The organism is Citrobacter sp. 50677481, assembly GCF_001463265.1.
Taxonomy (GTDB): domain Bacteria; phylum Pseudomonadota; class Gammaproteobacteria; order Enterobacterales; family Enterobacteriaceae; genus Citrobacter_A; species Citrobacter_A sedlakii.
The window spans coordinates 1-57,671 of sequence record NZ_LNHZ01000018.1 but is presented as its reverse complement, the minus strand read 5'-3'; the positions used below and the strand labels follow the sequence as shown (position 1 = coordinate 57,671).

Genomic DNA, 57,671 nt, shown 5'->3' with positions numbered 1-57,671 from the left:
GACAGACCGGGGGAGGTTTTGGATACCGGGAAGTAAACCCAGGGGAACTTTTTGCAGTCGAGCCCTGAACTCAGGATCAGGGACTTAAATCGTGCATAATTGCTTTTATTGTCGTGGCTGTCGTCTTTGGTATAGAAACGGCAGCCCTGAACCTGCTCGACGAAAGCATAATCTTTAAAAAACGGTTTTGTGTCGGTCACATGCCAGAAAAAATGCACGCCGACCGCGCCAATGAGAAACGCTGCGACGATGAGCAAAATGCTGGCGACGCGCGGCAATCTGGCTGTTTCTTTGGCCTGTACCGCGGGTGCGGATGCGGGTTCTGGCTCGTACGGCGCTACAGCTTCCGTTTTATCGTCAACGTCCAGTTCGTCTTCGCCTGCCAGCGTATCCACGGGCGCTTCTGCCATCTGATTCGCCGCGATGCGGGTGATTTTTACGCTTTTATCAATTTGAAAACCTTTACGCGGCACCGTGGCGACCAGAATACGCTCTGTTTCCCCGACGGCGCGCAGGCCGCGACGAACGATAGAGATATTCTGGTAAAGGGTGTTCGCCGGAACCAGCATACCTTCATCTTCCCATACCTTCTTGAAGAACTCCTGCTGGGTAACCACGTCCGGAGACGCTTCGAGCAGCAAAAGCAGACAACGACTGGCGGGCGTTGTCAAAACCACGTTAAGTTCAGGATTTGACACTGAAATTAACTTTTTACTGTCGGGTCTGAATTCAATATTATCGTTGATTATCCAGTACATATATGTTCACGATGGGGGAAGTTAGACAGAAAGATACTTAAGTGTAGATAAAGTCTGAACATAGTATTACATATAAAATATGCGAATACAGTAGTTGGTATCATTTATGAAACTAATGTTTTTATCGCTGTTATTTACATATGTCTCTATTATATAAAGCAATTTATTAACATATGGGATATCCTTTCGTTTATACACATCCATTTCCCATCAGATTATCAACTGCATTTTCTTGACGGAATTGAAATTCTGTTTTAACCACGCGATTTAAGACAAGTTAAAAGGCAGCCAGCGAAGCCTGGGTTTAAAACAGGAATATTGATGAGTTTTTTTGATGGATTTTTGCCTTTTTTGGCGAGTTTTTTGAATGAGTTGTTCGGGGGAGGCGATAAAAATTTATCCGTCAGGGGAAAATTTCTTAATTTCTCTGAAATATCAAATAAAAAATCTTAAATAATCTTATATTTAGATTTTTGTCTGGAAGATGCTGTCTGTGGTGAGGACTTACTCATTCGAAAATTAGAGAGCAAGTAAGGCTATTTCGGCGCTATGCTTAGCAATAAGACGAATAACGAGGCAATGTCATGGATAAAGATCTTCAAGATGCGGGTTACCGTGTCTACACCGGCGAGAAAATTGATGTCTATTTTAATACGGCCCTCTGCCAACACTCGGGAAATTGCGTCCGCGGCAATAGCAGGCTTTTTAACCTGAAGCGTAAGCCGTGGATTATGCCTGACGAGGTGGATGTCCAGATCGTGACGCAGGTTATCGACACCTGTCCAAGCGGCGCGCTGCAATATCGTCATAAGTAGGGGGAAAGATGGAAATAATTGAGGGTCACAATAAATTTTATGTGAATGATGCGCAGGGTAACCAGGTCGCCGAAATTGTCTTTGTGCCGACTGGAGAGCATTTAAGCATTATCGAACACACCGATGTGGATGCCAGCCTGAAAGGGCAGGGCGTAGGGAAACAGTTGGTGGCAAAAGTCGTGGAGAAAATGCGCCGTGAGAACCGTAAGGTGATCCCACTTTGCCCGTTTGCGAAGCACGAGTTTGATAAGACGCGGGAGTATGACGATATACGCGCATGAGAGGGGCGCTGTTACGCAGTGATGGCAGGGCGCGTAACGGGCTAATCTGACCGGGGAGGTCTGTGCTACGGTGTTATCGTCGCGGGCTGCGTGTAGCTCCAGTGGTTGCCCGCGTCGTTAATGATGTCATATATCACAGGAGTACACGGGGGATTGCGCCCTGCGAGCGGAAGCGTCAGCGACGATCGCGGCGTTTGTTTTCTGGACATTTTAATGAGCACCAGGCATGCGCTGATGCTCGTGTACAACGGTCAGGCCGTCTGGATAACGCCAAAATAGCCGTGGATCCCCATATACAGCCCGACCAGCGCTATCAGCGCGCTGGAAAAATAAGGCGCTTTTCTTACCAGCGTACCCATTCCGCTCCAGCGCTTTGCTACCTGATGGACGCTAATCGCAGCCCCTACGCCCACTGTTACCAGGGTTAAGGCCAGCCCAAGGCTAAAACTGAGTACCAGCGTCGCGCCGAGCGTAAATGCCTTTAGCTGAATACAAATCAGCAGAACGGTAATAGCCGCCGGACAGGGAATAAGCCCACCGGTCAGACCAAACAGGATGATCTGCCCATTGCCGACGCTTTTGCCGTGAAAGCGTCGCTCAATGTCTCGGGCATGGGCTCGTTCATGGGCATCCTGGTATTCCTTCGACCCTGCCGTTAACCCTTCCAGCCCGGTGTGATCGTGATGATGGTCGTGATCGTGATGATGGTCGTGATCGTGATGATGGTCGTGATCATGTTGATGGTCATGATGATGGCGATCGTCAGCGTGCTGCATGTCGGCTAACCAACTGCGTTCACCGGACCACGTCCGCCAGAACATCCAGCCCGCGGTTGATAAAATGATGGCCGAGGAAATTAACTGAAGCCAGGGTTCAACGGCGGACGCGGTGAACGCTTTGCTGAGAGTCATGCCGCCGAGGGCAATAAGCCAGACGACCGCCGTGTGGGAAACCGTTGCCGCCAGTCCCAGCATGATGGCCTGTTTGACGGTTCCTTTAATGGCGACAATAAATGCCGCCATCATCGTTTTGGAGTGTCCCGGCTCCAGCCCGTGCAAAATGCCGAGGAGTATGGCGCTGGGAATAAAAAACCATGCGTTGCCTTGCTGAAGAAGCGTTGTGAATTCACCCATGATAATGATTCTTGGTTGACTATTTTCGACGGATTCTACTCCCCCCCAGTACCAAATACTACCCCCCAGTAAATGCGTAATGCTATAATCTTCCTTGTATTATGTTAAGGAGGTGTTGCTATGTCGCACACTATTCGTGATAAACAAAAGCTAAAAGCCCGTACCAGTAAAATCCAGGGGCAGGTGGTTGCGCTGAAGAAAATGCTTGATGAGCCGCACGAATGCGCTGCCGTACTCCAGCAGATTGCCGCAATTCGCGGGGCGGTAAATGGTTTAATGCGGGAAGTGATTAAAGGTCATCTCACAGAGCATATTGTGCATCAAAGCGAAGAAGAAAAGCGTGAGGCGGATCTGGACGTGATCCTCAAAGTACTGGACTCTTATATAAAATAGCCGGGAATCCCGTCCCGGCCCGTCATTCAGCCAAACACCGTGTGCTGATTTCGCTGAACAATATAACGTTCAATATGTTTATAGCCGCTGATCGTTTCCAGTGCCTGAAGCAGACAGATAACGCCTTTCGCATCGGCGTGTTGCCGCAGCGCATCTTCGCAGAGGCGCCGGACCGAGGGCGGAAATGTCAGTTGCTGCAGCGCAGCCGTCAGTTCCTGATAAGCCCGTTCGCCATCCCCCCCATAAAGAAAAATAAGTACCGTGCTCAGCGCGCGCGTTTCTTCTTCGTAATAACTCACTGGTGACTCCCGTCCATTTTCTTCCCTGAGCCTGGACTCAATTACGTCTGTGCAAAGGTCCCGTTGTGCAATCACTCTCTTTCATCAGTACAGAATAGACATTTTTGTCTTCTGAAACGGAATGAGAGTGGATAAACAATGCGTTGATCCGTCCACCCATGCGTTTTTCGATGCGCTGTTTGTAGGCATATACGCTGCGAATATCCATATCAAGCGCCTGGGAAATCTGATGCGGCGTACTGCCCGCGACCATATGGCCCAGGATGGTGAATTCCATCTGCGTCAGGGTATTACCCTTAGTGAACGACAGATGACGCCCGATAAACACCTGACGGATTTTTTCATTCGCCACGTCCAGTCCATCATCATGATAAATGATGGCGGACACCGCAGGATGATATTTCCGCCAATAATTTGCCAGCGACTGCATATTTCTGTCGCTAACAAGGATAATGCCCATGCGGGTACTTGCCAGATATTCAATCCACTCTTTGTCCAAAAACAGGCGTAAAAAGCTGATCGAGAAATCGACAAAAATATACCCACTTAATCTGGCGTTATGATTATTCGCTAAAATACCTTCAATAATGCCTTTATTAAAATAGACGCTTTCTTCAGGCCACATACAAAAACAGGCATTGGCGCAATATTGTAAACGTGGCGATTTCTCTGGCATTATTTTACAGTGCAAAGTACAACTACTACATGTAAGCCTTTTTATTTTTTCATCCAGCCCCATATTGAGAGCCCCCCTATCCGTGATAATTTGATAATTTCATCCGTTTTAAAACATGTCAATACTCTACAAAATGTGTATTCGATAGAGTAAAAATCCTAAACTTACGTTATTGCTATTATTCCTAAAAAAACAATTTTTAGCTTTAGACATAAAAATGCGTTTAGTCTAATTCTGAGCGGTGTTATCCGGTTGCGTAAAAGACGTGCAAAAAGCCATCCAGGAATTTTGCTACATCCACCAGGAATAGTTATATTGCAAAAATGTTGGTTTTATAGCCGCAGATAGCATTTATCGTTAAAAGTTGAGCATCTGTTACAATGTCTGAAGCATTTGTTACATTGTGCTTGTGTTAAATTATAAAGCCTTGTTTATCAGTCTGTTTGTTTTTTAAACCTGAGGCTATGATATCGGGAGCTTCCGCATTACGCATCTAAAATGGTCTTAATTAAGAATTTGTGATCCAGTTAAAACTTAATGCTCTTGATTTATAACAATTTTACTGGAAATTGCATGATCGTGTTTGCACATCTATTATATATAGGGTGATCTCTTTTTAAGATTTTTGTAGCATGATATTCATCATGTAAATGCGAGTATGCACACGGTGCTTGAGAATTCCACACACACAATATGTTACACTATTAATAACCTGGTTGACTTTCACCCGGGTGACCGCTCCTTAACCAATAAAATCACAGAAAAAAGCGTCACGCTGCAAACACCCGCCTGTTTTATTCTTTTATATTTAATTGAAAATGAAGGGGCGGTTATCCCACAAAACCAACTCGTTGAAGTAGGCTGGGGAGAGAAGAACACAATTACGTCAATGAATACGCTATATCAGACGGTTTTAACGTTACGTAATGCTCTTGCGGAAGTGGGGCTTTCACGCGATCTGATTAAAACCATTGCCCGCCGCGGTATAATGATTTCAGCAAATGTTCAATGCATAGATGTTTCTCCTGCGGAAGGCGTGGTAAATGTTGACAGGGAATTACATGCAGAATCTCCCCCCGACAGAAAACGTTCCTTTTTTAAGCTTACATTCATTACCGGGACGCTTTTGGTGTCGACGCTACTGGCCAGCGTCGGGGTTTCGGTGGCGGTATTTACCCCGGCGGAATCCCTTTTTTCCGCTTATACACTTCTTGATGCAACCTCAATATCTTCGTGCACAGTGTTATTACATGGTAAGAGGGCATTAGATACACGGTATGTGCAGTTTATGGGGCGAAATAAAGATATTTGTCATCATCATAGTTTTGTTTTTATTTCAGGGATGAGCAAGGCGAAAAATATTGGCGCTATCGTTTGTCAAACGGATATTCGACTCGATCCCGCCGCGCAATGCACAACCTGGTACTCCATTCATAATGAAAACTAAAACGATCTCGCTGATGTTGGTTATTCTCCTGGTTCTCGCGACCGGGGCGGCTTATTGGTACTCAGAACTGCGCCAGCCACATATTAACTGTAACGGGCGAGTGGTCTGGGAGGTAAATGATGAAATGTTCAAAGGGGATTTGGACTTTCAAATGCAGGGCGGAGAAGGGGTGGTGATTGTGACCGGCGAACTGGTGATGCACAACGATGCGCATTATAAAGTCAGCCGGATAGCCTATTTCACCTATCAGAATGTGCGCGACAATTACATTCTTCATACGAATAAACTGGTACGCTTTCCCACTGATGAGCTATTGCAGACCGCCGGGATCAGAGCGATGCCGCCCATTTACCTGACCGACGATACGACGTTTTCGCTGGTGATAAAGTCGTGGAAGGAAGGATGGGCGTTCTCCACTATCGGCGCGCCCTCGCTGCTGTGCAGTGATGAGGAATAACGGCCCTTGCGGGCCGTCTGAAGCTAGCCGAAAAACATGACCGACACGCAGAGCAGCCCGACAATCAGGGTGATCAGATTGCCCAGTGAGCGATGGGGTTTTAAAGCCGGGATGAGATATGTCGACAGGGTCGGCATGATAAACAGAATCATGGCGATCAGCGGTCCGCTAATGGCATAAATCATTGAGATCGCATTTGGGTTGATGCAGCAAATCACGAAGGTGATGGCGGAAACCAGAAGAATCGACAGCGCGCGGTTGAAGGCGCGGCTTTTCTTCACACCAACTTGCTGTAAACCGGTTCTGACCACTTCGGTCGCCCCTTCAATCACCCCAAAGTAGGTTCCCAGGAAAGACTTCGACATGGCCACCACGGCGACCACGATACCGGAAATCGACAGCCATGCGGGGGCATGGGGCATCATTGATAACGCCGAAAGGATCGTCACGCCTTCTGCTTTCGCCGCTTCTATATAGGAAGGGGGAATAGACAGCAGGCAACTAAAGACAAAGAACAGCACGCTCAGGCAGATGATCAGATACGCGACCTTCATGATTTTTTTGCATTTACCCATGGCCTGCTCGCCATATTTCTCACGTCTGTCGATGGCAAACGTCGAAATAATGGGCGTATGGCTAAAAGCGAAAACCATCACTGGAATGGAGATCCATACCTGATGCAACGTGTGCTGATCAAACGCCATTTGTCCGGTGAGCAGCGAGGGCTGCCAACTGCCGGTCAAATACAACGAGAGAAATAAAAAGTACGCGATAAGCGGGAAAACCAGAAATCCCATTACCCGAATCGTCGCATGACGGCCCATCAGGAAAATCAGGTTCAGGATAAGCACCACGCCAAAACTGACCGCCATCCGCACGCCGGTGTTAATGGCGATATGTTTGGCTAATTGTTCGGTCAGTGAGTTGGTAATGGCGACGGCATAGATCAACACCACGACAAAGAAAGCGATAAAGTACAGCGCGGTGATCAGGCTGCCGATCTTCTTACCGTAATAGTGCGTCACCGCGCCGGTAATGCCTTCGCCCGCGGACGTTTTTGAAGAGAGAATGAACTGACACAACGCTTTGTGCGGCCAGTATGTCAACGGCCAGGCGACCAGCGCGGTGATAAACAGAACAATCGCCCCTGCCGAACCGAGCTGGATAGGCAGAAACAATGTTCCAGCGCCCACGGCCGTACCATATAAGGCGAAGCTCCAGAGCGTTTCTTCTTTTGACCAAATTTTCGACATTATTTGAACGTATCAACTATAAATTAAACAAAAAGAAGCGCAATTTACCATAAATGGGCGTAATGAGTGAGCAGAGAAGGGAAGGGGGTATGGCGGCAGAAACTGCCGGAAGCGCAAGGATCCCGGCAATTCAGTGAATAATCAGGCAGTAACGCGCTGCTGGCGACGCTTCACAATACGCGCGCGCAGGGTGTCATACATCCAGTTGTACAACATGGTATAGGGCAGGAAGAACAGGAAGAAACCGATTTCGAGTGTAAACGCCTGTAGCAGACTGACGCGCAGAACATACGCGACGATACTCACGCCGATCACAATAAATCCGCACTCAAAACCCAGCGCGTGGAGCGCCCGCACTCTGGCTGTGCGTTTGAGCAGATGCGCGGGCCAGACGCGATCAAACAAAGCGTTATAAATGATATTCCAGATCATCGCCGTGGTCGCCAGCAGGATCGTCAATCCTCCCATTTCCAGCACCGAACGCTGCATTAACCATGCGGCTGTGGGCGCGAGGATCGCCGTGGCGATCCCCTCAAAACAGACGGCGTGAAAAACGCGCTCCAGTAGCGATCTGCGTTGAATATCGTTGTGTTGCATACTTCACCTTTTGAAAAACGCCCGGAACAGGGAATGGCGAGCATTTTATCGTTTAATGTGATATCTAAAAGATAGTATCCATCGATAAAGTAGATAGTTCATGCGTTACTCCCCTGAAGCACTGACCGCGTTTGTCGAGACGGTTGCCTGCGGATCGTTTTCCGCGGCGGCGCCAGGCTGCGCAAAAGTCAGTCCACCGTCAGTACAGCGATTGCACATCTTGAGGCCGATCTTGGCATTACGTTGTTCGATCGCACCTCGCGCCAGCCGGTACTTACCGAAGAAGGTAAGAAAGTGCTCGGCTACGTTCAGGCTATCTTGTCCGCCAGCGATCGGCTGGATGAGGTGGCGCTGTCGCTGGCAGGCAAGACCGAAGCGCGCCTGACGTTTGTTCTCTCGGATACCCTGCATCCGGACGTTCTCGAAGCGTTGATGGCGCAGTTTGACCGCCAGTTTCCTCATACGGAATTTGAGTGTCTGATTGGTGAAGATGTCGACGTTATCGACCTGTTGCAAAAAGAACGGGCGCAGGTCGGTTTGACGGAAGCGAAGGATCATTATCCTACCGACATTGGTGCGACCCGCCTGCCGATGCAAACCTGGATGGGCCTTTACGTCGCCGCCTCACATCCCCTGGCCGGTGAGGAAAAAGTTGAGTGGGACAGGTTGCATACCTGGCGCGAGCTGCGGCTTAACACGTATCTGGATAATGGCGCCCAGCTTGCCCGTGGTCCGGTGTGGTCCGCGCCAAACTATCTGTTGTTGCTCAGCATGGCTGTGCAGGGGTTTGGCTGGTGCGCGCTACCTTGTGCGCTTGTTGAAGAGTTTGCGGCGGAAAAACCGCTGGTGCAGTTGGATGTGCCCGGCTGGCCCAAGGCAATCTCAATCGATCTGCTCTGGAATAAAAAATCTCCGCCTGGCGCGGCTGGAAGCTGGTTGAGATACCATCTCCAGCAGGGTGGTATGGGGGCGTGAAGGCGGCAGAAGGATTTCATTTGTGATAAAACTCACCTTTCTTAAACAATCAAGATAACTATTTTTAACAATCCTCTACTATTGCGGTGTTCTTTTGCGCAGAGGTCGTAATGAAAGAGGTTGTGATCGTGGGGGCGTTACGCACGCCCATTGGTTGCTTTCAGGGAACGCTGGCGCGTCATTCTGCCGTGGAGCTTGGCAGTATGGTGGTTCGGGCGTTGATCGACAGCAGCGGCGTAAATGCGCATGCCGTTGATGAAGTGATCCTCGGCCAGGTGCTTACCGCAGGGGCAGGGCAAAACCCGGCGCGTCAGTCGGCAATTAAAGGCGGGCTGTCGAACACGGTTTCTGCTATCACGATTAACGACGTCTGCGGTTCCGGGCTGAAGGCGCTGCATCTGGCGACACAGGCGATCCAGTGCGGTGAAGCCGACATTGTGATAGCTGGTGGACAGGAGAATATGAGCCGGGCGCCGCATGTACTCACCGACAGCCGAACGGGCGCGCAACTTGGCAACAGCCAACTGGTGGACAGCCTGGTGCATGATGGTTTGTGGGACGCGTTCAATGATTATCATATGGGCGTCACCGCCGAAAATCTGGCGCGGGAATACGGTATCAGCCGTGAATTGCAGGACGCTTATGCGCTCAGCTCACAACAAAAGGCGCGCGCGGCGATCGACGCCGGGCGTTTTAAAGCCGAGATCGTGCCGGTGGTAACGCAGCGTAACGGGCAAACCGTGGTTGTCGATACCGACGAACAGCCGCGAACCGACGCCAGCGCAGAAGGGTTGGCGAGGCTCGATCCGGCTTTTGATTTACGTGGCTCCGTGACCGCCGGCAACGCTTCATCGATCAATGATGGGGCGGCGGCGGTGATGATGATGAGCGAAGCAAAAGCTCAGGCGTTAAACTTACCGGTGCTGGCGCGTATACGTGCGTTCGCCAGCGTTGGCGTAGACCCTGCGCTGATGGGGATTGCGCCGGTCTATGCCACTCGCCGCTGTCTTGAGCGGGTCGGCTGGCAACTGGCCGATGTGGATTTAATCGAAGCGAACGAAGCGTTTGCGGCGCAGGCGCTTTCCGTCGGGAAAATGCTGGAATGGGATGAGCGGCGGGTTAACGTCAACGGAGGAGCGATTGCGCTGGGGCATCCTATCGGCGCGTCCGGCTGCCGGATTCTGGTGTCGCTGGTCCATGAGATGGTCAAGCGGAACGCCCGGAAAGGCCTGGCGACCCTGTGCATTGGCGGTGGGCAAGGCGTCGCGTTAGCTATTGAGCGCGATTAACGATTAATTTCATTTCTTTTCCCTTTTTAATATTAATCCCTTTAATGCCGTTATATAAAATGTGACGGCATTCACGCGCATTGTTTTGAAATAAGTAAAATCCTATCCGTAAACATCTGCTGTTTTCGAAACCCATCCTTTATTTTTCAAAGAGACTCTGTTCTATAATAATCAATCGGTTGATAGTTATAAATAATAAAGTAACGCAGGTTATTAAGTGTGGGGTTCTGTAATTTATTGTTTTTATTGTTTATTTATTTAAATTAAATTCCAGGGATGGGTTTTAATTAAATTAAAACGTGACCGTAATCGTTATTTATGGCGTTTGACGGCTTTTTTGTTTGATATTCATCACGCCACGGACGTCCATTTTTTTTGAAACAAATAATTACGATCGCGATCACTAAAATGATGGTGTTAAAAAAATAAAATGCAATTCCATAAAAAAGAAACATCATTTTAATTTGAGGATAGGATATGTTTAAAAAAACTCTGGGCCTTGCGTCATTAATTGGTGCGTCGTTTGCCGCGCAAGCGGTGACTGTCGACTTGCGTCATGAGTATATTGATAGCGGCACCAACGCCGACCGTGTGGCGGTGTCGCACCGTTTCGATAACGGCGTCGGTTTTTCTGTTGAAGCAAAATGGAAATCTGGCGGAGATAAAGCCGATCAGCCATTCTCTGACGTTGTGGGTAACGGCCACGAAGACTCACTGAGCTGGCGCTGGAAGGCGACTGACAATATTGCCATCACTCCGGCGATGACGCTGGAAAGCACCGACAGCCGCACCATTTACAAGCCGAACATTCACGTGCAGTACAGCTTCGAAAATGGATTTTATGTCGCGGCGCGTTACCGTTATGAATACACGCGTTATCCGTCAAGCGATAATAAAGACGATGACAAAGTTAACCGTGGCGATGCGTGGATTGGTTGGGTTATGGGCGACTGGCGTACCGAACTAAACTATGTTTACGCCAAAAGTACTGAAGGCGAAATTCGCAATAACAACAAAACATACTCCAACGAATACAACGCCAAGCTGGCGTATAAATGGGATAAAAACTGGGCGCCTTATGTCGAAGTGGGGAACGTGGGGGTGAAAACCTCTGACGAACGTCAGACCCGCTTCCGTGTGGGCGTCGCTTATTCGTTCTGATTCAGCGGTACCCTCATTGTCTTATTCCCCCGGCGCAGTCAGCCGGGGTTTTTTCGTTATTGCCGGGGGCGCCAGGCATCACCGCGAAATAAACCCATCGAACATTCAGCAAAGTCAGCCATAAAAAAAGCCCTCCAGGAGGAGGGCAAGGCCAGTTACAGAAGCACACAGGTCGCGCCTGCGGAACAGGCGCTCAATCTCACAGTCGCAATAATTCCGGTTGTTCGGGCAGTCTGGCGAGATAAATCGCCGGTTTGCCGTCTTTGTCAGAGCTGAATAATACCGCGCGATCGTCCGGAGTAAACGACGGATGCGGGTGGGTTACCTGGCGGCTGTTAGCGACTGTCGCCCAGGAGGTATCGTGACGGGCAATCCGGAAATAGGCTTTTTTCGCCACGTCAAAGCCGTATAAATAGGGGTCGTTATCAATGGTGTATCCGCCAGTGTCTTTGACGTCTACCGGCGTACCGGAGCCATCGCCGACCAGCAACGTGCCGTCAAAGTTACTCATCAGATGCGAGCAGGCTGGCATTGGCATAATGTCTTCATTGATGCCGGTGTCGGGGTTATAGCTGGAAATTGTGCGTCCCTGCTGCCCTTTCAGATAGGAAACATACACCAACGCGGAGCCGTTTGGCACCCAGAACTCATGGGTGCAGCTTTCGCCTTCTGCATGATCTTTCACTTTGCGGATATTGCTACCCTCTTCGTTAACCAGCCACATCCGCGCGTCGATCAGATCGTGTGGTCCCTCATGGCAAAACGCGACGGTATTGTCGTCAAAGGGGCGATAGATCGGGTGGCCCAGCCAGATCTTTTCTTCATGAATGACCGCGCTTTCTCCACTTCTCAGATCCACCCGCAGCAAGCGACAGTGTGGACCTTTATGGAAAAAGTCGTGGAAGATTTTCCAGTCGTTCAGCGGCGTCCAGTCGCGTTTGGCAATCTCAATGCCGACCAGCTTCGTACAGTCGCTATTTGCCACCCAGGTGCCATAGCCGACCCATTCATCCGGTACGCGATACACTTCACGCTCGGCCAGGGTACTGAGATTGACTTCAAACAGCGTACGATCGTTTTTCACGTAATACAGCGCGCTATCATCCGGAGATAAAAAGCCGCCAAAGGTGTTGTCGCCCGCGCCTTCGGTTAACTGAACGGCCTCGGCTTTTGCAATGTCGAGTAAATAGTAGTTCCAGTGGCCGTCAAACTCCCCAGCGAACAGCAGGTGGCTACCGTCATTAAAGAAACATTTTTGATAAAAGTAGTTTCGGTGACACGTTACTTCCGGTGGGGTCAGACGCGTAACTTCCACGCCTGTATCCGGATCGCGACTGACCTCATAGTTCAGTTTGACCCGCATGCCTTTAGCCATGATGCACTCCTTTTTACCGTGGCGGGGGAAAAGACCCGCAGCAGTACCCAGATTTATGATAGGTTTAAAAAGCGAGTATCAAAATATCAAAACGCTGTTTCATTGTATGTGATTGACAGCGCACTTTACTTCGAAAAAGCAAAAATAAAGCGGATGGATTTCACGGACTTAGGGAATCAACGAGGGGGGTATATTTACCACTCCATATATAGCCTTTTGTTTTTAAATAGGATTTTTCTAAACTGTGACGCAATTTCAGAAAACGAGCGTGATCGCACTTACAATTTTGATAATAACATGCAGAAAAAGTGAAACGATGTTTTATTTGTAATTGAAAAGCCGTTCCCGGAGGGATATCATGAGCCATAATGTAAAACGGAACAGCGTTTCGCTCTCCGTACAGGAATTCCGGCTCGGTTCATACTGGAGGTAAATGTGGACGTAAGACAAAGTATTCACAGCGCGCACGCCAAAACACTGGATACCCAGGGGCTACGCAAAGAGTTTTTAGTTGAGAAAGTGTTCGTGGCTGACGAATACACCATGGTTTATAGCCACATTGACCGCATTATCGTTGGCGGCATCATGCCTGTGGCGAAAACGGTGTCTGTCGGCGGCGAAGTCGGTAAACAACTGGGTGTGACCTACTTTCTTGAGCGTCGTGAACTGGGCGTGATCAACATTGGCGGCGCGGGCACCATTACCGTTGACGGCCAGTGCTACGAAATCGGCCATCGCGACGCGCTGTATGTCGGCAAAGGGGCGAAGGAAGTGGTTTTCGCCAGCGTCGACAGCGCTACGCCCGCCAAGTTCTACTACAACTGCGCTCCGGCACACACCACATACCCCACCAAAAAAGTGACGCCAGCCGATGTTGCGCCGGTCACGCTCGGTGACAATCTCACCAGCAATCGCCGCACTATTAATAAATATTTTGTGCCGGATGTGCTGGAAACCTGCCAGCTCAGCATGGGGCTTACCGAACTGGCGCCGGGTAACCTGTGGAATACCATGCCGTGTCACACGCATGAACGCCGCATGGAAGTGTACTTCTATTTCAATATGGAAGAAGACACCTGCGTCTTCCATATGATGGGGCAGCCTCAGGAAACTCGCCATATCGTAATGCACAACGAGCAGGCGGTCATTTCTCCGAGCTGGTCGATTCACTCCGGGGTGGGTACCAAAGCCTATACCTTCATTTGGGGAATGGTGGGTGAGAACCAGGTCTTCGATGACATGGATCACGTTGCGGTAAAAGATCTCCGCTAGTCGCGGGCGCGTACAACGCCTGTCCGTGACAGGCATGAATAATATTAAGGATTTACAATGATTTTGAATGCATTCTCACTCGAAGGTAAAGTCGCGGTAGTGACCGGTTGCGACACCGGCCTGGGCCAGGGCATGGCGCTCGGCCTGGCTGAAGCGGGCTGCGATATCGTCGGGATTAACATCGTTGAACCGACGGAAACGATCGAACGCGTTACTGCGCTGGGACGTCGCTTTTTAAGCCTGACCGCTGACCTGCGTCAGATCGACGGCATTCCGGCGCTGCTGGAGCGCGCGGTGGCTGAATTCGGTCATATCGATATTCTGGTAAACAACGCCGGTCTGATCCGTCGCGAAGATGCAATCAACTTCAGCGAGAAAGACTGGGATGACGTGATGAACCTGAACATTAAGAGCGTGTTCTTTATGTCTCAGGCTGCGGCGAAGCACTTCATCGCGCAGGGCAACGGCGGCAAAATCATTAACATCGCTTCGATGCTTTCCTTCCAGGGCGGCATTCGCGTACCGTCTTATACCGCGTCAAAAAGCGGCGTGATGGGCGTGACCCGTCTGATGGCGAACGAGTGGGCGAAGCACAACATCAACGTGAACGCGATCGCCCCTGGCTATATGGCGACCAACAATACCCAGCAGTTGCGCGCTGACGAACAGCGTAGCGCGGAAATTCTCGACCGTATTCCGGCGGGTCGTTGGGGTCTGCCAAGCGATCTGATGGGGCCGGTGGTTTTCCTGGCTTCCAGCGCATCTGATTATATCAACGGCTATACCGTCGCGGTTGACGGCGGCTGGCTGGCGCGTTAATCCGTCTGGCGTGAGCGCTGAAACCCTGCCTTCGGGCAGGGTTTTTTTTTATCACTTCGTGAGCATAGTCCATACTCAGATTAGTCATTAATCCATACGCCACACGGGCAGTTTTCATTGTTATTTATTAAAAGCATTAATAATCATAAAGATATAAAATCCAGCCAGATAAACTAATATTTTTGAAAGTGTAATGTCCATCACATAACGCTACTGCGTAGCCATTTCGTCCATGTTTATGCCGTTTCCTGCCTGACACCTCGCTGACGAATACCGTACTTTTTGATCATGTCTTACTCTGTTGTGGCAGGAAAAAATGGTTTCAATCAATAATGACTCTGCTTTAACGCTGCGCGATACGCGCCGCATGAACCTGTTTGTGTCCGTCTCGGCTGCCGTGGCGGGTTTGCTTTTTGGTCTGGATATTGGGGTGATTGCCGGCGCGTTGCCGTTTATCACCGATCACTTTGTGTTGACCAGTCGCCTGCAGGAGTGGGTGGTCAGCAGCATGATGCTCGGCGCGGCGATTGGCGCGTTGTTCAATGGCTGGCTCTCCTTCCGGCTGGGGCGTAAATACAGCCTGATGGCCGGGGCGATCCTCTTTGTCGTCGGTTCATTGGGATCGGCGTTCGCCACCAGCGTAGAGATACTGATCGTCGCGCGCGTGGTGTTGGGCGTCGCCGTAGGGATCGCCTCGTACACGGCGCCGCTTTATCTGTCTGAAATGGCAAGTGAACATGTACGCGGCAAGATGATCAGCATGTATCAACTGATGGTTACACTGGGCATTGTGCTGGCGTTTTTATCCGATACTGCGTTCAGCTACAGTGGCAACTGGCGCGCAATGCTGGGCGTGCTGGCGCTGCCCGCAGTAGTGCTGATCGTGCTGGTGGTTTTTCTGCCTAACAGTCCGCGCTGGCTGGCGCAAAAAGGTCGTCATATTGAAGCCGAGGAAGTACTGCGTATGCTGCGTGATACGTCGGAAAAAGCCCGCGAGGAGCTAAATGAGATTCGGGAAAGCCTGAAGCTGAAGCAGGGCGGTTGGGCACTGTTCAGGGTCAACCGTAATGTGCGCCGGGCGGTGTTCCTCGGCATGTTATTGCAGGCGATGCAGCAGTTTACCGGTATGAACATCATCATGTATTACGCGCCGCGCATTTTTAAAATGGCGGGTTTTACCACCACCGAACAGCAGATGATCGCCACGCTGGTGGTCGGTCTGACCTTTATGTTCGCTACTTTTATTGCCGTGTTCACCGTTGATAAAGCCGGACGTAAACCGGCGTTGAAAATCGGCTTCAGTGTGATGGCGCTCGGTACGCTGGTGCTGGGTTACTGCCTGATGCAGTTTGATAACGGCACAGCCTCAAGCGGCCTGTCCTGGCTTTCCGTGGGCATGACCATGATGTGTATTGCCGGTTATGCGATGAGCGCCGCGCCGGTAGTATGGATCCTGTGTTCGGAAATTCAGCCGCTGAAATGCCGCGACTTTGGTATTACCTGCTCAACCACCACGAACTGGGTGTCGAACATGATTATCGGCGCAACCTTCCTGACCCTGCTCGACAGCATCGGCGCTGCGGGCACCTTCTGGCTTTATACCGCGCTGAACGTGGCGTTTATCGGCATTACCTTCTGGCTGATTCCGGAAACCAAAAACGTCACCCTGGAACATATTGAACGTAAGCTGATGGCCGGTGAGAAGTTAAGAAATATTGGGGTGTGAGGTTATTGCCCGGTGGCGCTGCGCTTCCCGGGCCTACCGATTATTGCAGGCACTGGCGCATGTTTTACATCAATGCACAATTTGTAGGCCGGGTAGGCGAAGCCGCCACCCGGCAGGTTGACATCAACGCATCGCGCGTTTCAGGATACGTTCGGCCTGGCGCTGGAAGTCCGCAGCCGTTTCTTCCACCGTTTTCTGACCGTAGTCGATATACTGCAAAGAGGTGCCGAACTGCGCAACAATCTGCGGATCGTCAAAGTATGGCGATACGGTCAGTTTCGCCGGCAGAGACTGCGCCAGACGCAGGCCCGCTACCGACGGATCGTCCTCTTTGATGGTGCCATCCTGAGTCAGGATCGCGACTGCCGCTTTGCTCAACGGCACGCCGCGCTCCAGTCCCAGCGTCTCGACGCCCTCTTTACTGTTCAGTAAGAAGTTGATCAGCTTCGCTGCGGCTTCCGGGTTTTTGGTGGACTTACCGATTGACAGCATCTGCGCCGGTTTAAAGAACAGACCCGCATCGGTCGCGCCCGGCAGCATCGGGTAATTACCCAGCTCCAGCTTCGCCGGTGGCTTCAGGTTGTCAGAGTATTTGGTGATGGTGGAGTTCCACATATAGGTACCGCCCCATTCACCCTGAATCCACGGCTTCATCTCGTACATGTTACTCTTACCAAATGACGCGTAGTATTTGGTGTCCGGCATCACGTGACTGTCGATCAGCTTTTTATAGGTCTGGAAAAATTCCACCCATTGCGCTTTGCTGTAAGAGAATTTTTTGGTTTTCTCATCGACCGCAGGAATGTTGTATTTCTGAATCATATAAGAATTCAGTAGCGCCAGCGTATCCTGATGCTCAAGCACCACCGGATAATATTGCTTACCCAGTTTACTCTCGAACGCTTTCCCCGCCGCCATCAGTTCATCCCAGGTCTTCGGGTATTCGACACCCGCTTTTTTCCAGGTTTCATCATTAAAATAGAATACGCGGGCGGTCACGGAGATCGGAATGCCGTTCAGCTTGCCGTTCACGGTGGTCGAACGTAATTCTTTCGGATCGAACTGGCTGAGGTCGATCACCTCTTTCATTTTGTTCAGATCGTAGAAGCCGTCACCGGTTTTCGAGAAGATCGGCAGCCAGTTCCAGTTTGTCTGCATCACGTCCGGCTCAGTGCCGCCCGCAATCTGCGTCGTCAGACGCGACAGGTGACCGTCCCAGCCGGTATATTCCGCCTTAACGTTGATATCCGGGTTTTGCTTGTGGAACGCCTCGAGGGCTTTCAACGTCACCTGATGGCGGCCATTGCCGCCCCACCAGGACATACGTAAATCGACGTTTTGCGCCATAGAAGGCATAGCAGTCAGACCCAGGGTAGCGGAGATAGCGGCGCTTAAAAGCACTTTTTTCATTTTTATAACTCCAGTCAGAGAGAGATGTTCTGTTCAGTTTTTGCGTCAAAGATATGACACTTATTCATGTCGAACGTGAAATACACCTTACGATGAAGTCCTTTTTCAATCATCGGCTTAGCTTTATCCGAAGGAATGCGGGCGGTCAGTTCGTAGTCAGACACCTTCAGGTAGACGAAGAATTCATGTCCCATGTTTTCCACGCGTACCATCTCACCGCTGCAACTTCCTTCGGTAAACGGCTCGTCAGAAAGCGCGACAAATTCCGGGCGAATACCGTAAAACACGTCCTGCCCCTGGCTGGCGGAAATTTTTTCCTGCAGCGTTTCGCTCAGGGGCAGCGTTTCGTTGCCAATGGTCAGCGCCAGACGTCCCGTTTCATCCACCAGTTTACTGGGGCGAATGTTCATTTCCGGCGCGCCGATAAAGCCCGCCACAAACATGTTTTTCGGCTTGTGGTAAAGGTTATCCGGCGTATCGACCTGCATGATATGCCCGAGCTTCATCACGCAGATGCGGTCGCCCATGGTCATCGCTTCGGTCTGGTCGTGCGTGACATAAACCGTGGTCGCCGGTTTACCTGATTTCTTTAGCTGCTTGTGCAGGTCGGAAATGCGGATGCGCATAGAGGCGCGCAGCTTGGCGTCGAGGTTCGACAGCGGCTCGTCGAACAGGAATACGTCTGGCTTCTTCACAATCGCCCGGCCAACCGCCACACGCTGCGCCTGACCACCGGAAAGCTGGCGCGGCAGACGGTCAAGCAACTCTTCCAGTTCGAGGATCTTCGCGGCTTCATTCACCTGCGCGTCAATCTGATCTTTTGGCATTTTGCTTAGCTTGAGGCCAAAGGCGAGGTTTTCGCGCACCGTCATGTGCGGGTAAAGCGCGTAGTTCTGGAACACCATCGCAATACCGCGCTCTTTTGGCGCCAGATTGTTAACGATCTTATCGCCGATGCGCACTTCACCGCCGCTAATGGTCTCCAGCCCGGCCAGCATTCGCAGGGTGGTGGATTTGGCGCAGCCGGATGGGCCGACGATCACCATAAATTCCCCTTCGGCGATTTTAAGGTCGATAGCATGTACCGCTTTGAAGCCGTTGGAGTACACCTTTTCCAGTTTGTTGAAAATCACTTCAGCCATGGTATTTCCCTCTTAACCTTTAATTCCGCTGCTGGTCACGCCCTGTACGAAGTAGCGCTGTGCCAGGAAGAAGACGATGATGGATGGCAGAATGGAGATACTCGCCATTGCCAGAATTTCGTTCCACGGCGCGCCTTCGGTGACGTCGATGGACATTTTCAGCGCCAGTGCGATCGGATATTTATCCACGCTGTAGACATAGATCAGCGGCCCGATAAAGTCGTTCATCGACCACATGAACTGGAACAGCGCAACCGAAATAATCGCCGGTTTCAGAATGGGCACCACCACGTACCACAACACCTGGAAGGAGTTACAGCCGTCAATCTGCGCCGCCTCTTCCATATCACGCGGCACCCCGCGCAAAAACTGGATCAGCATGAAGACGAAGAACCCCTGAGTGGCGAAGGCCAGCGGCAGGTACAGCGGCATATAGCTGTTCAGCATGCCCATTTCGCGGAACATCAGATACTGCGGGATCAGCAATACAGTGCTCGGCAACAGCATGGTGGCGATAAGGGTAGCGAACCAGAATTTCTTCCACGGGATCTCAAAGCGGGCAAAGCCGTAGGCCACGATGGTGGAAGAGATAATGGTCAAAATCACTTTCGGGATGACATACTTAAAGGTATTCAGCATGTAATGGCCAAAGGTGTATTCCGTACCGGTTTTCCAGCCGTTCACAAAACCGTCCCAGGTGGCGTGCGCGGGCCACAGACTCAGGGTGGTGAAGATCTCGTGGTTCGGTTTGAACGACGCCGAAAACATCCACACCAGTGGATACAGCATCAGCAGGCCGACGAAGAGCAGAATGATGTAGCGAACGGTGGCGTTGATTTTCTCACGGCGCAGGGTACGCGCCACTTCACGTTCAGCCACGCTCTGTGCTGATGTAATTTCCTGAATATCAGCCATTTTTGCCTCCCTTATCGGCAGAATAGAACACCCAGTATTTCGACGACTTAAAGGCGATGGCGGCAAACACCGCAACGACCAGGAACAGGATCCAGGCCAGCGCTGCGCCGTAGCCCATATCAAAGTATTTAAACGCGGTGTCGTAGATGTAGAGCGAGAACAGATAGGTGGAGTAGGTCGGACCGCCGCCGGTGATGACATACGGGCCGGTAAACTCCTGGAACGCCTGGGTGGTTTGCATAATAAAGTTGAAGAAAATCACCGGCGTAATCAGCGGTACGGTCACTTTCATAAACATCTGCCATTTTGACGCACCATCGATCATTGCCGCTTCATACTGCGACTGCGGTACGTTCTGTAACGCCGCGAGGAAGATCACCATCGCTGAGCCAAACTGCCAGACGCGCAGCAGGGTAACGGACATCAGCGCCAGCGACGGTTCGCCGAGCCAGTTCACTGGGTCGAATCCAAATACGCCAATAAAGCTATTCAGCAGACCGTCAATAGCAAACAGAGCGCGCCACAATACGGCGATAGCCACGGAGCTGCCGAGAATCGACGGGATATAATAGGCGGTGCGGAAAAAGCCAATGCCGCGTAATTTAAAGTTCAGAACAAACGCAATCCCTAACGCAAAGGCCAGTTTTAAGGGGATCGTTAAAAAGACATAGGCAAAGGTCACGCCCATCGATTTCCAGAACAGCGTGTCTTCGGTAAACATATAGCGATAGTTCTCCACTCCGTTAAACACTGGAGGGCTCATCAAATCGTACTCAGTAAAACTGAGGAAGAAAGATGAAACGAACGGAAAGGCGGTAAAGATAATCAGCCCGATGATATAGGGTGATATCCATGCCAGCCCAAGCATCCTGTTTTCATTCATAGCGACCTACCTGACGATGATTAGTAAAAAATGGAACCGGATGTTACCGACCACGCCCGGTCAAGACGGCGTAGTCGCCTGTGTTCTCTGCGTATTCGTTCTGTCAGCCTTCCTTGTTAGTCACTGATTTAGAATACTTTATTAATCTCAACCTTCAGCGCGGCTCGATTAAATGAACCGCCGTTCTTGATTTGTAAAACATCGTTTTAATTTATTTTATTGCTATTTGTTTCGCCGTCATTCACATAATGGTGGAAATGTGATCAAAGTCGAAACGGTGTTTCAAATAGGTGAGATGCTCATCATAATTGACATAAATACGTCATGATTGCCGCTGCGCTATCGACATTTGCGGAAACCGGACGCGCCTCAAGGTTATAAAAACTAATATTATTAGCAATTATTAGTGAGCTAATTTGTGGGCGAGGAGGCAAAAAAAACCTTCCCGCAGGAAGGTTTGTGAGCTGCGTCGGCTGCTGGACGATGACGGCCGGGCTTACGCTTTCAGGAAGTCTTCACGCACTGGCGTGAAGGTATCGAGCAATGTGCCTGGCTTGAGACAAACGCAGCCGTGCATTACGTGAGGCTTTTTGTAAAGGGTATCCCCTGCGCTGACGACGTGCTTTTCGTCGCCGATGGTGAATTCAAACTCGCCTGACAGGACATAGGTCAACTGTTCATGGGGATGGTTATGCAGCGGGCCCACGGCCCCTTCTTCAAAGTTGACCTCTACAGCCATCATTTTGCCGTCATGGGCGAGAATCCGGCGGGTGACGCCATTGCCCAGATCTTCCAGCGTTGTCTCTTTATGAAAAATAAACATGCACGGATCCTGTTAATGTTTGAAACGGTGTTTCATTTAAATTAGCGCAGCCAGCCGAAAAAGAAAACGGCTGTCGGAACGAAGTGGAAAGTGGATCACAAGTTTGTGCCTCGCTGTAAAGGAGTTCCATGCGCCGGGAAAAGCTAAAACAGCGATTAATTTTGAATAAGTCAGGATATTAACCCACGTAACAGCAAGACTCGTATCGGGCAGGTCAGAAATACACGGGGTGAGCGGCGCTATACATAGTTTGACTTTATTTGAAAGTCAACTTTGAAATACTGCCAATAATGGTGGGGAGGTAGCAAATTTATAAAGATTTTGTTCAGAAAAATCTTATGTTCTTATATGATAAGCGTCGCCAGTGACATTTTATGCTTATATTTCATTTTAATAAGATCAGAAGAACCGATATGTCGACAATGGATATAAAGAAAAATACGGAACTTAATTTTGCCGACTACGCGCCGCCTGCGGTCAGGCAAAACGAGATCGATCTGCTGAGACTCGTAGAAATCCTCTTTTCCGCTAAAAATCATATTATTGCCGTTGTTTTCGCCTGTGCGCTGTTAGGCGCGGCAGTCTCATGGCTTTTACCGCAAAAATGGACCAGCCAGTCTGTTGTCACCCCGGCAGAGCAAACGCAATGGTATGACCTGCGGCAAACGCTGGCAGATTTACAGATACTGGGCGTCGAAATAAACATCTCGCGGGGCGATGTGTTTAATCTGTTTATTAAAAAGCTCCAGTCGCAGTCGTTGCTTGAGGAGTATCTTAAAACTTCGCCTTATGTCATGGGCCAATTGAAAGACGCGGATATTGATCCGTTGGCCTTACATCGCGCCGTGGTCAACGTATCCGAAAAGCTAAAAGTGACGAACAATGCGACGGCAAAAAATGCCGACAAAATGCCATATGACGCCTGGACATTAAGTTTTACTGCGCCCACGGCGAAAGATGCGCAAACCGTCCTTGACGGGTATATCGGTTGGGTTTCCGCGATTGTGCAGAAAGAAACCATGCAAAATGTGCGCAATGCGCTGGAGTTAAAAACGCGGATCATGAAAGAGCAACTGGCGCTGGATCACGTCCGCCTGACGAATGCGCATAACACCAATTTGCAGCGTCTGAGCTATTCGCTGGAGGTGGCCAACGCGGCGGGTATCAAGCAGCCGGTGTTCAGTAACGGCCAGGCGGTAAAAGACGATCCCGATTACTCCGTTACGCTGGGCGCTAACGGTATCGCCAGAAAATTGCAGATTGAAGAATCCCTACAAGATGTCGCGGAGTTGAACGCAGACTTTAAGAACCGTGAGTATCTGCTGGGTCAGTTGCAACAGGTCAGCCTCAATGACGTGAAATTTGCGCCGTTCAGATACCAGATGTCGCCTTCTTTGCCGATCCGAAAAGACGGACCGGGCAGGCTGATGATTATCACGCTCGCCATGCTGCTTGGCGGGATGTTTGCCTGCGGCGGCGTGCTGCTTCGTGAAGCGATCAAATCGCGTTCGGCGCAGATGATGCCGGTACTGGAATAACGTTGCGAGACTTGTCACTATGAAGGCGGCTTAACAGCCGCTTTTTTTATGGTTTACTTTCCCGGTTTTTCCTCACTGATAAAGGAGCAGGTTATGAAGACAATTGGACTGTTAGGCGGTATGAGTTGGGAATCAACCATCCCTTATTATCGCTTGATCAATGAAGGGATCAAACAGCGCCTCGGTGGCCTTCATTCCGCCAGCCTGCTGCTGCATAGCGTTGATTTTCACGACATTGAAGCCTGTCAGCAACGCGGTGAATGGGATAAAGCGGGCGAGATGCTGGCCGATGCGGCGCTGGGTCTGCAAAAAGCGGGCGCAGAAGGGATCGTTTTATGTACCAATACGATGCACAAAGTGGCGGACGCCATTGAGTCACGCTGTACGCTGCCTTTTTTACATATTGCCGATGCGGCCGGACGCGCGATTGCAGCGCAAGGACTGAGTCGCGTGGCGCTGCTGGGGACGCGTTACACGATGGAGCAGGATTTTTACCGTGGACGTCTGGAACAGCAGTTTGCCATCGAATGTCTGGTGCCGGAGGCGGAAGATCGCGCGAAGATCAACACCATCATTTTTGATGAGCTGTGCCTCGGACAGTTTAGCGACGCGTCACGCGACTATTATGTGCAGGTCATTGAGCAGCTGGCGTCTCAGGGCGCGCAGGGCGTGATTTTCGGTTGTACGGAGATTGGCCTGTTGGTCCCCGCCGAAAGAAGCCCCGTTCCGGTGTTTGACACCGCCGCCATTCACGCCGCGGACGCCGTCGCGTTTATGCTGTCATAACCGGCGCGGAAATTTTTTCCAGCGCGCGGGTAAACAGGGCGTGACCGGTTTGCAGATGGCGGCTGAACGCGTCCACCAGCGCTGACGAAGGGCGATGAAGAGGACGAATCAGGCTCACGGTAAACGGCACGCTGATACTGAACCGGCGAACCACCACGCCGCTTGCGGCATAATCCAGCGCGGTAAGCGGGTTGACGATAGACAGACCTGCACCGGCGCGCACCATTGCGCAAACCGACGCCGCGCTGTGCGTTTCCACAACCATGCGTCGTTTAACCTGATGTTCGTTAAACAGCGCGTCGAGTAACTGGCGGTAGCTGTCGGTGCGCGAAAGGCTAATATAGCGCTCGCCGTGGAAGTCCTGCGGCGTTAACACGGGTTTTTCCGCCAGCGGATGCCCCGACGGCAGTACGCACACCTCGTCCAGCGAGAATAATTCGGTCCGCTCGGTGCCCGCCGGGGTGTGCAGGGTTTCCGTTAATCCCAGATCATGGCGTTGGGCAGAGAGCCATTCCTCAAGCAACGGCGACTCCTGCGGCACAATATTCAGGCTTACGTCCGGGTAACGCGCGAGAAACGGTTGGACCAGCGCAGGCAACAGCGACTGGGAAAAGACCGGCAGGCAGACAACCGACAGTTCCCCCTGGCGAAATTCACGCAGGCTTTCCGCCGCGCTGACAATGCGATCCAGCCCATACCAGGAACGCTGCACCTCTTCGAACAATCGCAATCCCTGAACCGTCGGATGCAGACGCCCCCGGGTGCGGTCGAAAAGCTTAAGCCCAAGCACCTTTTCAAAGCGCGCCAGTTCGCGACTGACGGTCGGCTGTGAGGTATGCAATAACCGTGCAGCCTCGGTGAGGTTCCCGGCGGTCATCACCGCATGGAAAATTTCAATGTGACGTAAGTTAACGCTGGCCATAATCATCCCGCTGAAGTGAATCCATATCAGTTTTGCATAGAATACGTATGAAACGATATTTTTTATTGTCTTCAGGATGTGGCGTAATCCGTAAAAACATGATGTCCGGAGCCTGAAATGCCACATTCTCTTAATGCCTCTGATACCGACCTGACCGCTGAAAACCTGCTCAGGCTGCCCGCCGAGTTTGGCTGCCCGGTCTGGGTGTATGACGCGCAGATCGTTCGCCGCCAGATTGCCGCGCTGCAACAGTTTGATGTTGTCCGTTTCGCGCAGAAAGCCTGCTCGAATATTCATATTCTGCGTCTGATGCGTGAGCAGGGCGTGAAGGTGGATTCGGTATCATTAGGCGAGATCGAGCGCGCGCTGGCCGCGGGTTACGATCCGCAGACGCATCCGGACGATATCGTTTTTACCGCCGATGTGATTGATAACGCGACGCTGTCGCGCGTCAGCGAACTCAGCATCCCGGTGAATGCCGGTTCCGTCGACATGCTGGACCAGCTTGGTCAGGTCTCGCCGGGGCATCGCGTCTGGCTGCGTGTTAATCCGGGGTTTGGTCACGGTCACAGCCAAAAAACCAACACTGGCGGCGAAAACAGTAAACACGGTATCTGGCATAGCGATTTGCCCGAGGCGCTGGCCGTCATGCAGCGCCATCAGCTGAAACTGGTCGGCATCCATATGCATATCGGTTCCGGCGTGGATTACGGCCACCTGGAACAGGTGTGTGGAGCGATGGTGCGTCAGGTGATCGATTTTGGCCAGGATCTGCAGGCGATCTCCGCGGGGGGCGGGCTGTCGATTCCGTATCACGATGGCGAAGAAGCTGTGGACACGCAGCACTATTTTGGCCTGTGGAACGCCGCGCGTGAGCAAATCGCCCGTCACCTCGGGCACCCTGTAAAACTGGAGATCGAGCCGGGACGTTTTCTTGTCGCCCAGGCGGGCGTGCTGGTGACCCAGGTGCGCAGCGTAAAACAGATGGGCAGCCGTCATTTTGTGTTGGTGGACGCGGGTTTTAACGATCTCATGCGCCCGGCGATGTACGGCAGTTATCATCACATCTCCGCGCTGGCGGCAGACGGACGCTCGCTTGCCAACGCGCCGCAAGTGGAAACGGTGGTCGCCGGGCCGCTGTGTGAATCCGGGGATGTCTTTACCCAACAGGAGGGCGGGAAAGTCGAAACTCGCGCGCTGCCAGCGGTTGTCCCCGGTGATTATCTGGTGTTACATGATACGGGAGCCTATGGCGCGTCGATGTCGTCGAACTACAATAGCCGCCCGCTGCTTCCGGAAGTGTTATTTGATAACGGCCAGGCGCGGCTGATCAGGCGTCGGCAGACAATAGACGAACTGCTGGCGCTGGAACGCATCTGAGGCGCATGCCGGAGGCGGCGCAAGCGCGTTATCCGGCCTGCGGCTGGCTGCCGCCGGTAAAATACGGCCCGGTCGTCACCGAATCGCGCAGCACTAAAGTGCCGGTAAACGGTGGGATAGGGGCCACCGCTTCGCCGTTCGCCATGCGGATCGCCTGGTCAATGGCGGTGGTGATCATGGTGTCGATGGGCAAATAAACTGTGGATAACCCCGGCTCAAGCCATTTTGCGCTCGGGGCATCGTCAAAACCAAACAGCGACACATCCTGAGGGATGCGTAACCCGGCCTGATGCAGCGCCTTGGATGCGCCCAGCGCCATATCGTCGTTACAGGCGAACAGGGCGCTGAATTTAATCCCTTCCGCAAGCAGTTCATGACAGGCGTCGTAGCCGCGGGTCATGCTGGCGTCGCCATACTTCACTTTCGCCGGATCCCAGGCGATACCGTTTTTCTCCAGTGCTTTACGATAGCCACGCAGACGTGACTTCCCGGTCGGCGTATGGCCGGGTACGGTAATGCAGGCGATCTCCCGATGCCCCTGCGAGATCAGATAATCGACCGCCCGAAACGCCGCCTCTTCCTGTTCAAAAAAGATTGCGCGCTCACGGGCCAGGGCCACCTCCCGGTTGATGATCACCAACGGCATCGGGATGGCGTCCGCCAGCGCCAGAATCGCTTTCTCGCTCATATAGCGGGTGTAAAGAATAATCGCGTCACACTGGCGGTCGGCCAGCATCCGCACCGCTTCCTGTTCACGCTCCGGCGTATCGTGGCCGTCGGTCACGATGAGCTGTTTGCCGTGGGACTCGGTCTGCCGGGACGCCTGTTGCAGCAGGCGCCCAAAATAGAAACCGTCAAAGGTCGATACCACCAGGCCAATGCTGTTGCTGGTGCGATGCGCCAGCGAACGGGCGAGAAAGTTGGGCCGGTAGTCCAGCGCCTGCATCGCCTTAAAAACTTTCTGTCGGGTGCTCTCTTTAACCTGTCCGGTGCCGTTAAGCACGCGGGACACGGTGGCTTTCGACACGCCAGCGCGGCGGGAAACATCCAGCATTGTTGTCATGACGCTTTCCTGATTACTCGTTTAATGACGGTTGTCCCGCTTCGGCTGGCGAGGCCACAGAATGACGGCGCACCAGCGTGGGGCTGAAGACATGGGTGATATCCGGTAACGGGCGTTTTTCCGCCAGTGCCAGCGCCAGTTCCGCCGCCTGGGTCGCCATGGTGACGATAGGGTAACGCACGGTCGTCAGGCGTGGGCGGACGTAGCGGGACACCAGCACATCATCGAAACCAATCAGTGAGATCTCCGATGGCACTTCCACGCCGTTGTCGTTGAGTACGCCCATTGCGCCCGCCGCCATCGAGTCGTTATAGCAGGCGACCGCCGTAAAGTTTCGGCCACGACCCAATAGCTCGGTCATCGCCTGCTCGCCGCCGCTCTCGTCGGGCTCGCCGAAGGTGACGAGCCTGTCGTTAACCGGAATTCCGCTCTCTGCGAGGGCGTCGTAATAGCCTTTAAGACGATCTTCGGCGTCTGAAATAGAGTGATTGGAGCAGAGATAGCCGATGCGGGTATGACCCTGCTGAATTAAATGACGCGTCGCCAGCCAGGCGCCGTAGCGGTCGTCAAGGGCGACGCAGCGCTGTTCAAAGCCAGGCAGAATGCGGTTGATCAGCACCATGCCGGGCATCTGTTCCATTAACGAGACCAGATCGGCGTCCGGGATCATCTTGGCGTGTACCACCAGCGCCGCGCAGCGGTGGCGGATAAGCTGTTCAATCGCCTGTCGCTCTTTCTGTTCATTATGGTAGCCGTTGCCGATCAGTAAAAAATTGCCAGTGTTATAGGCGACCTGCTCGACGGCTTTCACCATTGCGCCAAAAAAGGGGTCAGACACGTCGCCGACCACCAGACCCACGGTCTCGGTGGACTGTTGCGCCAGCGCGCGCGCATTTGCATTGGGGTGATAACTGAGCGACGCCATCGCGCTGGTCACCGCCAGGCGCGACGCCTCGCTGGCCTTGGGAGAATCATTGATAACGCGAGAAACGGTGGCGACTGAAACACCAGCCAGTCGGGCTACATCCTTTATGGTCGCCATGACAGTACCTATTGTGGGTAAACGCTTACATTCTGTCAGTGTTACGGAAAACGCCCGACGGTTCAAGCGGTTCGCCCGCTACAACGCCGCAAATGTGAGCACGGCCAGGAGATAGACGACTCAGTGCCGACAATACAAACCTTTAGTTACACTTTGCGAAAGGCTGTTGCGTTTGTTCGCTGGCGAGCGTTCGCCGCGCATTGATACAGTGATGATCCCAGAGGTATTGATAGGTGGAGTCGACTTTCGGGTTGACCACATGACTTACACCAACCTGCGCAGATGTGCAGGTTTTTTTTTGCCCATCAGCCATTCTGTAACAGTAACCGATAATTTACACAACTCGTTGCATTTCCCTTCATTCCTTTGCGTTTTCTTGCTGGCGAAGCGGCCAGCGTCGGACCACAATCAAGATCCCAGAGGTATTGATTGGTGAGATTATTCGGTACGCTCTTCGTACCTGTCTCTTGCACCAACCTGCGCGGATGCGCAGGTTTTTTTTCGTACTGACTTTCTGTGTCGCTCCCATTGCCCTAATCGTGTAATCTGCCACCATTATTTAACCGAATCCTCGGCAAAGGGAGTTGAAATGCTATTTGGATTTTTCCGCAGCTTGTGCCGTGTGCTCTATCGGGTACGCGTCACGGGCGATATGAAGGCACTGCACGGAGAGCGGGTATTAATCACGCCGAACCATGTTTCGTTTATTGACGGCATCCTGCTGGCGCTGTTCTTGCCGGTGCGCCCGGTCTTTGCGGTGTATACCTCGATTAGCCAGCAGTGGTATATGCGCTGGTTAACCTCGCTGATTGATTTCGTGCCTCTCGATCCCACCAAACCGATGGCCATCAAACATCTGGTGCGACTGATTGAGCAGGGACGTCCGGTGGTGATCTTCCCTGAAGGGCGTATCTCGGTGAGCGGTTCGCTGATGAAAATCTACGACGGCGCCGGATTCGTCGCGGCGAAATCCGGCGCCACGCTGGTGCCGGTACGTATTGAAGGCGCGGAACTTACCCATTTCAGCCGCCTGAAAGGGCTGGTCAAACGTCGTTTTTTCCCGCGCATTCAGCTTCATATCCTGCCGCCAACCCAGTTGCCGATGCCGGACGCGCCGCGTGCGCGCGATCGCCGCAGAATCGCTGGCGAAATGCTGCATCAAAAAATGATGGAAGCGCGGATGGCGGTGCGTCCGCGTGAAACCCTGTACGAATCGCTGCTGGCGGCAAAATACCGCTATGGCGCGGGCAAAAAGTGTATTGAAGACATCAACTTCAAGCCGGACAGCTACCGGCAACTGCTCATCAAAACGCTGTTTGTCGGGCGTATTCTGGAAAAATACAGCGCGGAGGGCGAAAGGATCGGCCTGATGCTGCCGAACGCCGCCATCAGCGCGGCGGTGATTTTCGGCGCGGTGTCGCGTCGCCGTGTTCCGGCGATGATGAACTACACGGCGGGTGTTAAAGGGCTAAGCAGCGCGATCGCCGCCGCAGAGATTAAAACCATTTTCACCTCCCGCCAGTTCCTCGATAAAGGCAAACTCTGGCACCTGCCGGAGCAGTTGACTCAGGTGCGCTGGGTTTATCTGGAAGACCTGAAAGCGGACGTCACCCCCGCCGACAAGGTGTGGATTTTCGCCCACCTGCTGATGCCGCGTCTGGCGCAGGTGAAACAGCAACCGGAAGAGGCGGCGGTGATCCTTTTCACCTCCGGGTCTGAGGGCCACCCAAAGGGCGTGGTCCATAGCCACAAAAGCCTGCTGGCTAACGTTGAGCAGATCAAAACCATCGCGGATTTTACCGCTAACGACCGCTTTATGTCGGCGCTGCCGCTGTTTCACTCGTTCGGTCTGACCGTGGGGCTGTTCACGCCGCTGCTGACTGGCGCGGAAGTATTCCTTTATCCCAGTCCGTTGCATTACCGCATTGTGCCGGAGCTGGTTTACGACCGGAACTGTACGGTGCTGTTTGGCACCTCGACGTTTCTTGGCAACTATGCGCGCTTTGCGAACCCGTATGATTTTTATCGCCTGCGCTACGTGGTGGCCGGCGCGGAGAAACTGCAGGAGAGCACGAAGCAGCTCTGGCAGGATAAGTTTGGTCTGCGCATCCTTGAGGGCTACGGCGTGACGGAATGCGCGCCGGTGGTTTCCATTAACGTACCGATGGCGGCGAAACCGGGTACCGTGGGGCGGATCCTGCCGGGAATGGACGCGCGCCTGCTTGCGGTGCCTGGCATTGACGACGGCGGACGGTTACAGCTGAAAGGACCGAATATCATGAACGGTTATCTGCGGGTGGAAAAACCGGGCGTGCTCGAGGTGCCGACAGCGGAAAATGCGCAGGGAGAACTGGAGCGCGGCTGGTACGACACCGGCGATATTGTGCGTTTTGACGAACAGGGGTTTGTGCAGATTCAGGGGCGTGCGAAGCGCTTTGCCAAAATTGCGGGCGAAATGGTGTCGCTGGAGATGGTCGAACAGGTGGCGTTGGACGTATCACCGGAGAAAATGCACGCCACGGCAATCAAGAGCGACGCCAGCAAAGGCGAAGCGCTGGTGCTCTTTACTACCGATAGCGAACTGACCCGCGACAAACTCCAGCAGTACGCCCGGTCGCACGGCGTTCCGGAACTGGCGGTGCCGCGCGACATCCGCTATCTGAAACAAATGCCGCTGTTGGGAAGCGGTAAGCCGGATTTTGTTACGCTGAAAAGCTGGGTCGATGAAGCGGAACAACAACATGGGTGAGTCAGTGCATACTAACACCTCGATTTGGTCGAAAGGGATGATGTCGGTTATTGCCGCGCAGTTTCTCTCTGCGTTTGGCGATAACGCGCTGTTGTTTGCCACACTGGCGCTGCTGAAAGCGCAGTTTTATCCGGACTGGAGTCAGCCGATCCTGCAAATGGTGTTTGTGGGTGCTTACATTCTGTTTGCGCCCTTTGTCGGGCAGGTAGCTGACAGCTTCGCCAAAGGTCGGGTGATGATGTTCGCCAACGGCCTGAAACTGCTGGGAGCGGTAAGTATTTGTTTCGGCTTCAACCCGTTTATCGGCTATACGCTGGTGGGGATTGGCGCGGCGGCCTATTCACCAGCGAAATATGGCATTCTCGGCGAACTGACTACCGGCGATAAGCTGGTGAAGGCCAATGGCTTAATGGAAGCCTCTACTATTGCCGCGATCCTGCTCGGTTCGGTGGCGGGCGGCGTGCTGGCTGACTGGCATGTGATCGCCGCGCTGGTCGCCTGCGCGCTGGCCTACGCCGGGGCGGTTGTGGCAAACCTGTTCATTCCTAAGCTGGCGGCTGCGCGTCCCGGACAGTCCTGGCATCTGGCGAAGATGACCCGCAGTTTTTTCTGCGCCTGCGCGTCGCTGTGGCGCAATGGCGAAACGCGTTTTTCCCTCGTTGGCACCAGCCTGTTCTGGGGTGCTGGCGTGACGCTGCGTTTTCTGCTGGTGCTGTGGGTGCCGGTCGCGCTGGGGATCGCCGATAACGCCACGCCAACCTACCTGAATGCGATGGTTGCCATCGGTATCGTGGCGGGGGCTGGCGCAGCGGCCAGGCTGGTCACCCTGGAAACCGTCGCGCGCTGCATGCCTGCGGGGATCCTGATCGGCGTGGTCGTACTGATTTTCTCTCTGCAACACGCGCTGCTTCCGGCTTATGGACTGCTGATGCTGATCGGCATTCTGGGCGGTTTTTTTGTGGTGCCGCTGAACGCTCTGCTGCAGGAGCGCGGTAAACGAAGCGTCGGCGCGGGCAACGCCATTGCGGTGCAGAACCTCGGGGAAAACAGCGCGATGCTGCTGATGCTGGGGTTGTACTCACTGGCGGTGTGGGTTGGGATCCCGGTCGTTGCCGTCGGCATTGGGTTTGGCGGTCTGTTCGCACTGGCGATTGCCGCGCTGTGGATTTGGCAGCGTCGCCAGGCGTCGTCGCGCTAAAGATAGCGGCTGTGTTTAATCCTGCCTACTTCGTCCCTGTAGGCAGGATAAGCGTCACGCCGCCGGGCGCTAATCGTCACGGTGCCGGATAGGTATAAACCTGATGCACCGCTTCGATCTCCGTCAGCACCTCTTCACTTAATTCCAGATGCAGGCTTTCAACATTGGCGTGTAGCTGTTCCATCGTGGTGGCGCCCAGCAGGGTGCTGGCGACAAACGGTTGACGGCGAACGAATGCCAACGCCATTTGCGCCGGATCCAGACCATGACGTTTCGCGATATCCACATAGGCCGCCACGGCTTTTTCGGTCTGCGCGCCGCTGTAGCGGGTAAAGCGGCTGAATAAGGTATTGCGCGCGCCAGCGGGTTTTGCGCCGTTCAGATACTTACCTGTCAGGGTGCCAAAGGCGAGACAGGAATAGGCCAACAGCTCGACGCCTTCGTACTGGCTCACCTCCGCCAGGCCGACTTCAAAGCTGCGGTTAACCAGACTGTACGGGTTCTGAATGGTGACGATGCGCGGCAGGTCGTGTTTATCCGCGAGATGAAGATAGCGCATCACGCCGAAAGCGGTTTCGTTGGAAACGCCGATATAGCGAATCTTTCCGGCGCGCTGAAATTCGGCCAGCGCATCCAGCGTATCCAGCAGCGAGACCACCGGCGCCGCGTCCGTCCAGCTGTAGCCGAGCTTGCCGAAGCAGTTGGTCTGACGCTGGGGCCAGTGCACCTGGTACAGATCCAGATAATCGGTCTGCAGCCGCTTCAGGCTGTCGTGCAGCGCTTCACGAATGTTCTTGCGGTCCAGCGCCTGGTTTGGCCGAATGCCGCTGTCGTTATTGCGCGCCGGACCGCTGACTTTCGAGGCGATAATCAGCTTTTCGCGGCAGCCCTGTTTCGCCAGCCAGTTGCCAACGTAGGTTTCGGTGAGTCCCTGGGTTTCCGGTCGCGGCGGGACCGGGTACATCTCGGCAACGTCGATCAGGTTAATGCCATTCGCGACGGCATAGTTGAGCTGTGCATGTGCATCGGCTTCGCTATTTTGTTCACCAAACGTCATTGTGCCCAGCCCCAGTGTACTGACTTCAAGTGAGCTGTGGGGTATACGGTGATAGTGCATAGCCGTTTCCTTTTTATAATCACGACATAAGGATGATAAAAATGGCTGAGGGAAGGGAAAAAGGGAAGAAAAATTGTTAAGGCCAGCGCGAATGCTGACCTCAACCATCAACGCTCAATGATTTGAGAAACGTCGTCGCGGTTAATTTGCATGGCGTTACCCTGCTGATCGTGGTAGCTCACCAGACCGGTATCATCGTCTATTTCCGGTTTTCCGTCGGTCAGGATCATACGTCCGTCTTTGGTCGCCATGACATAGTCGCTACTGCAGCCGGAAACGGCAAAAGCCAGTCCTACGGCGGAAATTACTACTGCCCATTTTTTCATCCATTTATCCTCACGTGGCATTCGTCTGATAATAGTCTAGTAATAACGTGAAGTTATGCTCAGGGAAAGCAGTAAAATCTTAATCTGTGAAAGGACGGAGAAGACATTCGCTCCCCGTAGGGAGCGAAAGGGAGGATCACAGCGGGTTCTTTTTGTTTCGCAGCAGGTTCAGGCTCTCTACCGCGATAGAGAAGAACATGGCGAAATAGATGTAGCCCTTCGGTACGTGAACGTCGAAACTTTCCAGAATAAGCGTAAAGCCAACCAGGATAAGGAACGACAGCGCGAGCATCTTCACGGATGGGTGTCTGTCGACAAACTCGCCAATGGGACGCGCGGCAAACATCATCACGCCTACGGCTATCACCACCGCCGCCATCATGATGAACAGATGATCGGACAACCCTACCGCCGTGATCACCGAATCCAGACTGAAGATGATATCCAGCAGCATAATCTGCACGATCGCCCCCAGAAAAGAGGAGACGCGGGTTTTCAGCCCTTCTTCTTCACCTTCAATGGATTCGTGGATCTCCTTGCTCGCTTTCCAGATCAGGAACAGACCGCCGAGCAGCAGAATGAGATCGCGTGCGGAGATTTCCTCGCCAAAAACCTCAAACAGCGGATTCGTCAGGCGTGTCACCCAGGCAATGGAAGCCAGCAGCGCCAGACGCATGATCATCGCCGCGGCGAGACCGAGGCGTCGGGCATGCGCACGCTGCGCGGTAGGAAGTTTTGCAACGACCAGAGAGAGAAAAATAATATTATCGATCCCGAGCACGATCTCCAGCAGCGTCAGCGTACCGAGCGCGAGCCAGGCGTTGGGATCGGTTATCCATGCAAATAACATTGAGCAAAGTCCTGCCAAAAAAAGAAGCGGTAATTATATGCCTCTACCACGACAGGCGAAAGTCTAACGCAGCTGTAACAAAAAATGGCGTTCCAGCAGGGCGCGAGTGAAGTTCTTTTTCAGATAGAAACCGCGTGGCAACGTCAGGATTGGCTGGCCCTGCGCGCCAATGGCTTCGGTCAGCGCTTTGGCGTTGGCGGCCTTGGGGCGCAATTGTAAAAATTCGCCATGCCGGGCGGTAATTCGTTCCACCTGGCCTAATACAATCATATCCATCAGCTCTTCCCAGTCGAGACGCAACTGGCGCTCCTCGTCCGGGTCCGGACTCCACAGCACAGGGGAGCCGACACGCCGCAGGGAGAGCGGGATGGCGCGGTCGCCCTCTACCGGGATCCACAACACCCGCTTCAGTTTATGCCGCACATGGCTGGTTTCCCACGTAACGCCGCTATTGCCGGTGAGCGGGGCGACACAGACGAAGGTGGTCTCAAGGGGGCGTCCCTGACTGTCTACAGGAATCGTTTTCAGTTCCACACCTAAAGCCGCGAAATCCTGCTCAGGTTTACTGCCCGCGCTGGCTCCCAGCCACAGCTCCAGTAAAACGCCAATCCAGCCTTTATCGCGTTTGAGATCTTTTGGCGTTGTCATCCCGGCAAGCGCGGCCAGTTCACCCAGCGTATAGCCTGAAATCTGCTGCGCCTGCTGGAGTAGCAGCGCTTCTGATTCCGGTGGAAAACGTAACGGCTGGAGAGCGGACATAGCGAGATACCTTAGGTGAAAAAATAGACAACGGATTTATACCGCAGAAAAGAAGTTTATCGTTTTCCGCCCCTTCTGTTCAATCCTATGATTTAACGTGCTTTTTAGATGACAGAGCGGGGAGTTGCGCAACATGAAAACCGGTTTTCCAATTCTGGTCACTGAAAATAAACAGGATCTTACACCATGTTATCCACAGAAAGATGGGATAACTGTGAAAAACCGCGACTACTGGTTCCATTTACAGCCTTGACGTGCGGGGAAAATCGAATTTTCACACAAATTGTGTTTAACTTATTGGCACAATCTGTGGATAAAACCGACGCTGTTCGATCTTTCATCAGCCCGAGGATCGTTGGTGTGATGGCCGTCACTTTTTTATCGGGGAACCGGTAAATAAGTGAAGTAACCGCATGAATAACCACATTTATTTTTTTACCCCGTCAGGGCGTTTATTCAGACTGTTCTGGGTTTTCCCGGAGTAATTCCATACTTTTTCACAACTCTATCCACAGAAAAGGTGAATAAGATCGGTCAAAAATGCCAGTTTCTGTTTATAACTTCGTTCTTAACTGTGAGTTATTCAATTGTTATTAGATACGCAGGTCGCTAACACAATGGTTTACCGCCTGTCAGGAGTGTGAAACAATCATTCATATATAAGGTTTACGTTGAGGTAGTCCGGTGATTGATGACGATGGCTACCGCCCAAATGTAGGTATCGTAATTTGTAATCGTCAGGGGCAAGTCATGTGGGCCCGGCGATTTGGTCAGCACTCCTGGCAATTCCCGCAAGGCGGAATCAACCCTGGAGAATCAGCAGAACAGGCGATGTACCGGGAACTGTTTGAAGAAGTTGGGTTAAGCCGTAAAGATGTGCGGATCCTGGCTTCTACTCGCAACTGGTTGCGTTACAAGTTACCGAAACGTTTGGTGCGTTGGGACACAAAGCCGGTTTGTATCGGCCAGAAGCAAAAGTGGTTTCTTTTGCAGTTGATGAGCGCGGACGCGGAAATCAACATGCAAACCAGCAGTACACCTGAGTTCGATGGCTGGCGTTGGGTAAGCTACTGGTACCCGGTTCGGCAAGTGGTTTCATTCAAACGTGATGTTTACCGCAGGGTGATGAAAGAGTTCGCAAGTGTCGTGATGGCGCTTCAGGAAGCGACGCCGAAGCCGCAAAGCGCGCCTGCTTATCGACGTAAAAGAGGTTAAGCCACGCAAATTATGCTCACCCGCCTGCGCGAAATAGTCGAAAAGGTGGCCAGTGCTCCACGTCTGAATGAAGCGTTGAACATCCTGGTCACCGACATCTGTCTGGCGATGGATACTGAGGTCTGTTCGGTCTACCTGGCCGATCACGATCGACGTTGTTATTACCTCATGGCGACGCGGGGGCTAAAAAAACCGCGAGGTCGCACGGTTGCGCTCGCCTTCGATGAAGGGATCGTCGGCCTGGTAGGCAGGCTGGCGGAGCCGATCAACCTTGCCGATGCGCAAAAACACCCCAGTTTCAAGTACATTCCCTCAGTTAAAGAAGAGCGCTTTCGCGCGTTTCTTGGCGTGCCGATCATCCAGCGGCGACAACTGCTGGGCGTGCTGGTGGTTCAGCAGCGCGAGCTGCGCCAGTACGACGAAAGCGAAGAATCATTCCTCGTCACGCTCGCCACCCAGATGGCGGCCATTCTTTCACAGTCTCAGCTCACCGCGCTGTTCGGTCAGTACCGTCAGACGCGCATCCGCGCGCTGCCCGCCTCGCCAGGTATTGCCATTGCCGAAGGCTGGCAGGACGCAACGCTGCCGCTGATGGAGCAGGTGTATCAGGCTTCCACTCTGGATCCGGCGCTAGAGCGCGAGCGTCTGACCGGCGCGCTCGAAGAAGCGGCGAACGAATTTCGCCGTTACAGTAAACGCTATGCGGCTGGCGCGCAAAAAGAGACGGCGGCGATATTTGATCTCTATTCGCACCTGCTCTCTGATGCCCGGCTGCGGCGGGAGCTGTTCGCCGAAGTCGATAAAGGCGCAGTGGCGGAATGGGCGGTCAAAACGATCATCGAGAAGTTTGCCGAACAGTTTGCGGCGCTGAGTGACAATTATTTAAAAGAGCGTGCGGGCGATCTGCGCGCGCTCGGCCAGCGCTTGTTGTTCCATCTTGATGACGCCATCCAGGGGCCAAACGCCTGGCCGGAGCGCTTTATTCTGGTTGCCGATGAGCTTTCCGCCGCGACGCTTGCGGAGCTGCCGCAGGACAGACTGGCTGGCGTTGTGGTTCGTGACGGCGCCGCCAACTCACATGCGGCGATTATGGTTCGCGCGCTGGGGATCCCGACCGTCATGGGGGCCGATATTCAGCCTTCGGTACTGCATCGGCGCACGCTGGTGGTGGACGGCTATCGTGGCGAACTACTGGTTGATCCTGAACCGGTATTGATCCAGGAATATCAGCGGCTTGTCAGCGAGGAGATCGCGCTCAGCCGTCTGGCGGAAGATGATGTCAACCAGCCTGCGCAGTTGAAAAGCGGCGAACGGGTTAAGGTGATGCTGAACGCCGGTCTGAGTCCGGAGTATGAAGAAAAACTCGGTAGCCGCATTGACGGTATTGGCCTGTACCGCACCGAAATACCCTTCATGCTGCAAAGCGGCTTCCCGTCTGAAGAGGAGCAGGTCGCGCAGTATCAGGGCATGCTGCAAATGTTTAACGACAAGCCGGTCACGCTGCGTACACTGGACGTCGGGGCGGACAAACAGCTGCCGTATATGCCGATCAGCGAAGAGAACCCGTGTCTTGGCTGGCGGGGGATCCGCATTACGCTCGATCAGCCGGAGATCTTCCTGATCCAGGTGCGTGCGATGCTCCGCGCCAACGCGGCAACGGGCAACCTGAGCATTTTGCTGCCGATGGTCACCAGCATTGATGAAGTGGATGAAGCGCGGCGGTTGATCGATCGCGCCGGGCGCGAAGTGGAAGAGATGATCGGTTACGCGATCCCTAAACCGCGGATCGGCATCATGCTTGAAGTGCCGTCAATGGTGTTTATGCTGCCGCATCTTGCCAGTCGCATCGACTTTATCTCGGTTGGCACGAACGATCTGACCCAGTACATTCTGGCGGTAGATCGCAATAACACGCGCGTCGCCAGTATTTATGACAGCCTGCATCCAGGCATGCTGCGCGCGCTGGCAATGATCGTGCAGGAAGCGGAGCGAAGCGGCATTGATCTGCGCCTGTGCGGTGAAATGGCCGGGGATCCCATGTGCGTACCGATCCTGATTGGTCTTGGGTTCCGCCATCTTTCGATGAACGGCCGTTCGGTAGCGCGAGTGAAATACCTGCTTCGCCATATCGATTTCGAAGACGCGAAGGTGCTCGCCCGGCGCAGTCTGGAGGCGCAGCTGGCGACGGAGGTCCGGCATCAGGTCGCAGCCTTTATGGAGCGGCGTGGGGTCGGCGGTTTGATCCGCGGCGGACTGTGATTACGCAACCGTTTCCAGTGCGTTTGTCCGTTGCCTGACAGAACTTTTACAACCCGACGCAACTGCCGCGCGCCCCTTATGCTATTATTCGCACCTTCGGAGCGCCTGTAACCTGCGGGCGTGCATCTCGCGCGCTGACTTATTTCAGCAAAATTACAAGAACTTGTGGTGACAGATGACCAGTAGCTATCTGCATTTTCCGGAATTCGATCCGGTCATTTTCTCAATTGGACCCGTCGCGCTTCACTGGTACGGCTTAATGTATCTGGTGGGGTTCATTTTTGCGATGTGGCTGGCGACGCGGCGTGCCAACCGCCCGGGCAGCGGCTGGACCAGGAATGAAGTCGAAAATTTACTCTATGCAGGCTTCCTCGGGGTATTCCTCGGCGGACGTATTGGCTACGTGCTGTTCTATAACTTCCCGTTGTTTCTGGAAAATCCCCTGTATCTGTTCCGCGTCTGGGACGGCGGCATGTCCTTCCACGGCGGCCTGATCGGCGTGATTCTGGTGATGATCATTTTTGCCAGACGCACAAAGCGTAACTTCTTCCAGGTTTCTGATTTTATCGCGCCGTTGATCCCGTTTGGCCTGGGCGCGGGCCGTCTGGGCAACTTTATCAACGGCGAACTGTGGGGGCGTGTGGACCCTGATTTCTCTTACGCCATGCTGTTCCCTGGCTCGCGTACCGAGGATATTCTGCTGCTGCAAACGCATCCGCAGTGGCAGTCTATTTTTGACACCTACGGCGTCCTGCCTCGCCACGCTTCCCAGCTCTATGAAATGGTGCTGGAAGGGATAGTCCTGTTTATCATTCTTAACCTGTTTATTCGTAAACCGCGACCGATGGGCTCCGTATCCGGATTGTTTTTGATTGGTTACGGCGCGTTTCGTATCATCGTGGAATTCTTCCGCCAGCCGGATGCGCAGTTTACCGGCGAATGGGTACAGTACATCAGCATGGGGCAGATCCTCTCAATTCCGATGATTGTCGCTGGTGTGATCATGATGGTTTGGGCTTACCGCCGCAGCCCGCAGCAACACGTTTCCTGAGGAACCATGAAACAGTATTTAGAACTGATGCAAAAAGTGCTGGATGAAGGCACACAGAAAAACGACCGCACCGGAACCGGAACGCTTTCCATTTTTGGTCATCAGATGCGTTTTAACCTGCAGGAAGGATTCCCGCTGGTGACGACAAAGCGTTGTCATCTGCGCTCGATCATTCATGAACTGCTGTGGTTCCTGCAGGGTGACACCAACGTCGCTTATCTGCATGAAAATAATGTCTCCATCTGGGATGAATGGGCGGACGAAAATGGCGATCTCGGTCCGGTTTACGGCAAGCAGTGGCGTGCCTGGCCGACGCCTGACGGCCGTCATATCGACCAGATCACCACGGTGATGAATCAGCTGAAAAACGACCCCGATTCGCGCCGTATCATCGTTTCTGCCTGGAATGTCGGCGAACTGGATAAAATGGCGCTGGCGCCCTGCCATGCGTTCTTCCAGTTCTATGTGGCGGACGGCAAGCTCTCCTGCCAGCTTTATCAACGTTCTTGCGACGTGTTCCTCGGCCTGCCTTTCAACATCGCCAGCTACGCCCTGCTGGTGCATATGATGGCGCAACAGTGCGACCTGGAGGTGGGCGATTTCGTCTGGACCGGTGGCGACACCCACCTGTACAGCAACCATATGGAGCAAACGCACTTGCAGTTAAGCCGTGAACCGCGCGCGCTACCGAAACTGGTGATCAAGCGTAAGCCGGCATCGATCTTCGACTATCGCTTTGAAGACTTTGATATTGAGGGCTACGATCCGCATCCCGGCATCAAAGCGCCCGTGGCTATCTGACCCTTGCTATCCTGTCATGACCGACGCCACAGTGCGTCGGTTTTTTTTATTCTGATACCGTTCTTTCGGCGCGGATTCCAACGATTCTGCAATCTGCTGCAACGCCGTAAATATTCTTCGTAACGCGCCGAATAATCCGCGTTCTCCCCTCGTTTTTATTTTTCGCCTGGCCATACTGCCGCTATGAAAAAACAGCAGGGTTATACGCTCATCGAAATGCTGGTCGCGATGCTTATTATCGTCAGCCTGAGTGCAACGGGACTGTATGGCTGGCAACGCTGGCAGCAACAGCAGCGCTTATGGCAGACCGCCTGCGAACTGCGGGATTATTTGCTTCAACTGCGTGAAGATGCCAACTGGCATAACCGCGACCATACCATTGCCGTCAACAGGGAGGAGGAAAGAGAGTGTCTTGTCAGTTCGCTTGCCCAACAAACGACCTGTCTGCCACGTTCCGCGTTGGTTTTTACGCCGCGTTGGCACGACATCGCCATCGCGGAGATCACGCCGTCGCTGGCCTTCTTTGGCCTGCGCAACACTGCCTGGGCCGGACATATCCGCCTGAAAAACCCGGCGGGCGAATGGCGTCTGGTTGTGTCGCCGTGGGGGCGCATTCGTCTGTGCGAGCGCGACAACACCGAGGCCTGCCGATGAACGAACGCGGATTTTCATTGCTCGAAGTTTTAATCGCGATGGCCATCGGTAGTGTACTGCTGTTGGGTGCCGCCCGCTTTTTGCCCGCGTTACAGCGCGACATTTTGCAGCATACCCGAAGGCTTTCGCTGGAAGACGATGTGTGGCAGCGGGTGTATACCGTCGCGAAGCATCTTCAGCGAGCCGGGTATTGTTATGGTAGCTGCAAGGGAAAAGGGTTGTTTATTGCCCAACAGGGGCAATGCGTGATCGCGCAGTGGGATGCCAACGGTAACGGTATCTGGGAGCGCGAGCCGCTAAAAGACGCCGAACAGATTGGGTTTCGTCTTAGCGGTAGCGCACTGGAAACATTGCGGGGGGCAAGAAGCTGTACCGACAAAGGTTGGGATAAAATGACCGATCCAGACACCGTTCAGATCACCGGGTTTGTGGTTGAACGGCAAGACACTGCTGGTTTTGCACCCGAACTGACCCTACGGTTGCGCGGCGAGAGCCGGGCCCGTCCGCGGATGGCGATTGACGTGTTATATAGCGTGACGGGATTTAATCTGTGAACCGTGAGCGAGGCGTCTCTTCTCTTGCACTGGTACTGTTGCTGTTGGTACTTGGGAGCCTGCTGTTGCAAGGGCTAAACCAGCAGCAAACGCATTTTTCCCGGCGCGTGGCGCTGGAAAGCCAGGCCTTACAGCGTCAGGCGCTGGTGCAGTCAGCCATAGAGTGGGGCAGAATGCAGCATTGGGGCACAGGCGCTGAAAAACAGTGTCGGTATTATGCGGCGGAAAGGGTTCCCGTCTGCCTGCGTCAGATCGATGGAAAACGCGCGCTGCTTATTGCAAGCTGGCAGGGGACATCATTATGGCGACAGGCGGAACAGCGCGAAGAAAGCGTCGTGTTTTCTCCGTCTGGCTGGAGCGATTTTTGCCCGCTGCGGGAGGTTGCGCTATGCCAGCTTCCCTGAGCCGCCAGCGTGGTTTTAGCCTGCCTGACGTGCTGTTAGCCATGCTGTTGATGGTCATGGTGGTCACCGCGCTTTCCGGGTATCAGCGTGCGCTAATGAACAGTTTTGTCGTGAACGGCCAGTATCTGCAACAGTGGCGACTCGCCTGGCGACAAACGCAACTGCGGCCATTATCGCCACCTGATAACTGGCGGGTTAACCGGATGCAGACAACGCAGGCCGGATGTGTCAGCATCAGCGTTCAACTGGTTTCACCGCTGGGCAGACAGGGCGCGATGACGCGTCTGCACTGTCCTAATCGTTAGTTGTCAGGAGTCTCTATGTTAAGGGTCTACCACTCAAACCGTCTGGATGTGCTGGAAGCGTTGATGGAGTTTATCGTCGAGCGCGAGCGGCTGGACGATCCGTTCGAGCCAGAAATGATACTGGTGCAGAGCACCGGTATGGCGCAGTGGTTACAAATGACCCTTTCGCAGAAGTTTGGCATCGCCGCCAATATCGAGTTTCCCCTGCCGGCGAGTTTTATCTGGGACATGTTTGTTCGCGTGTTGCCGGAAATTCCTAAAGAGAGCGCATTTAGCAAACAGAGCATGAGCTGGAAACTTATGACGCTGTTGCCACAGCTTCTGGAGCAAGACGACTTCGCGTTGCTGCGCCACTATCTGACGGACGACAGTGACAAACGCAAACTATTCCAGCTTTCTTCGCGCGCGGCGGATCTGTTCGACCAGTACCTGGTTTACCGTCCTGACTGGCTGACGCAGTGGGAAACAGGGCGCAGGATTGAGGGGCTGGGCGAGGCTCAACGTTGGCAGGCGCCGCTGTGGAAGGCGCTGGTGGAATACACCGCGGAGTTAGGACAACCGCGCTGGCACCGCGCTAACCTTTACCAGCGTTTCATTCAGACTCTTGACAGCGCCAGTTCCTGTCCGCCCGGGCTGCCTTCTCGGGTGTTTATCTGCGGAATTTCCGCGCTACCGCCCGTCTATTTGCAGGCGCTGCAGGCCCTCGGTAAACATATCGACATTCATTTACTTTTTACCAATCCCTGCCGTTATTACTGGGGTGATATTAAAGATCCGGCCTGGCTGGCAAAGCTGCTGGCGCGTCAACGGCGGCACAGCTTCGAAGAGCGCCATTTACCGTTGTTTCGTGATAATGCGAAAGCCGAAAGCTTATTTAACCGCGACGGAGAACAGGACGTCGGCAATCCAATGTTGGCGTCATGGGGGAAGCTGGGACGAGACTATATTTACCTGCTCTCCGAACTGGAAAACAGCCAGGAGCTGGATGCGTTCGTCGACGTCACGCCGGATAACCTGCTGCACGCTATTCAGGCCGATATCCTTGAGCTGGAGAACCGCGCGGTAGCGGGCGTGAATCTGGAAGAATATTCGCGCAGCGACAGTAAGCGTCGGCTTGACCCGAACGATACCAGCGTTACTTTTCACGTGTGTCATAGTCCGCAGCGAGAAGTGGAAGTGCTTCACGATCGCCTGCTGGCAATGCTTGAGGCCGATCCCTCGCTGACACCGCGCGATATTATCGTAATGGTGGCGGATATCGACAGCTATAGCCCGTTTATTCAGGCGGTATTTGGCAGCGCGCCGCCTGAGCGTTATCTGCCCTATGCCATTTCGGATCGCCGCGCCCGCCAGTCTCACCCGGTTTTGCAGGCGTTTATCAGTCTGCTGTCACTGCCTGACAGCCGCTTTGTTTCTGAAGATGTGCTGGCTTTACTGGATGTGCCAGTGCTGGCGGCGCGTTTTAATATCAGTGAAGAAGGGCTGCGCTATCTGCGGTTGTGGGTTAACGAATCCGGCATCCGTTGGGGGATTGATGACGATAACGTACGGGAGCTGGCGCTTCCGGCGACGGGGCAGCACACCTGGCGATTTGGCCTGACGCGAATGCTGCTCGGCTACGCGATGGAAAGCGCGCAGGGCGAATGGCAGTCCGTCCTGCCGTATGACGAATCCAGCGGGCTGATTGCGGAACTGGTTGGGCATCTTGCGTCTCTGCTGATGCAGCTCAACATCTGGCGACGTGGACTGGCGCAGGAGCGGCCTCTGGAGGAGTGGTTACCCATTTGCCGGGACATGCTCAACGATTTTTTCCAGCCGGACAGCGAAACGGAAGCCGCCATGACGCTGATAGAGCAGCAGTGGCAGACGATTATTGCCGAAGGAATAGGCGCGGAATATGGCGATGCGGTACCGCTTTCGCTACTGCGTGATGAACTGGCGCAGCGACTGGATCAGGAGCGAATCAGTCAGCGATTCCTGGCCGGCCCGGTGAATATCTGTACCCTGATGCCGATGCGGTCCATCCCGTTCAAAGTGGTTTGTTTGCTGGGAATGAACGACGGCATTTACCCACGCCAGCTGCCCCCGCTTGGTTTTGACCTGATGAGCCAGAAGCCAATGCGTGGCGATCGCAGTCGTCGGGATGATGACCGCTACTTATTCCTGGAAGCATTAATTTCTGCCCAACAGACGTTGTATATCAGCTACATCGGGCGCTCCATTCAGGATAACAGTGAACGCTTTCCTTCGGTACTGGTGCAGGAACTGCTCGACTATATCGGACAAAGCCATTATTTGCCGGGCGACGAGGCGCTGACCTGCGATGAAAGCGAGGCGCGGGTGAAAGCACATATTGCCTGTCTGCATACGCGAATGCCGTTTGACGCGCAGAACTTCCAGCCTGGCGAGTTGCAGAGCTACGCCAGCGAGTGGTTGCCAGCGGCCAGCCGTAGCGGAAAGGCCCATAGCGATTTTGTCCAGCCGCTGGAATTTGCGATGCCGGATTCGTTGAATCTCGACACGCTTCAGCGTTTCTGGGCGCATCCGGTACGGGCGTTTTTCCAGATGCGATTGCGGGTTAATTTTCGCGCTGAGGAGAGTGATATTCCGGACACGGAGCCTTTTACTCTGGAAGGTTTAAGCCGTTATCAGCTCAACCAGCAGTTGCTGAACGCGCTGGTCGAGCAGGGCGATGCGGAAAGCCTGTTCCGTCGTTTCCGCGCGGCGGGCGATCTGCCTTACGGGGCGTTTGGCGAAATTCTCTGGGAAGCTCAGCATCAGGAAATGCAGACGCTGGCCGACAAAATTATTGCCTGTCGCCAGCCGAGTCAGAGTCTGGAAATCGATCTCGACTGTCACGGCGTCCAGTTGACCGGCTGGCTGCCGCAGGTGCAGGAGGACGGCCTGTTACGCTGGCGGCCTTCCCTAATCAGCGTTTCGCAGGGCGTGCAACTTTGGCTCGAACACCTTGTCTATTGTGCCTGCGGGGGAAAAGGCGAAAGTCGGCTGTTTTTGCGAAAAGACGGCGAATGGCGCTTCCCGCCGTTAGAAAAAGAGCAGGCGTTAGGCTACCTTGCGCAACTGATTGAAGGCTATCGCGAAGGGATGTCCGCGCCGCTTCTGGTTCTGCCGGAAAGCGGCGGCGCGTGGATAAAAGCCTGTTACGACGCGGCAAATGATGCCATGTTAGAGGACGACGACACGCGCCAGAAGGCCCGCACGAAGTTTTTGCAGGCTTACGAAGGGAATATGGTCGTGCGTGGCGAAGGCGATGATATCTGGTATCAGCGCCTGTGGCGGCAGCTGGAGCCAGACACGCTTGAGATGATACTCGCGCAGTCGCAACGTTACCTGCTTCCGCTTTTCAGATTTAATCAGTCGTCATGATTGTATAAAAATTGCGCAATTTAAAGGCTTCCTTTAAGATGCGTTGCCCTGCCCGGAGTCGCAAACGGCGTGTCTTTGCGCAGAAAGAAAGTTAATGATGAGGTTTTTGAATGCCCCGCAGCACCTGGTTCAAAGCGTTACTGTTGTTCGTCGCCTTTTGGGCGCCCTTAAGTCAGGCAGACACCGGTTGGCAACCCATAGCGGAAACTATCCGGAAAAGCGACAAAGATACCCGTCAGTATCAGGCCGTGCGTCTGGATAATGACATGGTGGTTTTGCTGGTATCCGATCCGCAGGCGGTAAAATCCCTCTCTGCGCTGGTGGTACCCGTTGGTTCGCTTGAAGATCCGGAGGCGCATCAGGGGCTGGCGCACTATCTTGAGCATATGTGTCTGATGGGATCGAAAAAATACCCTCAGGCCGACAGCCTTGCTGAATATCTCAAACTGCACGGCGGCAGCCATAACGCCAGCACCGCGCCGTATCGCACCGCTTTTTATCTGGAAGTCGAAAACGACGCTCTGGCCGGAGCCGTTGATCGATTGTCAGACGCCGTCGCACAACCGCTTCTGGATAAAAAATATGCGGATCGTGAACGCAACGCGGTGAACGCAGAGTTGACGATGGCGCGTACCCGTGACGGGATGCGAATGGCGCAGGTCAGCGCAGAAACCATCAACCCTGCGCACCCGGGCTCACGCTTTTCCGGTGGAAACCTGGAAACCCTGAGCGATAAACCCGGAAACCCGGTGCAACAGGCGCTGGTCGACTTCCATAAAAAATATTACTCCGCCAACCTCATGAAAGCGGTGATATACAGCAATAAGCCGCTGCCGGAGCTGGCGAAGATGGCTGCTGAAACCTATGGTCGGGTGCCGAATAAAAACATCGAAAAACCGGCTATCACCGTCCCGGTGGTCACCGACGCGCAAAAAGGGATTATCATCCACTACGTTCCCGCGCTGCCGCGAAAAGTGCTGCGCGTCGAGTTTCGCATCGACAATAACAGCGCGCAGTTTCGCAGCAAAACGGACGAACTGATCGCATATTTGATCGGTAACCGTACGCCAGGCACGCTTTCTGACTGGCTACAAAAGCAGGGACTGGTGGAAGGTATTCGCGCGGACTCCGATCCGGTAGTGAATGGCAACAGCGGCGTGCTGGCAATTTCGGCTACGTTGACCGACAAAGGGCTGGCCCAACGCGAAGAGGTTGTCGCCGCTATTTTCAGTTACCTCAATCTGCTGCGTGAAAAGGGAATTGATAAGCGCTACTTTGACGAACTGGCGCATGTACTTGACCTCGACTTCCGTTATCCGTCAATTACCCGCGATATGGACTACGTCGAGTGGCTGGCGGATACCATGATCCGCGTACCGGTGGCGCATACTCTCGACGCCGTAAACATTGCCGATCGTTACGACGCCAAAGCGATAAATGCGCGTCTTGGCATGATGACGCCGCAAAATGCGCGTATCTGGTACATCAGCCCGAAAGAGCCGCACAATAAAACCGCTTACTTTGTCGATGCGCCGTATCAGGTTGATAAAATCAGCGAGCAGACGTTTGCTGCATGGCAGAAAAAAGCGCAGGGCATTACCCTGTCGCTGCCGGAGCTTAACCCCTATATTCCTGACGATTTCACCCTGACTAAACCGCAAAAGTCATACACCCGCCCGGCGCTGATTGTCGATGAGCCGGCGCTGCGTGTGGTTTACGCGCCAAGCCAGCACTTTGCCAGCGAACCCAGGGCGGACGTCAGCGTCATTTTGCGCAACCCTAAAGCGATGGACAGCGCCAGAAATCAGGTGATGTTTGCCCTGAATGATTATCTGGCGGGGATCGCGCTCGATCAGTTAAGCAACCAGGCCTCCGTCGGCGGGATCGGCTTTTCCACGAACGCGAATAATGGTCTGATGCTGAATGCCGACGGTTATACGCAGCGCTTGCCGCAGCTTTTCAAGGCGCTGCTTGAAGGGTATTTCACCTATAGCGCGACGGAAGAACAGCTGGAACAGGCGAAATCCTGGTACAGCCAGATGATGGATTCCGCTGAGAAAGGTAAAGCTTACGAGCAAGCCATCATGCCGGTGCAGATGATCTCGCAGGTGCCTTATTTCACCCGCGATGAGCGTCGCGCGCTGCTGCCGTCAATCACGCTGAAAGAGGTGATGGAGTATCGTGAGGCGTTAAAAACCGGCGCGCGTCCGGAGTTCCTGGCTATCGGCAACATGAGCGAGGCGCAGGTGACGTCAATGGCGCGCGATATCCAGAAACAGCTGGGCGCGAACGGCTCTGAGTGGTGTCGTAATAAAGATGTGGTGGTCGATAAAAAGCAGTCCGTGATTTTTGAAAAAGCGGGCAGCAGTACAGACTCCGCACTGGCGGCGGTCTTTGTGCCCACGGGCTACGACGAGTATGCCAGCTCGGCCTACAGTGCGATGCTCGGTCAGATTGTGCAGCCGTGGTTTTACCATCAGCTTCGTACTGAAGAACAACTGGGTTACGCGGTATTCGCTTTCCCGATGAGCGTAGGGCGTCAATGGGGGATGGGCTTCCTCCTGCAAAGCAGCGACAAACAACCTAAGTATTTGTGGGAGCGTTATAAAGCGTTTTTCCCAACGGCGGAAGCAAAACTACGGGCAATGAAGCCGGAAGAGTTTGTGCAGATCCAGCAGGCGATCATTGCGCAAATGGTGCAGGCGCCGCAGACGCTGGGTGAAGAAGCATCGAAAATCAGCAAAGATTTCGATCGCGGCAATATGCGTTTCGATTCGCGTGATAAAATCGTCGCCCAGATAAAACTGCTGACGCCACAGAAGCTCGCGGATTTCTTCCATCAGGCGGTGGTCGCGCCGCAAGGCATGGCGATACTGTCGCAAATTTCCGGTGGTCAGAGCGGGAAGACGGGTTACGCCCGCCCGGAAGGCTGGAAAGTGTGGGATAACGTCAGCGCGTTGCAGCAAACTTTGCCCCTGATGAGTGATAAGAATGAATGATGTTGCCGAGTCCCTTGATCCCCTGCGCTTGCCCCTTACGGGCGAGCGCCTGATTGAAGCCTCGGCGGGGACCGGCAAAACCTTTACCATCGCAGCGCTTTATTTGCGCCTGTTGCTTGGACTCGGCGGTACAGCCGCCTTTCCTCGTCCGCTCACCGTGGAAGAACTCCTGGTGGTGACCTTCACCGAGGCCGCCACCGAAGAACTCCGCGGCCGTATTCGCAGCAATATTCATGAGCTGCGTATCGCCTGCCTGCGCAAGTCCACCGATAACCCGCTTTATGCCAGCCTGCTGGATGAGATCGCCGATACCGAACAGGCGGCCCAGTGGCTGCTGCTGGCTGAGCGGCAGATGGACGAGGCGGCGGTGTTTACTATCCATGGTTTTTGTCAGCGCATGCTGAGCCTGAATGCCTTTGAGTCCGGCATGCTGTTTGAACAGCAATTGATTGAGGACGAATCCCTTCTGCGCTATCAGGCGTGCGCGGATTTCTGGCGTCGCCACTGCTACCCCTTACCGCGTGAAATCGCTCAGGTGGTATTTGAGACCTGGAAAGGTCCTAAGTCGCTGCTTGCCGATATCAATCGCTATTTGCAGGGGGAAGCGCCGGTCATTAAAGCGCCGCCGCCCGATGACGAAACGCTAGCCTCCCGTCATGACGCCATCGTCGGACGGATCAACGCGCTCAAGCAAAAGTGGTGTGAATCAGTCGATCAACTGGAGGGGCTGCTGGAATCCTCTGGCATTGACCGGCGCAAATTTAATCGTGGTAATCAGGGTAAATGGATCGAAAAGATCAGCGCCTGGGCGCAGGAAGAGACCCTGAGCTACCAGCTCCCGGACGCGCTGGAGAAATTTTCGCAGCGTTTTTTGCAGGAACGGACCAAAGCGGGCGGCGTCGTGCCGGAACATCCGCTGTTTGTCGCCATTGATGAACTGCTGGCGGAGCCTCTGACCATCCGGGATTTGGTGATCACGCGCGCGCTGGCGGAAATTCGTGAAACGGTTGCCCGCGAAAAGCGCCGCCGCGGCGAACTCGGGTTTGACGACATGCTCAGCAGGCTGGACGCCGCGCTGCGCAGTGAGAGCGGCGATGCGCTGGCGGCCGCCATTCGTACCCGTTTTCCGGTCGCGATGATCGACGAATTCCAGGACACCGATCCCCAGCAATACCGAATTTTCCGCCGTATCTGGCAGCGGCAGCCGGAGACGGCGCTGTTACTGATCGGCGACCCGAAGCAGGCGATATATGCATTTCGCGGCGCGGACATTTTCACGTATATGAAAGCGCGTAGCGAAGTGAACGCGCACTATACGCTCGATACCAACTGGCGTTCCGCGCCAGGAATGGTCAACAGTGTTAACCGACTGTTCGGCCAGATGAACGATGCCTTTATGTTTCGTGAGATTCCGTTCCAGCCAGTTAAGTCAGCCGAAAAAAACCAGTCGCTGCGCTTTGAGTTTCGTGGCGAAGCACAGCCCGCGATGACAATGTGGCTGATGGACGGGGAAGGCTGCGGCGTGGGGGATTACCAGAGCTACATGGCGCAGGTCTGCGCTGCGCAAATCCGCGACTGGCTGGAAGCCGGGCAGCGTGGCGACGCTCTGCTCATCCGCGGTGAGCGCGCGCAAGCGGTGAGCGCGTCCGATATCAGCGTACTGGTCAGAAGCCGCCAGGAAGCCGCGTTGGTGCGCGATGCCCTGACCCTGCTTGCCATTCCTTCTGTCTATCTATCCAACCGCGACAGCGTGTTCGACACGCTGGAAGCCCAGGAAATGCTCTGGGTGCTGCAGGCAGTCATGAACCCGGAGCGGGAAAATACCTTACGTAGCGCGTTAGCTACTTCGATGATGGGACTGAACGCCCGTGATATCGAAACGCTTAATCAAAGCGAAAGCGCCTGGGATCGGGTGGTGGAAGAGTTTGTCGGCTATCGTCAGATCTGGCAGAAGCGCGGCGTCATGCCGATGCTGCGCGCGCTGATGTCGGCGCGTCATATCGCGGAAAACCTGCTGGCAACGGCAGGGGGCGAACGTCGCCTGACCGATATTCTGCACATCAGCGAGCTATTGCAGGAGGCGGCGTCGCAGCTGGAGAGCGAACATGCGCTGGTACGCTGGCTTTCTCAACATATTCTTGAGCCGGACAACAATGCCGCCAGCCAGCAGATGCGTCTGGAAAGCGATAAGCATCTGGTGCAAATCGTCACCATTCATAAATCGAAAGGGCTGGAATACCCGCTGGTGTGGCTGCCGTTTATCACCCACTTTCGCGTTCAGGATCAGGCGTTTTACCATGATCGTCAGTCCTTTGAAGCGGTACTGGATCTCAGCCATGCGGAAGAGAGCATTGCGCTGGCCGAAGCCGAGCGGCTGGCGGAAGATCTGCGGTTGCTATACGTGGCGCTGACCCGTTCCGTCTGGCACTGTAGCCTGGGCGTTGCGCCTCTGGTGCGCCGCCGGGGCGACAAAAAAGGCGATACCGATGTGCATCTGAGCGCGCTTGGCCGTCTGCTGCAAAAAGGCGAGCCGAAAGATGCCGCCGGGCTTCGCGCCGCGATTGAAGCGCTGTGCGATGAGCATATTCATTGCCGGACCCCGGACGTGATCCGTCCTGAGTCACTGCCAGCCTTCGCGGAAAGCGAGGCGGCGCTGAGTGTTCGTCATGTACTGCGCACCCCCGGCGATAGCTGGCGTGTGACCAGTTATTCCGGCCTGCAGCAGCGCGGACACGGCATCGCTCAGGATCTTATGCCGCGACTGGATATCGATGCCGCAGGAGTCGGCGAGGTGGTGGACGCCCCTGAACTGACGCCGCACCAGTTTCCGCGCGGCGCGTCGCCGGGCACGTTCCTGCACAGCCTGTTTGAAGATCTCGACTTTACCCAGCCGGTTGATCCCGTCTGGGTGCGGGAAAAGCTTGAATTGGGCGGCTATGAGGCGCACTGGGAACCGACGCTTACCCAGTGGATCGCGGCGATTTTACGCACGCCCCTCAATGAAACGGGCGTCAGCCTGAACCAGCTTTCGGCGCGTGAAAAACAGGTTGAGATGGAGTTTTATCTGCCGATCGGCAAGCCGCTGGTCGCTGCGGAACTTGATGCGCTTATTCGTCAATATGATCCGCTCTCGGCGGGCTGTCCGCCGCTGGATTTCACACAGGTTCGTGGGATGCTGAAAGGCTTTATCGACCTGGTGTTTCGTCATCAAGGCCGCTATTACCTGCTGGACTATAAGTCAAACTGGCTGGGCGACAATAGCCAGGCCTACACGCCGGAAGCGATGGCGGCGGCAATGCAGGCACACCGCTACGATTTACAGTATCAGCTTTATACCCTGGCGCTGCATCGCTACCTGCGACATCGCATTGCGGATTATGACTATACGCGCCACGTTGGCGGCGTGATTTATCTGTTTTTACGCGGAGTGGACAGCGAACAGCCGCAGCAGGGGATTTTCACTACCCGCCCTGACAGCGAGCTGATTACCCGTATGGATGAGATGTTTGCGGGTATGACAGAGGAGGAGACGCGATGACGTTACAGGAGCGACTGCTCGACGCTGTGGAACAAAAACAGCTTCGCCCGCTGGACGCGCAGTTTGCGCTGGCGGTAACTGGCGAGAATGAGCCTGCCGTGACGCTGGCGGCGGCGTTGTTGAGTCGGGACGCCGGAGAGGGACATGTCTGTTTACCGCTTGCGCGCCTGACGCAGAAGGATGATCTGCCACCGGTGCTGGTCGCCTGCCTGAGTGAGATCGGCGAGCCAGCAGACTGGCGTGAATGTCTGCTGGCCTCCAGCGCGGTCAGCCGCGGCGAGCGTCCCTCGCCGATGATTCTCTACGGCGATCGTTTGTATCTGAATCGCATGTGGTGTAACGAACGGACGGTAGCGCGGTTCTTTAGCGAAGTAAATCAGCCCATTGCGGTGGATGAAGCCCTGTTGTCGCAAACGCTGGAAGCGCTATTTCCGGACGCTGATGACATTAACTGGCAAAAAGTGGCGGCGGCGGTCGCGCTGACCCGACGGATTTCGGTGATTTCCGGCGGGCCGGGGACGGGAAAAACCACAACCGTGGCGCGACTGCTGGCGGCGTTAATTCAACTGGCGGACGGCGAGCGGTGCCGCATCCGGTTGGCGGCGCCGACGGGCAAAGCGGCAGCGCGGCTGACCGAATCATTAGGTAAGGCCCTGCGCCAGCTTCCGCTGACAGACGAACAGAAAAAACGCATTCCTGAAGAGGCCAGCACGCTGCACCGGCTGTTGGGCGCCCAACCGGGCAGTCAGCGCTTGCGCCATCACGCGGGTAACCCGTTGCATCTGGACGTGCTGGTGGTTGATGAAGCGTCTATGATTGACCTGCCGATGATGTCGCGCCTGATTGACGCGTTGCCGCCGCATGGGCGGGTGATTTTCCTCGGCGATCGCGACCAGCTGGCGTCGGTAGAAGCAGGGGCGGTGCTCGGTGATATCTGCGCGTATGTGAACGCGGGTTATACGCCGGAGCGGGCGCAACAGTTGACCCGCCTGACCGGTATGCCCGTCCCGGCAGGTACCGGTACTGAAGCCGCTTCCCTGCGGGACAGCCTGTGTCTGTTGCAAAAAAGCTATCGCTTTGGCAGCCATTCCGGCATTGGCCAACTGGCGGCGGCGATCAACCGGGGCGATAAGGCGGCGATAAACACCGTCTTTCAGCAGGATTTTGCAGATATTGAGAAACGGATATTGCAGAGCGGGGAAGACTACAGCGCTATGCTTGATGACGCGCTGCGCGGCTACGGACGCTATCTGCAATTGCTTTCACAGCGTGCGGAACCAGACGCAATCATTGAGGCTTTCAATGAATTCCAGTTGCTCTGCGCGCTCCGTGAAGGGCCGTTTGGCGTCAGCGGACTGAATGAACGTCTTGAGCAGGCTATGCAGCAGAAGCGGAAAATTCGCCGTCTGCCGCATTCCCGTTGGTATGAAGGGCGGCCAGTTATGATTGCCCGCAACGACAGCGCGCTGGGGCTGTTTAACGGCGATATCGGCATTGCGCTTGAGCGCGGGGACGGCTTACGGGTTTGGTTCGCGATGCCGGACGGCAGCATCAAAGACATACAGCCCAGCCGCCTGCCGGAGCATGAAACAACGTGGGCAATGACGGTGCATAAATCGCAGGGATCGGAGTTCGACCATGCGGCGCTGGTGTTGCCCACCCAGCGCTCGCCGGTGGTGACCCGCGAACTGGTGTACACTGCTGTAACCCGCGCGCGCCAGCGGCTGTCGCTGTATGCCGATGAGCGCATTCTGAGCAGCGCGGTGGCCACTCGCACTGAACGCCGAAGCGGTTTGTCCGCGTTGTTCAATGGCGAAGGCTAACTGTCTGGCCGGAGAAGCGGTTGCGCGTTCCGGCCCCCGCTTATCCTAAATCCGCCATCAGCACTTTTGAACGCCGCTGGTAGTTGTACATCTCTTTTTTGCTTTCCGGCAACAAATCAATGTCCACCGGCGTAAAGCCGCGCTCCTGGAACCAGTGAATGCTGCGGGTGGTGAGTACGAACAGCTTGCTCAGGCCAATTTGCTTTGCCTGGGCGGCAATGCGTTCCAGCAGAACTTCTCCCCGCGAGGAGCTACGGTAGTCCGGATGCACCGCCACGCAGGCCATCTCGCCGATTTTTTCTTCCGGGAAGGGGTACAGGGCGGCGCAGGCGATGGTCATGTTATCGCGCTGAATAATGGTGAATTTGTCGATCTCCATCTCCAGTTGTTCGCGTGAGCGGCGCACCAGGATCCCCTGCTGCTCCAGTGGGCGAATCAGTTCCAGAATGCCGCCGATATCGTTTATGGTCGCGCGACGAATTTGTTCGGCGCTTTCCATTACGATCTGGGTCCCGATGCCGTCACGGGAGAACAGCTCCTGCAACAGCGCGCCATCTTCCTGATAGCTAATCAGATGACAGCGGCGCACGCCGCTGCGACAGGCTTTCACCGCCCCACGCAGAAAACGCACGGTGCCGGAGTTGTAATCGCCTTTTTCTTCCTGCGCCTCAACCCGGGCCTGCGCTTCGTTGGGGAACAGTTCAGAGACGATATCGCCGTCCTCGTTGGTCACGCCCTGAGACGAACAGAAGCCAATCATCTTTTCTGCTTTCAGCTTGATCGCCAGTTGGGTGGCGATTTCTTCCGACGTCAGGTTGAAACTTTCGCCAGTCACCGAGACCGCGACCGGGCCCATCAGTACGATCGCGCCGCTGTCTAACTGCCGGTGGATCGCCTCTTCGTCAATACGGCGAATGCGTCCGCTGTGGCAATAGTCGACCCCATCGTCGACGCCCAGCGGTTGCGCGATAATAAAATTCCCGCTGACCACGTTAATGTGCGCGCCCTGGAGCGGCGTATTGTTCAGGCTCATTGATAAGCGCGCAGTGATATCCAGCTGCAAGGTGCCCGCTGCCTGTTTAACCAGTTCCAGTGTTTTGGCGTCGGTGACACGCGTATTTTTGTGATACATCGGCTCATGATGATTCACGGCCAGGTTGGCGTCGATTTGCGGACGCGCGCCATATACCACCACCAGGCGAATGCCAAGGCTATGGAGAAGGCCAATGTCGTTGACAATACTGGAAAAGTTTTCATGCTCAATGGCTTCGCCACCAAGCATAATCACAAACGTTTTTCCCCGATGGGTATTGATATAGGGAACAGAATGGCGGAATCCCTGTACCAGTTCGGTTCTACGTTCCTTCACCACGGCCTACCCTCACTGCATGATTATTCGTAATTATTGTATTTTTATTCTGTTTCTTCGCCATGCGCAAGCGCAAATTTTAATCCGGGCAAAGTTTTTTCTCAGTAATACCGTGAATACCAAAAGAATGTTTACCCTTTTATTGATGACAGATTATGCGTCATTCGCTAAAGTTTCCGGTCAATTTGGACGTTTACTCACTCAACACCGTTAAGATTTACTTTGCTCGGGAGAAGCATGTCGGGATCACATCCACCCATCAGCCGCCGTCGATTACTACAAGGGGCGGGCGCCATGTGGCTATTGAGCGTCAGTCAGGTCGGCCTGGCTGCCACCAGTCAGGTCGTTGCGGTTCGTATTTGGCCAGCGTCGAGTTACACCCGTGTGACGGTGGAGTCGAACCGACAGTTGAAGTACAAACAGTTTGCCCTGAGCAATCCTGAGCGCGTGGTGGTGGATATTGAAGGGGTAAATCTGAACTCGGTGCTGAAAGGCATGGGGGCGCAAATTCGTCCTGATGATCCTTATATTAAGTCGGCGCGGGTAGGACAATTCGACCCGCAGACCGTCCGAATGGTGTTCGAACTAAAGCAAAACGTGAAGCCGCAGCTGTTCGCGCTGGCGCCGGTTGCCGGGTTTAAAGAGCGTCTGGTCATGGATCTTTATCCTGTCAATGCGCAGGATATGCAGGATCCATTGTTGGCGCTACTGGAAGATTACAACAAGGGCGATCTGGATAAACAGGTACCGCCTGCGCAGAGCGGGCCGCAGCCGGGGAAAGCCGGGCGCGATCGCCCGATTGTGATCATGCTTGATCCGGGACACGGCGGAGAAGACTCCGGGGCGGTCGGCAAATACAAAACGCGTGAAAAAGACGTGGTGTTGCAAATCGCCCGGCGCTTACGCGCGCTGATCGAAAGAGAAGGCAATATGAAGGTCTATATGACGCGGAACGAAGATATCTTCATTCCGCTGAAGGTGCGTGTGGCGAAGGCCCAGAAACAGCGCGCAGACCTGTTTGTGTCGATTCACGCGGACGCCTTTACCAGCCGCCAGCCCAGCGGGTCATCGGTATTCGCGCTTTCCACCAAAGGGGCGACCAGTACGGCAGCGAAATATCTGGCGCAAACGCAGAACGCCTCGGACTTAATTGGCGGCGTGAGCAAAAGCGGTGACCGCTACGTCGACCATACGATGTTCGATATGGTGCAGTCGCTGACCATCGCTGACAGCCTGAAATTTGGTAAAGCGGTGTTGAACAAGCTCGGCAAGATTAACAATCTGCATAAAAATCAGGTCGAACAGGCCGGGTTTGCGGTGCTGAAAGCGCCGGATATTCCGTCGATTCTCGTCGAAACGGCGTTTATCAGTAATATTGAAGAAGAACGCAAGCTTAAAACCGCAAAGTTCCAGCAGGAAGTGGCCGAGTCGATTCTTGCCGGGATCAAAGCCTATTTTGCCGACGGGGCAACATTGGCGAGAAGAGGATAAACAGAGAGGCCGGAGAAGGCGCAGGTGTCGCCGCCCGGCCGCGTTTGGTCACCAGAAAAATCTTTTACGGACCGCAGAAACAAAAAAACACCCGTTAAGGTGTTTAGTATTGGTTGCGGGGGCCGGATTTGAACCGACGACCTTCGGGTTATGAGCCCGACGAGCTACCAGGCTGCTCCACCCCGCGTCCGT

49 protein-coding genes, 1 tRNA gene and 1 pseudogene (1 of these 51 running past the window's edge) are annotated in these 57,671 nt (G+C 54.1%); 30 read left to right on the top strand and 21 right to left on the bottom strand.

What is annotated here, in order from left to right; all coding sequences use genetic code 11:
- On the bottom strand, positions 1-758 hold the 5' portion of the coding sequence (locus APU02_RS05130) for a transcriptional regulator (RefSeq protein WP_060569454.1). The gene continues 85 nt to the left of window position 1, outside the view; 758 of the gene's 843 nt are visible here — the first part of the coding sequence; it begins with the start codon at positions 756-758; the stop codon falls past the left edge of the window.
- 321 nt (positions 759-1,079) lie between these two features.
- Between APU02_RS05130 and APU02_RS27070 the strand changes: the two genes are divergently transcribed.
- The 3 genes from APU02_RS27070 to APU02_RS05120 all read left to right on the top strand — a co-directional run bounded on the left by APU02_RS27070 (position 1,080) and on the right by APU02_RS05120 (position 1,854).
- A complete protein-coding gene (locus APU02_RS27070) occupies positions 1,080-1,211 on the top strand; it encodes a hypothetical protein (RefSeq protein ID WP_256380014.1) in 132 nt (43 codons plus the stop codon).
- A 131-nt stretch (positions 1,212-1,342) separates the two neighbouring features.
- Positions 1,343-1,573, top strand: coding sequence for a 4Fe-4S mono-cluster protein YjdI (gene yjdI, locus APU02_RS05125; protein ID WP_042288998.1), 231 nt, complete (start codon positions 1,343-1,345; stop codon positions 1,571-1,573).
- 8 nt (positions 1,574-1,581) lie between these two features.
- A complete protein-coding gene (locus APU02_RS05120) occupies positions 1,582-1,854 on the top strand; it encodes a GNAT family N-acetyltransferase (protein ID WP_042288994.1) in 273 nt (90 codons plus the stop codon).
- A 251-nt stretch (positions 1,855-2,105) separates the two neighbouring features.
- On the opposite strand, the gene APU02_RS05115 is transcribed toward APU02_RS05120, so the two are convergent.
- Positions 2,106-2,987 (bottom strand): nickel/cobalt efflux protein RcnA, encoded by an 882-nt coding sequence (locus APU02_RS05115; RefSeq protein WP_060569453.1) that lies wholly within the window; start codon positions 2,985-2,987, stop codon positions 2,106-2,108.
- A gap of 120 nt (positions 2,988-3,107) precedes the next feature.
- On the opposite strand from APU02_RS05115, the gene rcnR reads away from it, so the two are divergent.
- Positions 3,108-3,380, top strand: a complete 273-nt coding sequence (gene rcnR, locus APU02_RS05110; protein ID WP_042288990.1) for a Ni(II)/Co(II)-binding transcriptional repressor RcnR — start codon at positions 3,108-3,110, stop codon at positions 3,378-3,380.
- Positions 3,381-3,406: 26 nt separating this feature from the next.
- Here rcnR and APU02_RS05105 read toward each other — a convergent pair whose 3' ends face one another.
- Together APU02_RS05105 and APU02_RS05100 are read right to left on the bottom strand one after the other, a co-directional pair.
- Entirely contained in the window at positions 3,407-3,679 is a 273-nt protein-coding gene (locus APU02_RS05105) for a hypothetical protein (protein WP_060569452.1), read from the bottom strand.
- A 37-nt stretch (positions 3,680-3,716) separates the two neighbouring features.
- Positions 3,717-4,418, bottom strand: coding sequence for a LuxR C-terminal-related transcriptional regulator (locus APU02_RS05100; protein ID WP_042288985.1), 702 nt, complete (start codon positions 4,416-4,418; stop codon positions 3,717-3,719).
- Between the two features lie 595 nt (positions 4,419-5,013).
- On the opposite strand from APU02_RS05100, the gene APU02_RS05095 reads away from it, so the two are divergent.
- Together APU02_RS05095 and APU02_RS05090 are read left to right on the top strand one after the other, a co-directional pair.
- Entirely contained in the window at positions 5,014-5,802 is a 789-nt protein-coding gene (locus tag APU02_RS05095; RefSeq protein ID WP_042288983.1) for a winged helix-turn-helix domain-containing protein, read from the top strand.
- Positions 5,792-6,259, top strand: a complete 468-nt coding sequence (locus tag APU02_RS05090; RefSeq protein WP_060569451.1) for a hypothetical protein — start codon at positions 5,792-5,794, stop codon at positions 6,257-6,259. Before APU02_RS05095 ends, APU02_RS05090 begins: the two co-directional genes overlap by 11 nt.
- Positions 6,260-6,282: 23 nt before the next feature.
- Here the strand turns inward: APU02_RS05090 and APU02_RS05085 are convergent, their stop codons facing one another.
- Positions 6,283-7,512 carry an amino acid permease gene (locus APU02_RS05085; protein ID WP_042288978.1) on the bottom strand — a complete coding sequence of 410 codons (1,230 nt, stop codon included), beginning with the start codon at positions 7,510-7,512 and terminating at the stop codon, positions 6,283-6,285.
- Positions 7,513-7,653: 141 nt separating this feature from the next.
- Positions 7,654-8,109, bottom strand: coding sequence for a multidrug/biocide efflux PACE transporter (locus tag APU02_RS05080; RefSeq protein ID WP_042288976.1), 456 nt, complete (start codon positions 8,107-8,109; stop codon positions 7,654-7,656).
- A 100-nt stretch (positions 8,110-8,209) separates the two neighbouring features.
- Here APU02_RS05080 and APU02_RS05075 point away from each other — a divergent pair.
- The 3 genes and pseudogenes from APU02_RS05075 (at position 8,210) to APU02_RS05065 (ending at position 11,534) form a co-directional block, all read left to right on the top strand.
- Positions 8,210-9,084: pseudogene (locus APU02_RS05075) on the top strand (LysR family transcriptional regulator).
- Between the two features lie 110 nt (positions 9,085-9,194).
- Positions 9,195-10,373, top strand: coding sequence for an acetyl-CoA C-acetyltransferase (locus APU02_RS05070; protein WP_060569450.1), 1,179 nt, complete (start codon positions 9,195-9,197; stop codon positions 10,371-10,373).
- A 477-nt stretch (positions 10,374-10,850) separates the two neighbouring features.
- Complete coding sequence (locus APU02_RS05065; RefSeq protein WP_042288972.1) at positions 10,851-11,534, top strand: oligogalacturonate-specific porin KdgM family protein; 684 nt, start codon at positions 10,851-10,853, stop codon at positions 11,532-11,534.
- Between the two features lie 199 nt (positions 11,535-11,733).
- Here APU02_RS05065 and APU02_RS05060 read toward each other — a convergent pair whose 3' ends face one another.
- On the bottom strand, positions 11,734-12,909 hold the full coding sequence (locus APU02_RS05060) for an oligogalacturonate lyase family protein (RefSeq protein WP_060569449.1): 1,176 nt from the start codon (positions 12,907-12,909) through the stop codon (positions 11,734-11,736).
- A gap of 435 nt (positions 12,910-13,344) precedes the next feature.
- Here APU02_RS05060 and kduI point away from each other — a divergent pair, with 435 nt between their 5' ends.
- The 3 genes from kduI to araE all read left to right on the top strand — a co-directional run bounded on the left by kduI (position 13,345) and on the right by araE (position 16,726).
- Entirely contained in the window at positions 13,345-14,181 is an 837-nt protein-coding gene (gene kduI / locus APU02_RS05050) for a 5-dehydro-4-deoxy-D-glucuronate isomerase (protein WP_042288966.1), read from the top strand.
- A 57-nt stretch (positions 14,182-14,238) separates the two neighbouring features.
- Positions 14,239-15,000 (top strand): 2-dehydro-3-deoxy-D-gluconate 5-dehydrogenase KduD, encoded by a 762-nt coding sequence (gene kduD, locus APU02_RS05045; protein ID WP_042288962.1) that lies wholly within the window; start codon positions 14,239-14,241, stop codon positions 14,998-15,000.
- Between the two features lie 316 nt (positions 15,001-15,316).
- Entirely contained in the window at positions 15,317-16,726 is a 1,410-nt protein-coding gene (gene araE / locus APU02_RS05040; RefSeq protein ID WP_060569447.1) for an arabinose-proton symporter AraE, read from the top strand.
- A gap of 123 nt (positions 16,727-16,849) precedes the next feature.
- On the opposite strand, the gene APU02_RS05035 is transcribed toward araE, so the two are convergent.
- The 5 genes from APU02_RS05035 to APU02_RS05015 form a co-directional block, all read right to left on the bottom strand.
- Positions 16,850-18,136 carry an ABC transporter substrate-binding protein gene (locus tag APU02_RS05035; RefSeq protein WP_060569446.1) on the bottom strand — a complete coding sequence of 429 codons (1,287 nt, stop codon included), beginning with the start codon at positions 18,134-18,136 and terminating at the stop codon, positions 16,850-16,852.
- 14 nt (positions 18,137-18,150) lie between these two features.
- Complete coding sequence (locus tag APU02_RS05030; protein WP_060569445.1) at positions 18,151-19,278, bottom strand: ABC transporter ATP-binding protein; 1,128 nt, start codon at positions 19,276-19,278, stop codon at positions 18,151-18,153.
- Between the two features lie 12 nt (positions 19,279-19,290).
- The gene (locus APU02_RS05025; RefSeq protein ID WP_042288951.1) at positions 19,291-20,193 is read right to left on the bottom strand and encodes a carbohydrate ABC transporter permease; all 903 of its coding nucleotides are present in this window, start codon (positions 20,191-20,193) and stop codon (positions 19,291-19,293) included.
- Positions 20,186-21,076: a sugar ABC transporter permease gene (locus APU02_RS05020; protein ID WP_042288949.1), complete on the bottom strand. Its 891-nt coding sequence runs from the start codon at positions 21,074-21,076 to the stop codon at positions 20,186-20,188. The genes APU02_RS05025 and APU02_RS05020 overlap by 8 nt, the downstream gene beginning before the upstream one ends.
- A gap of 496 nt (positions 21,077-21,572) precedes the next feature.
- The gene (locus APU02_RS05015; protein WP_042288945.1) at positions 21,573-21,899 is read right to left on the bottom strand and encodes a cupin domain-containing protein; all 327 of its coding nucleotides are present in this window, start codon (positions 21,897-21,899) and stop codon (positions 21,573-21,575) included.
- Between the two features lie 413 nt (positions 21,900-22,312).
- On the opposite strand from APU02_RS05015, the gene wzz(fepE) reads away from it, so the two are divergent.
- Both wzz(fepE) and APU02_RS05005 read left to right on the top strand, forming a co-directional pair.
- Positions 22,313-23,437, top strand: coding sequence for an LPS O-antigen length regulator Wzz(fepE) (wzz(fepE), locus tag APU02_RS05010; protein ID WP_042288943.1), 1,125 nt, complete (start codon positions 22,313-22,315; stop codon positions 23,435-23,437).
- A 93-nt stretch (positions 23,438-23,530) separates the two neighbouring features.
- A complete protein-coding gene (locus tag APU02_RS05005) occupies positions 23,531-24,223 on the top strand; it encodes an aspartate/glutamate racemase (RefSeq protein ID WP_060569444.1) in 693 nt (230 codons plus the stop codon).
- Here APU02_RS05005 and APU02_RS05000 read toward each other — a convergent pair.
- Positions 24,210-25,145 (bottom strand): LysR family transcriptional regulator, encoded by a 936-nt coding sequence (locus APU02_RS05000; RefSeq protein ID WP_060569492.1) that lies wholly within the window; start codon positions 25,143-25,145, stop codon positions 24,210-24,212. The genes APU02_RS05005 and APU02_RS05000 overlap by 14 nt on opposite strands.
- 117 nt (positions 25,146-25,262) lie before the next feature.
- On the opposite strand from APU02_RS05000, the gene lysA reads away from it, so the two are divergent.
- Complete coding sequence (gene lysA / locus APU02_RS04995; RefSeq protein ID WP_042288939.1) at positions 25,263-26,525, top strand: diaminopimelate decarboxylase; 1,263 nt, start codon at positions 25,263-25,265, stop codon at positions 26,523-26,525.
- Between the two features lie 28 nt (positions 26,526-26,553).
- Here the strand turns inward: lysA and APU02_RS04990 are convergent, their stop codons facing one another.
- Both APU02_RS04990 and galR read right to left on the bottom strand, forming a co-directional pair.
- A complete protein-coding gene (locus APU02_RS04990) occupies positions 26,554-27,588 on the bottom strand; it encodes a LacI family DNA-binding transcriptional regulator (RefSeq protein WP_060569443.1) in 1,035 nt (344 codons plus the stop codon).
- 13 nt (positions 27,589-27,601) lie between these two features.
- The gene (gene galR / locus APU02_RS04985) at positions 27,602-28,630 is read right to left on the bottom strand and encodes an HTH-type transcriptional regulator GalR (protein ID WP_042288933.1); all 1,029 of its coding nucleotides are present in this window, start codon (positions 28,628-28,630) and stop codon (positions 27,602-27,604) included.
- A 589-nt stretch (positions 28,631-29,219) separates the two neighbouring features.
- On the opposite strand from galR, the gene aas reads away from it, so the two are divergent.
- Positions 29,220-31,379 carry a bifunctional acyl-ACP--phospholipid O-acyltransferase/long-chain-fatty-acid--ACP ligase gene (aas, locus tag APU02_RS04980; RefSeq protein WP_060569442.1) on the top strand — a complete coding sequence of 720 codons (2,160 nt, stop codon included), beginning with the start codon at positions 29,220-29,222 and terminating at the stop codon, positions 31,377-31,379.
- Positions 31,372-32,577, top strand: a complete 1,206-nt coding sequence (gene lplT / locus APU02_RS04975; RefSeq protein WP_060569441.1) for a lysophospholipid transporter LplT — start codon at positions 31,372-31,374, stop codon at positions 32,575-32,577. Before aas ends, lplT begins: the two co-directional genes overlap by 8 nt.
- A 76-nt stretch (positions 32,578-32,653) precedes the next feature.
- On the opposite strand, the gene APU02_RS04970 is transcribed toward lplT, so the two are convergent.
- The 4 genes from APU02_RS04970 to mutH all read right to left on the bottom strand — a co-directional run bounded on the left by APU02_RS04970 (position 32,654) and on the right by mutH (position 35,629).
- Entirely contained in the window at positions 32,654-33,694 is a 1,041-nt protein-coding gene (locus APU02_RS04970) for an NADP(H)-dependent aldo-keto reductase (protein WP_060569440.1), read from the bottom strand.
- 107 nt (positions 33,695-33,801) lie between these two features.
- Positions 33,802-34,020, bottom strand: a complete 219-nt coding sequence (gene ygdR, locus APU02_RS04965; protein WP_042288923.1) for a lipoprotein YgdR — start codon at positions 34,018-34,020, stop codon at positions 33,802-33,804.
- A 136-nt stretch (positions 34,021-34,156) separates the two neighbouring features.
- Entirely contained in the window at positions 34,157-34,870 is a 714-nt protein-coding gene (locus APU02_RS04960; RefSeq protein WP_042288921.1) for a TerC family protein, read from the bottom strand.
- Between the two features lie 63 nt (positions 34,871-34,933).
- Positions 34,934-35,629 (bottom strand): DNA mismatch repair endonuclease MutH, encoded by a 696-nt coding sequence (gene mutH / locus APU02_RS04955; RefSeq protein ID WP_060569439.1) that lies wholly within the window; start codon positions 35,627-35,629, stop codon positions 34,934-34,936.
- A gap of 684 nt (positions 35,630-36,313) precedes the next feature.
- Here mutH and rppH point away from each other — a divergent pair.
- The 12 genes from rppH (at position 36,314) to recD (ending at position 54,619) form a co-directional block, all read left to right on the top strand.
- Complete coding sequence (gene rppH / locus APU02_RS04945; RefSeq protein WP_042288915.1) at positions 36,314-36,844, top strand: RNA pyrophosphohydrolase; 531 nt, start codon at positions 36,314-36,316, stop codon at positions 36,842-36,844.
- Between the two features lie 12 nt (positions 36,845-36,856).
- Positions 36,857-39,103, top strand: a complete 2,247-nt coding sequence (gene ptsP, locus APU02_RS04940; RefSeq protein WP_060569437.1) for a phosphoenolpyruvate--protein phosphotransferase — start codon at positions 36,857-36,859, stop codon at positions 39,101-39,103.
- Between the two features lie 175 nt (positions 39,104-39,278).
- Positions 39,279-40,154 carry a prolipoprotein diacylglyceryl transferase gene (gene lgt, locus APU02_RS04935; RefSeq protein WP_042288910.1) on the top strand — a complete coding sequence of 292 codons (876 nt, stop codon included), beginning with the start codon at positions 39,279-39,281 and terminating at the stop codon, positions 40,152-40,154.
- 6 nt (positions 40,155-40,160) lie between these two features.
- The gene (gene thyA / locus APU02_RS04930; protein WP_042288907.1) at positions 40,161-40,955 is read left to right on the top strand and encodes a thymidylate synthase; all 795 of its coding nucleotides are present in this window, start codon (positions 40,161-40,163) and stop codon (positions 40,953-40,955) included.
- Between the two features lie 183 nt (positions 40,956-41,138).
- Positions 41,139-41,609 (top strand): prepilin peptidase-dependent protein, encoded by a 471-nt coding sequence (locus APU02_RS04925; protein WP_060569436.1) that lies wholly within the window; start codon positions 41,139-41,141, stop codon positions 41,607-41,609.
- Positions 41,600-42,163, top strand: coding sequence for a prepilin peptidase-dependent protein (locus APU02_RS04920; protein ID WP_042289061.1), 564 nt, complete (start codon positions 41,600-41,602; stop codon positions 42,161-42,163). The genes APU02_RS04925 and APU02_RS04920 overlap by 10 nt, the downstream gene beginning before the upstream one ends.
- Positions 42,160-42,567, top strand: a complete 408-nt coding sequence (locus tag APU02_RS04915) for a DUF2509 family protein (protein ID WP_060569435.1) — start codon at positions 42,160-42,162, stop codon at positions 42,565-42,567. Before APU02_RS04920 ends, APU02_RS04915 begins: the two co-directional genes overlap by 4 nt.
- Positions 42,552-42,872 carry a prepilin-type N-terminal cleavage/methylation domain-containing protein gene (locus tag APU02_RS04910; protein ID WP_042288899.1) on the top strand — a complete coding sequence of 107 codons (321 nt, stop codon included), beginning with the start codon at positions 42,552-42,554 and terminating at the stop codon, positions 42,870-42,872. Before APU02_RS04915 ends, APU02_RS04910 begins: the two co-directional genes overlap by 16 nt.
- A 15-nt stretch (positions 42,873-42,887) precedes the next feature.
- Positions 42,888-46,259 (top strand): exodeoxyribonuclease V subunit gamma, encoded by a 3,372-nt coding sequence (recC, locus tag APU02_RS04905; RefSeq protein WP_060569434.1) that lies wholly within the window; start codon positions 42,888-42,890, stop codon positions 46,257-46,259.
- Between the two features lie 110 nt (positions 46,260-46,369).
- The gene (gene ptrA, locus APU02_RS04900) at positions 46,370-49,258 is read left to right on the top strand and encodes a pitrilysin (protein ID WP_060569433.1); all 2,889 of its coding nucleotides are present in this window, start codon (positions 46,370-46,372) and stop codon (positions 49,256-49,258) included.
- Positions 49,251-52,796, top strand: a complete 3,546-nt coding sequence (gene recB, locus APU02_RS04895; RefSeq protein ID WP_060569432.1) for an exodeoxyribonuclease V subunit beta — start codon at positions 49,251-49,253, stop codon at positions 52,794-52,796. The genes ptrA and recB overlap by 8 nt, the downstream gene beginning before the upstream one ends.
- Positions 52,793-54,619 (top strand): exodeoxyribonuclease V subunit alpha, encoded by a 1,827-nt coding sequence (recD, locus tag APU02_RS04890; protein ID WP_060569431.1) that lies wholly within the window; start codon positions 52,793-52,795, stop codon positions 54,617-54,619. Before recB ends, recD begins: the two co-directional genes overlap by 4 nt.
- A gap of 40 nt (positions 54,620-54,659) precedes the next feature.
- Here the strand turns inward: recD and argA are convergent, their stop codons facing one another.
- Positions 54,660-55,991 carry an amino-acid N-acetyltransferase gene (argA, locus tag APU02_RS04885; protein ID WP_060569430.1) on the bottom strand — a complete coding sequence of 444 codons (1,332 nt, stop codon included), beginning with the start codon at positions 55,989-55,991 and terminating at the stop codon, positions 54,660-54,662.
- A 234-nt stretch (positions 55,992-56,225) separates the two neighbouring features.
- Between argA and amiC the strand changes: the two genes are divergently transcribed.
- The gene (gene amiC / locus APU02_RS04880; RefSeq protein ID WP_042288884.1) at positions 56,226-57,479 is read left to right on the top strand and encodes an N-acetylmuramoyl-L-alanine amidase AmiC; all 1,254 of its coding nucleotides are present in this window, start codon (positions 56,226-56,228) and stop codon (positions 57,477-57,479) included.
- Between the two features lie 110 nt (positions 57,480-57,589).
- On the opposite strand, the gene APU02_RS04875 is transcribed toward amiC, so the two are convergent.
- Positions 57,590-57,666, bottom strand: a tRNA-Met gene (locus APU02_RS04875).
- Between the last annotated feature and the right edge of the window lie 5 nt (positions 57,667-57,671).

Bases quoted from the DNA above. Each gene is read 5' to 3' on its own strand.
- thyA (WP_042288907.1), top strand. From the start codon at position 40,161: ATGAAACAGTATTTAGAACTGATGCAAAAAGTGCTGGATGAAGGCACA.
- APU02_RS05015 (WP_042288945.1), bottom strand. From the start codon at position 21,899: ATGTTTATTTTTCATAAAGAGACAACGCTGGAAGATCTGGGCAATGGC.
- APU02_RS05035 (WP_060569446.1), bottom strand. From the start codon at position 18,136: ATGAAAAAAGTGCTTTTAAGCGCCGCTATCTCCGCTACCCTGGGTCTG.
- APU02_RS04910 (WP_042288899.1), top strand. From the start codon at position 42,552: ATGCCAGCTTCCCTGAGCCGCCAGCGTGGTTTTAGCCTGCCTGACGTG.
- lgt (WP_042288910.1), top strand. From the start codon at position 39,279: ATGACCAGTAGCTATCTGCATTTTCCGGAATTCGATCCGGTCATTTTC.
- recD (WP_060569431.1), top strand. From the start codon at position 52,793: ATGACGTTACAGGAGCGACTGCTCGACGCTGTGGAACAAAAACAGCTT.
- APU02_RS05095 (WP_042288983.1), top strand. From the start codon at position 5,014: ATGCACACGGTGCTTGAGAATTCCACACACACAATATGTTACACTATT.
- APU02_RS05060 (WP_060569449.1), bottom strand. From the start codon at position 12,909: ATGGCTAAAGGCATGCGGGTCAAACTGAACTATGAGGTCAGTCGCGAT.
- APU02_RS05100 (WP_042288985.1), bottom strand. From the start codon at position 4,418: ATGGGGCTGGATGAAAAAATAAAAAGGCTTACATGTAGTAGTTGTACT.
- yjdI (WP_042288998.1), top strand. From the start codon at position 1,343: ATGGATAAAGATCTTCAAGATGCGGGTTACCGTGTCTACACCGGCGAG.
- ygdR (WP_042288923.1), bottom strand. From the start codon at position 34,020: ATGAAAAAATGGGCAGTAGTAATTTCCGCCGTAGGACTGGCTTTTGCC.
- ptrA (WP_060569433.1), top strand. From the start codon at position 46,370: ATGCCCCGCAGCACCTGGTTCAAAGCGTTACTGTTGTTCGTCGCCTTT.
- APU02_RS05005 (WP_060569444.1), top strand. From the start codon at position 23,531: ATGAAGACAATTGGACTGTTAGGCGGTATGAGTTGGGAATCAACCATC.
- APU02_RS05070 (WP_060569450.1), top strand. From the start codon at position 9,195: ATGAAAGAGGTTGTGATCGTGGGGGCGTTACGCACGCCCATTGGTTGC.
- APU02_RS04925 (WP_060569436.1), top strand. From the start codon at position 41,139: ATGAAAAAACAGCAGGGTTATACGCTCATCGAAATGCTGGTCGCGATG.
- lplT (WP_060569441.1), top strand. From the start codon at position 31,372: ATGGGTGAGTCAGTGCATACTAACACCTCGATTTGGTCGAAAGGGATG.
- APU02_RS04970 (WP_060569440.1), bottom strand. From the start codon at position 33,694: ATGCACTATCACCGTATACCCCACAGCTCACTTGAAGTCAGTACACTG.
- aas (WP_060569442.1), top strand. From the start codon at position 29,220: ATGCTATTTGGATTTTTCCGCAGCTTGTGCCGTGTGCTCTATCGGGTA.
- APU02_RS05025 (WP_042288951.1), bottom strand. From the start codon at position 20,193: ATGGCTGATATTCAGGAAATTACATCAGCACAGAGCGTGGCTGAACGT.
- lysA (WP_042288939.1), top strand. From the start codon at position 25,263: ATGCCACATTCTCTTAATGCCTCTGATACCGACCTGACCGCTGAAAAC.
- kduD (WP_042288962.1), top strand. From the start codon at position 14,239: ATGATTTTGAATGCATTCTCACTCGAAGGTAAAGTCGCGGTAGTGACC.
- rcnR (WP_042288990.1), top strand. From the start codon at position 3,108: ATGTCGCACACTATTCGTGATAAACAAAAGCTAAAAGCCCGTACCAGT.
- APU02_RS05120 (WP_042288994.1), top strand. From the start codon at position 1,582: ATGGAAATAATTGAGGGTCACAATAAATTTTATGTGAATGATGCGCAG.
- APU02_RS05065 (WP_042288972.1), top strand. From the start codon at position 10,851: ATGTTTAAAAAAACTCTGGGCCTTGCGTCATTAATTGGTGCGTCGTTT.
- araE (WP_060569447.1), top strand. From the start codon at position 15,317: ATGGTTTCAATCAATAATGACTCTGCTTTAACGCTGCGCGATACGCGC.
- APU02_RS05085 (WP_042288978.1), bottom strand. From the start codon at position 7,512: ATGTCGAAAATTTGGTCAAAAGAAGAAACGCTCTGGAGCTTCGCCTTA.
- APU02_RS05020 (WP_042288949.1), bottom strand. From the start codon at position 21,076: ATGAATGAAAACAGGATGCTTGGGCTGGCATGGATATCACCCTATATC.
- APU02_RS05080 (WP_042288976.1), bottom strand. From the start codon at position 8,109: ATGCAACACAACGATATTCAACGCAGATCGCTACTGGAGCGCGTTTTT.
- APU02_RS05030 (WP_060569445.1), bottom strand. From the start codon at position 19,278: ATGGCTGAAGTGATTTTCAACAAACTGGAAAAGGTGTACTCCAACGGC.
- APU02_RS05115 (WP_060569453.1), bottom strand. From the start codon at position 2,987: ATGGGTGAATTCACAACGCTTCTTCAGCAAGGCAACGCATGGTTTTTT.
- recB (WP_060569432.1), top strand. From the start codon at position 49,251: ATGAATGATGTTGCCGAGTCCCTTGATCCCCTGCGCTTGCCCCTTACG.
- ptsP (WP_060569437.1), top strand. From the start codon at position 36,857: ATGCTCACCCGCCTGCGCGAAATAGTCGAAAAGGTGGCCAGTGCTCCA.
- APU02_RS04960 (WP_042288921.1), bottom strand. From the start codon at position 34,870: ATGTTATTTGCATGGATAACCGATCCCAACGCCTGGCTCGCGCTCGGT.
- amiC (WP_042288884.1), top strand. From the start codon at position 56,226: ATGTCGGGATCACATCCACCCATCAGCCGCCGTCGATTACTACAAGGG.
- APU02_RS05090 (WP_060569451.1), top strand. From the start codon at position 5,792: ATGAAAACTAAAACGATCTCGCTGATGTTGGTTATTCTCCTGGTTCTC.
- APU02_RS05000 (WP_060569492.1), bottom strand. From the start codon at position 25,145: ATGGCCAGCGTTAACTTACGTCACATTGAAATTTTCCATGCGGTGATG.
- mutH (WP_060569439.1), bottom strand. From the start codon at position 35,629: ATGTCCGCTCTCCAGCCGTTACGTTTTCCACCGGAATCAGAAGCGCTG.
- APU02_RS27070 (WP_256380014.1), top strand. From the start codon at position 1,080: ATGAGTTTTTTTGATGGATTTTTGCCTTTTTTGGCGAGTTTTTTGAAT.
- galR (WP_042288933.1), bottom strand. From the start codon at position 28,630: ATGGCGACCATAAAGGATGTAGCCCGACTGGCTGGTGTTTCAGTCGCC.
- APU02_RS04990 (WP_060569443.1), bottom strand. From the start codon at position 27,588: ATGACAACAATGCTGGATGTTTCCCGCCGCGCTGGCGTGTCGAAAGCC.
- recC (WP_060569434.1), top strand. From the start codon at position 42,888: ATGTTAAGGGTCTACCACTCAAACCGTCTGGATGTGCTGGAAGCGTTG.